We start from the raw sequence: 57,671 nt of genomic DNA on the forward strand, positions 1-57,671 counted from the left end.
TTTACCTTTAGCTTTTTTGATAGGGTTTTATTGCTCACAGTCACATAAGCATATGTAGTCGATGTTTTAGAGCTAGTTGCTTTCTGTTCTTGCGCCAAAGCGGTAAAGCCAATCGTCGTCGTTAGGAGTATTAATAGTAGTCTTTTCATGCCTGTTTTTGTATATAGTGTCTATGATAATAATTTAACTGTTTTTCTTCGTTCTCTCCGGAGTATTTATGAACGATACATTCGTCAGGTCTAGCTCCGGTCTTTTAGTTCGTATCCAACATCCCATCAGGGATTATGACCTCTTGAATAGATTTTGACATAATTTGCAATTGGTATCTTAGTTTATATAAGTTCTTGCATTTTGTCGGGCCTTAAGTTTCCTTTTACTTATTGGGTCTAAAAATAGAAAGCACCATCCGATGTTCTTGTACGAATCAATTGGTGAAATATATTACATGAAGATAATAAGTTTATGAGATATAATCAATTTCGGGATATTAGCACGATTGTATCCTTATTCATGTGTGCAATGGTTGTTAAACCATTTTATAATCAAATCATGAAAAGAATAATCTATATTTTATTTGCTGTACTAGGCATAGGTGTACAGTCTGGCAAAGCACAGGAAATTGTAAAACAATAAGTCCATATAGAAATCTTCATTGTCCACCTGAAGATGGTATTGGTTGCCTAAATAAGCAAAGCATTTTCCAAGTTCGAGCAATAGTCTTCGGATTTCACTAATTATTGCTTTTTCCATGTCGCGCTCTTGCACATTCTCACTTAAACTTAAGAAATCAAAGACATAAGGGTTTCTCAACGTCTGCTTGGCTAGGTTAGATTGGATCTTAGGAAGTGTTTCGTCAAAATTGGTGATGGCCTGTCCCTGTCGTTCGTGAAGTTTGCTTTCTATTTGTACTACCCTCTTTCCACAGGTAGCTCCAGACCTATTATAGGGTGTTACGCGATATCCGTCAATCTGCATATGTAGGTGTACCCATAAGGTGGTCGCGCGCTGCCATATCGGTGTGGCAGGTCCCTGATGCGATAATTCTGACGAGTACCTCATCGCTCTTGGGAGCATCGAGTTGCATTTTTTCGAGATCGAAAGATCCTCCTTTTTGCTTAGCCACAGCTGCTGTTATTTCCATAGTTATTTGTGTTTTAATGACGTTATAATTAGTAAACAGAAAGGAGATAGACATTGTTTGGTGGTGGTTTCTTATCTTTGTGGTTATCTATTCGGTTTTGATATGGCTAAAGCAATTGTTGACCCTTCTTGGATTGATAGGTTGGCGGCTGGTGATCAGCAGGCTTTTGCCGATTTTTATGAACACTACTGGCAACCGGTATATAACAAAGTATATCGCAAAATCCAACAGGTCGAGGCCACAGAGGATATCGTACATGACTTGTTTCTGAGTATCTGGAAAAATAGAAGCCGAATTCATGAGGTACTGAACATGTCCGCTTATTTAATGAGCGGCGCTCGATACTTGACTTTCAAGTACCTCGATAAAGAAAAAAAGAAGTATGTAGAAATTGATAATATGGAGCAGGTATTACCTGAGCCTCCCCTAGAAGATAGGCTTCACTACCGGTATATTCTTGATCTTATCCACGAAGAGATTGAAAATTTGCCTGAAAAGTGTAAACTTATATTTAAAGAAAGTCGATTCAACCACAAAACAATTGATGAAATAGCGGTGGAATATGGGTTGTCTAAGAGTACTGTTGAAAATCAAATCAACAAAGCGATAAAAAGAATCCGTCTGAAAACCAGAGGGTTTTATACATTTCTCCATTTTTACGTATAAATTTTACTTTCCGCGTAGGTGCTTATCTTATTTGGGGTCACTATAAATGTAAGTAACCCGAAAAATAAGTTATATGCCGCTTTCTGAAAAAAATAAAAATATATTCAAGGCTTACTTTAAAGGATTTGAAAGTAAAGAAGAATGGTCTGACCTGAGCAGTTGGTTTGATGCTGAAGAGGACGGGTTGTCTGCAGATCCTGCGCAACAAGAGCAGAGTCGATCAAGGATACGTACGCGATTGTTGGCTAATATAGAAAAGGACAAATCTCCGCTACGAAGGGTGTATATGCGACCGGCAATACAGGTTGCTGCGGGTATAGCCGTCGTATTTTCTGCTGCTTGGGGTTACTTGCACTATACAACCAACTATGTCTTCCGTGAACTGGATGGCGCCACAATAGCACAGATTAAACCTATAAAAGACTCCGTTAAACTGACTTTTGAAGATGGCAAAGTGGTGTTTCTATCTACGGATAGCGGTGTGAACCAAGCGGTGGGCGAGGCACAACGTATCGTAGATGGAGAGCTTATCTATAATAGCTCGTCCGATAGAATCGTAAATAATGTTGTAAATACACCTAAAGGGAACATATTTAGGATAAGTCTGCCCGATGGTACTAAAGTATGGATGAATGCAAAAAGTGTGCTTTCATTTCCTTCGAGATTTGTGGGGGAAGAACGGCAGGTGCATTTACAAGGGGAGGCCTATTTTGAAGTCGCTAAAGATGATAAGCAGCCTTTTGTGGTGACTTTTGCTGATCAAAAGGTGAGGGTGTTGGGTACCCACTTTAACATATCGGCATATGATGCTGCGGTGCAGCGTACCACGTTGATGGAAGGGCGCGTGGAGGTTGAGAAAGGTAAGGAGACGGTGTCCTTATTGCCCAATGAACAGGTCGTAGCTTTAGGGAATAAGATGGTAAAGAGATCGGTCGAAGCAGCAGAATATATGGCTTGGAAAGATGGTTCTTTTGTGTTTCATAACGCTACTCCTAATGAAATCATGCAGCAATTGGCACTTTGGTATGACTTGCAGATTAAAACTGATGAATCTGGAGCCAAAGAGCGGTTCAGTGGTAAAATAAGTAAAGAAATGGATCTCGCTAAAGTATTGGAAGTATTGGAAGTAGCGGATATCCATTTTAAGATCTCAGAAAATAAGTTGAGACATAAAGAGATCGAGCGTCGTAAATAATCATTTTTAATCACATAATTAACTTAACTAACCTAATGCAAGAGTACAGTGAAGCTCGCCCAATAGAATTGGGGCGGGAAGAGACCCTCGCAGCAATGCCGGTCAAAAAAGCACGAGCGCAAGCAGAATTTTTAGGTAATAGCACGAAGTTGTCTACAACAAAGAGCAGTTGGAAGATACGTCTTTCTGTTGTGTTGCTGTCGACGGCCTTGTTGCAGTTGCCTATGTCTATCCACGCACAAAAAATTACATTGGATTTGAAGGACGCATCTATTAAGCAGATATTCCAGCAGGTGGAAAAGCAATCTGGATATAGTTTTTTCTATAAGGATGTGGATGTAGCCAATTTCAAGAAAAGAGGGGTGTCTTTTAGCAATACCAATTTGAACCAAGTGCTGGAATCCATATTGACACCGTATGGATTGGATTACGAGATCGTGAATAAAACGGTCGTTATCAAAAAGATGGTTGTTTCAGGAGGGAGAAATAAGACGTCTGTAAATGTTGCTCAGGTACAGCAGTACCGAGGGCAGATCTTGAATGAGCAGGGAAAGGGCATGCCGGGAGTAAACGTGCGCCTGAAATCAAAACCATCGGTGGCGGTGACTACGCAGAAGGACGGATCCTTTGTATTACCGAGTGGAGAAGCTGGTGAGGTATTGGTGGTGTCTTATCTTGGCTATGAGACACGCGAAGTGATATTGGAAGGCACGGATAAGGTGGTGCGTATTACGTTGAAGAGTAAGGAAAACGAGGTCGAGGAGGTCATCATTACAGGAATGATGGAGCGTCGGAAGGAGACCTTTACGGGAGCTACTTCATCTTTTAATGGTGAAGAACTCAAGGCGGTCTCCAATACCAATGTATTGCAGTCGTTGAAGACATTGGATCCTTCATTTTTGATCATGGAGAATAATCTTGCGGGAGGAAATCCTAATGCCTTGCCTACGATTGAGCTCCGTGGGCAGACTAGTATTTCGACGGAAGCACTGCGTGACGAGTTCTCCTCGGATCCAAACCAGCCTTTATTTATATTAGATGGTTTTGAGACTTCGCTGAAGACAATCGTGGATCTGGACATCAACCGTATCGCTTCGGTGACGTTATTAAAGGATGCCGCCTCTACTGCGGCGTACGGTTCCCGTGCCTCCAATGGAGTGGTAGTTATCGAAACGATTAGACCTAAAGCAGGGGAACTGATTTTCAATTACACGACGGATGGGAATATACAGTTTCCAGATCTGTCGGGTTACAATATGATGAATGCTACCGAGAAAATCGAGTTCGAACGTCTTTCTGGAAGGTTTACAAGGCATTATCGCAATGATAACTGGGAAAAACAGGAAAAGCTAGATTCCTTATATTCATTTTATCAGAAGGAATTGGCCCGTGGTGTAAATACGTACTGGTTGAGCGAACCGCTGCAGACTAGTTTTTCGCAACGGCACTCGTTGATGGTGAGTGGGGGAGAAAATGCGCTGACCTATTCTATAGGCGGGGATTATAAATACTATAACGGTGTGATGAAAGGTTCGGGGGGTAAGAACTGGGGCGCTCGTCTGAATCTTGGCTACCGGGCAGGAAAAATTAATATTATTAATCAGCTCTATTTGAGTGGTTATGAGCAAAGGGAGTCGCCTTATGGAGCATTCTCCACTTGGGTCAATACGAATCCTTATTACGAGAAAAAAGATGCTTCCGAACGGTATCTTGCAGAACTTAAGCAATATGAAACGACGGAAACAACGTATATTCATAATCCGTTGTACGCCACTACACTGAGTAATTTTGATCGGTCCAATAATTTTGATCTGACCAATAACTTTAAGGCGATCTATCAGCTCAATAGCGATCTAAGGTTGGAGTCGTCTATACAAGTCAAAAAATTTAATACAAAGTCGGAGAGATTTCTTTCGCCATTGGATCTGAGTTTTGATAAGACAGCCATATTGCAACGAGGGTCATTACGGTCAAGAAATAGGGAATCTTTTGGTTATACGGCCAATGTGGGAGCACAGTATGGAAAGACATTTGGTCAACATTTGGTCAATGGGGTGTTACGGTTTGAAGTGAGTGACTTGAATAATACCAGCGCAGGTTTTTTTGCTGTAGGATTTCCGACCAATAGTAACGGTAATCCGCGATTTGCCTACGGATATGCGCCTAACGGTAGGCCGGAAGCTTCATCGAGCGTCAGTCGTCGGAATTCTATTGTGAGTTCTTTTAACTATTCGTACGATCGACGTTATAATGCCGATCTATCCCTGACCTATGATGGCTCGACTTCCTTCGGAACCAATAATGTGTACTCGCCTTTCTTTTCGGCGGGACTGAGCTGGAACTTGAATCAGGAAGAGTTTTTGAAAGAACTGACATGGGTAGACTTATTACGTCTGCGGGCGAATATAGGCCTCACCGGAAATCAGAGTTTTGCCAGCTATACTTCAATCAGTACTTATGATTATTATAAAGACTATAATTATTCGGGACAAGGATTGTATCTGTCTTCGCTGGGCAACCCAGACCTGCAGTGGCAGAGTACGAGACAGACGAGCATCGGACTCGATGCCAATTTGCTGAAGAACAGGGTGTCATTACAGATCAATGCCTATCGTAAGGTTACGGATCCGCTTGTTGTCGGTATCACCTTACCACCTTCGACGGCCCTGTCCAATTATCCGATAAATGCAGGAGCGCTGACGGTTGAAGGTGTAGAACTTATTACGCGTTATTCACCGGTTTATAGGCCTTCAGAACGCGTTGTATGGACCTTGGGGCTCACATCATCTACGGTTAAGGAAACCTATTCTGGCTTTGGTAATGTGTTGGAAACATTGAATAAGAGCCTGCGTGATAGTCGTACTTTGATGAAGTATCGAGATGGCGGATCGCCAAACGATATATGGGCTGTGCCTTCGTTGGGTATAGATCCGGCTACAGGTAATGAGATTTTTAGAAAGAAAGATGGCTCCTATACTTACCAATATGATTGGGATGATGAGGTCGTCGCTGCTAATGCTGCTCCTAAATTTCAGGGAATATTGAGTAGTAATTTTTCTTTCAAAGGTTTTACGATGGGACTTAATTTCAGGTATATTCTGAATCAGGGGGTATTCAATTCTGCACTCTTTAATAAAGTAGAAAATATTACCTGGAATCAGATGGTAAATAGTAACCAGGATAAACGAGCGTTGTACTCGCGCTGGAAAGAGGTTGGTGATATTGCTGAGTTTAGAAAAATTCAATTGAATGATTGGGACGAATCCACATCAAAAATAGATCAGTCGACACAACCATCTTCGCGCTTTGTACAAAAGGAAAATACACTTTCACTAGAATCTGCAAGTGTGGGATATGAATTGCGTAACCGCGCTTGGATGCAATCTGCACGATTGAGCAATCTAAGATTTACAGGATATGTCAATGAGATTTTTAGACTGTCTACGGTTAAAAGAGAGCGGGGTATCAGTTACCCATTTGCTCGTACGGTATCATTCAGTTTGTCCGCGAACTTTCAATAATAGAATATTATGAAAATAAAAAATATTAGATTAATCATAGTGTGTCTGATCGGTGCGGTGTTTGCCTCTTGCACCAAATGGCTTAATGTTCAGCCGGAGGACCGATTTTCCGAGGAACAGGTTTTCTCGACAGCACAGGGATTTGAAGAAACATTAAATGGGGTCTATATAAAACTTGCTTCTGGTAACTTGTATGGAGACAAACTTACATTGACAATACCAGATGTACTGGCTCAGTTATATAAAACCAATGGTTCTGTTTCGCATCGATTTGCGGCACTAGGGCGCTATGAGTATGGCGATGCGAAAGCCGTAAAGCCGCTGATGGAAGGTATTTGGAAAGATGCCTATGTTGCTATAACTAATATCAATAAGCTCATAGAAGCTATTGATACCAAAGGGGCTGCAGTGCTTAAGAATGATAGGTTGCATACGATGAAAGGCGAATTATTGGGGCTTCGGGCATTTTTGCATTTTGATATGCTAAGATTTTACGGCCCTGTGTATGATAGTGCCGATTCGACTGTGAACGCTATTCCGTATTATAAGGCAACAAAAGTAGAGGTGCAGCCATTCTCTCCAGCAAATGTAGTCATGGGTATGGTTATTAATGATCTTAATGAGGCGTTGATCTTAATGAAAGACGATCCTGCTAAGGCTGTAGGGTATAAAGAGCAGAATAATCATCGATTCAATTATTATGCGGTATTGGCAACAAAAGCTAGGGTTTTATTGTATAGAAAAGATAATGCAGGAGCCTATAAAGTAGCGAAGGAGGTTGTGGACCAATCCGAATTATTCCCTTGGATTAAAGGCACTAAAATAACGGCAGAGCTTAAAAATCCAGACCGTATATTCCATACGGAACTGCTTTTTGCAGCTTATTCAAATGACCTGTACAACAACTATAATGATTACTTCTATTATGAACAGGGAGATAATATATTGGCGGGTGGCTCAAAACAGTTTATTAAAAAAGTGTTTGAAGAGAAGACTGCGGATTACCGCTATACCTATTTGTGGAGAGATCCACCCGGGATTGTAGGGTATGAGGTGTTTTTTAAATATGCGGACATCGCCGATAAAGGAATAGGGTCACAACCTCAGCGCAATCTAATCCCTATTATCCGTCTGAGTGAAATGTATTATATACTCGCAGAGACTGATCCTGTGCCAGCTAATGGTTTGGCTTATTTGAACAAGGTGTTGAATGCCCGAGGTCTCGGTGCTCTGACATCAGTTACTAATTTACAAAATGAGGTTATGAAGGAGTACCGTAAAGAGTTTTATGGAGAGGGGCAGTTGTGGTATTACTACAAACGAAAGAAAATAACCAGTATACTATCTGCTTTGCCAACTAACAATAACGGTACAATTCCAAGCTCTGCATGGGTGGTACCTATTCCTGAAGAAGAACTAGCTAACCGATAATGGATGATATCATGACTACAATAAGATTTTTTTATATAGTAATCCTTTTTTCACTGCTGTGTGGCTGTAAAGAGCAGAGCTTGGAGATGTTTAGCGAAAGTGAAAATGGGGCTTCAATTTATTTTACAGAACCGTATGCAACGGGCGCCAATACCGTGCCTTTGGATAGTCTTGCTGTAAAATTCGGATTTAAACCAGAGGAAGTAAATACTACGGAAGAAAGTGTATCCGTCTCTGTGACTGGACCGCTGCACGATGTGGACCGCGAGTTTAGGCTGGAAATAAGTCCAAATGCGAGTTTAGAAAAGGATAAGCATTACCAGATTTTGAATGAGCGGCTGATAATTCCTGCAGGGAAGAATACAGGACTAATAAAACTTAAAGTTCTGAAAGCAAAAGAAATGAAAACGCAGCAGTTGTCTACTGTATTTGAACTCGTTCCTAATGAGAATTTCAATACAAATATAGCGTATCGGTGGAAAAACAATATGCAAAAGAAAACACCGGTACTTAAGTTCCGTGTGGTAGCTGATGATATGTTTGATAAACCCTATGTATGGATTGCTAGTAAAACATTGGTTGAAGGGTATCTGGGGGATTATTCCTTCGCAAAGTTATCCTTAATTATTGAGCTGTTTGACGAAAAACTTGAACATTTTACAGATCCTCAGTATGCAATTGACAAGTACTTTACGGTAGCAAAATTGTCTTATTGGGCGTCGTACATGAAGTTCTGGTTGGGAAAAGAAGAATCTGAAGGACGAATCCACTTGGATGAGAATAAAAAGGAAATAAAGATGGGGCCTAACGCCAATTAAAAAAGACGAATGAAAACATTTATAAAATATAGTGCACTTCTTATGTGGCTGTTTGTATTTGGTAGCTGTAAGAAGGATTTGGGCAATTATGAATACACGACAATCGATAGTGTTTTTATTGCAGATATCGAAGAGACCTATACCACGAAGGCCGCATCCACGCTTCAGATTCACCCTAAGTTGTTACTGGCGTCGGGCAAACAGATAAATACCGATGACTACACTTATAGGTGGGCTGCTTATAAAATCGGTATGAACCTCCCTCCGGTGATTATCGGTGAAGAAAATACATTAGATCAAAAAGTGACACTGGATATTGGGAGCTATACCATATACTACACGATAAAGGAGAAGGAGAGCGAAATCAGCTGGACTAAAAAGTTTAAACTGCAGATTACATCTGGATATAACGGTGGCTGGATGATTTTGGCAGAAGATAATGGAAAAGCTAGAATTGACTTCTTTGAGTACGACCATGCTACAGGTACTTATCCTAAGGCACATCGGAATTTTCAGGAGAATATAAGAGATGCTGCTGGTAATCCGATCGGCTTGCCAGGCAGGCCTAAATTTATTACTACCTGGAACAATCAGACCGAAGCAACCGGCAAGCAGGCTAAATATTTGGTATATATCGGCACGGATCAACGCACAGAGAAGATTAATCTGACGGATGGCTTTGTATGGAGTGAGCAGTACGCTTTTAAATTTGAAACAGCCAACCCGCCTTTGTTTGAGACGATAGATGCGATAAGGCCTACAGGTTCCTCGGACGGTTATGTCGTGAAAGGAAATGATGTATACATTAAAAATTCGATGTTCCAGTGGAATGTAGGAACGCCTGTAAATAGACTCTCCGATGGGAAATATATAAAGGTATCTCCTTTGATTGCGACTGTTGAAGGATTTGATATGGCTTGTTTGATGTATGACATGGTTAATAAACGTTTCATAAGAAATTCCGATATGTCGCAAATATCAACTTCTCCACTGAGCTATAACGCGAATAGTTCAGCATTCAACCCGAATGATGTAGGGATGGATCTGGTATGGATGAATCAGACAGTAGCATTTGGAGGGCAGGCTTATGCAGTACTGAAGAAGGAAAATAAGTTCTTTCTAGCCCGAATGACAAATAACCTGACTTTTGCTGCTCGATTTTTAGATGATATTACTGGAATACCGGATATTGCAAAAGCGACTTCCTTCGAGGTCGATCCTCGATATGGTTACCTGCAGTATGTGGTTGGAGGCAAAATATATCAATATGATCCGAGTGAGAAGAAAACAACGCTGATGAAGGATTATGGTAACAGGCAGATCTCGACATTCAAATATTTGCGCAGTACGTTTATTAATTATAGCACGGTTGCTAACGTTAAAAATGAAAAAACCTATGGTAAACGGTTTCTTCCTTTAACATTGGGCTTGGTGGTTGCTACGTTTGATCCAACACAACCGCAGGCCTCGGGTAAAGTGGATGTGTGGGAAGCGCCGCAATTTAATGGAGCGTTCAAGAGCTTACTGTCTTTTGATGGTTTTGGAAAAGTGGCTGATGTTACGGAAGCAGAGGCGCCTTTAGGCTGGTAAAAGAAAAAAAGAATGAAGTATCTGTATATCATTGCGGTCTTGCTACTGGGGATCACAAAGCTATCTGCCCAAAGAGCAGCGAATATCAACGGTGTGACTGAGGTCACACCGTTGAAAGAAATTAGTTTGTTTAAGGTGTATAATGGCCGATTGGTTGAAATCGCAACTGCTATGCCGAATAGTCAGGGCGATTTTGCTTTTCGCTTTATTCCTGAATATGAGGGCTTGTATCTCGTGGGGACAGGCTCTACACAAGGGCAGCAGGGATTGAACCGTTTTTATCTAAAAGGGGGAGAGTCCTTAAACTTTAGATTGACTAAGGGGGGATACGAGTTAACAGGCAAGAATACGAAAGAGAATAAGACTTTATACGCATGGGATAAGCAGGTTGCCAACTTTAAAGAGAAAGGAACAAACCTAGGGGGAATGAGTACGTATGTGGACTTCTTTCCCGAAGTAGAGGCTTTTAAAAATGAGGTTGTCAAAATCGGAAAGTCTGCTAAAACCGGAAATTCGAAATTTGATGCTTTTTTTCGGACTTTGGTGGATTTTGATTTCGCTTATTATGCCATTTCTTATCTCTACATGCCTCGATCGACACACCCTGCCAAAGAGGAAATGAGTGATTATTATAAACGACTGGATATAGACGCCTATCTGACCGATGAATTGCTACTACTGCCGTATGGCGATCGTTTTATGAGCATTCTGGTATACCAAAAAGTGGATTTAGCAAGCAAACCACCTTTCGAGAAGCAAGTGGAAGCTATCCCCTCAAATATATTGAAAGGACAGTTTGTATTGAATCGTTTGGAAGGAGCCCGTTCGTACAGTGATTTTCTGACAATGTATGAGCGCTACGAAAACTATTTTACATTGGTAGAACAAAAAGAGCGTGTGGCTGCAGTAGGGGCTAAGCTGGTGGAAACTAAGGTAGGAGTACCTGCATTTAAGTTTATTTTTCCAGATCTGGAAGGGAGCGATATCGCACTCGAGGATATGAAAGGAAAGGTGGTGTTGGTAGATATGTGGGCGACTTGGTGTGGCCCTTGTCGTGGAGAAGAGCCGTATTGGGAACAACTGAATGACTTGTTCAAAGACAAAGAGGTGGCCTTTGTAGGTGTTTCAACAGACAAAGACAAACCCAAATGGGAAGCGTATGTCAAGGAGAAAAAGCTGAAGGGGATACAGTTGCACGCAGGGCCGGATAATGGTCTTTCTAAAGCATACAAAGTAACTAGTATTCCTCGTTATATCTTGATAGACAAGGAGGGTAATTTGATCACGGCAGACGGCCCTAGGCCATCTGATCCGAAGTTGAAGACACTCTTGGAAGAGTGGTTGAAAAAATAGAAAATCAGTACAAATAGTGTTTAGTTTGTGCAGAGGGCTGCTTGAAAGAGCAGTCCTCTTTTTGTAGGGCGTACTATTGTTTTATAGGTAAATCTCTTCTTTTTTTCTAACTTAGCCCACTATAATAAGATGTATGTGATATGCATTTGGTTGAAAAAGAGACAATACGGAAGCTTCAAGAAGGTAGCCTAAGGGCCTTTGAACAGGTGTATGATACGCTGAGTCATGGCGTGTACAGTGTCTCTTTTAACCTGACACAAGATCGGTTCTTGGCAGAGGAGGTGGTGCAGGAGGTGTTTGTAAAGCTTTGGGGATCCCGTGACAAACTCAATATAGAGGGTAATCTTTGGGTTTTTCTATATGTGGTATCCAAGCGTTTGAGTCTGAATAAAATAAGGTCAATGCAACGGCAGCGTATAGCGTATGATGGTATCGATGAGAACATGATGATTACACCATCGGTCGAACAGGATATATTCCATAAAGAACTGGAGCTGTTGCTCGAAAGGAGTATCGCGGATCTGCCTAAGCAACAACAGATTATCATCGATCTTAGTCGAAATGAACAACTCACCCACCGGGAGATTGCCGAACGGCTGGGGCTGTCGACACATACGGTGCGCAATCACATGGCACAGGCATTAAAGAACCTGAGGCGTAAACTACAGCATAGTGATGCCGAATTGTATCTAGCCCTTATTGTGTATATCAATAAGCTTTTTTAAATAGCTATATAGTAGTCTCTTATAAAAAATATCAGGATTGACTAGTAGCATACTGATTTTGTGGTGTTCTTATCACAAATACAACTGACTTGGAGGCTAACCGACTTAAAGAATTATTACCGAAATACTATAAACGGGACATAACTGTGACCGAACGGGAGGAGCTGTGGCGTCTGATGGTGGATCTTCCGGAAGAAGTGGTGTCTTCTATGGTGGATGAGACTATCGTGGTGGACATGGCCGCCCCATTTGAGAAAGAGAACCTTCGGGGCGCAATACGAGCGGAAGCAGGATTGGTTCCGGAGAATCGGAAAACACACTTTCGTAAGTGGTATCCTTATGCTGCTGCGGTCTTAATCGCCGGTGTATTGTCTGTCGCTGTTCTGAAATTGGACTTTTGGAAGGCAGACTCTGCAGTCGAAGTTGCAGTCACTCCTGTGGATATCACCTTGCCGGATGATAAGGCGCTTGTAAAATTAGGGAATGGTTCTGTATTTGTTGTGAGTGATTCTTTGGACCGTTTGGAGACAAAAGATGTCGCGGTACAGCGAGTAAGTGAAGGTATCTATCTATTTGATGTGCTGCCTCAGCCAGATCATAAGGAAGAATTTCTGTCTTTCTCTACACCTAAGGGTGTGTCTAATCAGGTCATTTTATCTGATGGCACAAAAGTGTGGCTTAACTCATCATCGCAGTTGTTGGTTTCTTCAAACTATAAAGCAGGTACCCGTAAGGTTAAACTTGTTGGAGAAGGTTACTTTGAAGTAGCTAAACAGAAGGAGTCTCCCTTCGAGGTGTCTGCCAAAGAAGCGAAGGTCACCGTGTTGGGTACTGTTTTTAATATCCGGGCTTTTGAGAATGAGCTGGAAACAAAAACAACACTATCTGAAGGAACAGTCCGGATATCGCATAAGGGTAAGGACTTGGTATTGGCTCCAGGGCAACAGGCGATTACTGTAGCGGAGAAGAATGGTATACGCGTTCAGCAGGTGGAAGTAGACCAGGAGACAGGCTGGAAGGAAGGATATTTCCGATTCTCTGAGCAGCCGCTTGAAGTTATCTTGGATGAACTGACACGCTGGTATGATATTGATGAGGTGCTGTTTCAAAAGAAAGTGCATTCACGAATTACGTTGAGCCTGGCGCGTACCCGAAGCCTTGCGGATATATTGAAACGAATAGAGGGCGTAGCGAGTGTCCAAATAGAAGTCAAAGGAAGGAGGATCGTCGTGAAATAGGGACCTGACAATGACAAAATTATGGTCGGCTTGTTAACAAAAACGGAAGTGCGCTAACACTTCCGTGAATGCAGTGTTAATCAGTTGATTGAAGCTAACAATAACTAACTTTTTTTTAACCACATTATTTCAAATGTATAAATTATTGACCACAAATGCGGGCATTATTTTGCCACGCATGAAGAAATTTATTCTCATCATGAAACTTGTCTTTACGGGGTGGCTATTGATGCTGCTTCAGGTAAGTGCATCGACTTATGCGCAAAAAGTATCGATACGTGTCAAAAATGCAAGCTTGAAGGAGGTTCTGAATCAAATTCAACAGCAGACAAAGTATGATTTTATTTACGATGCGGAACAGGTAAAGTCGCTCCGACCGATAACCATTCAAGCGTCCGATCGAAATCTGACGGATGTGTTGAATAGCTGTTTACTTGGACAAGGTTTTGCTTTTACATTGGATAATCAGGTCGTCACGATTCGTAAAGTGGATAGAGCCGCTGTAGACGAGCGGCAGGATCTGGTAAAGGGGGTCGTGATGGATGAATCTGGTAAGCCGTTGGCTGGGGTTTCTATTCGCTTGAGATCAACAGGTGCCAATTTAGCACAGACGAATAGGCAAGGCGAATTTGTACTGCCCGCAGCAGCATCTAACCAAGAGATCGTGTTTAGTTTTTTAGGGTATACTCCTAAAGTACAACTTCTGAATCCAAAAGAGGATCGTCATGTCGTACGCATGGTGCTGGAGGAAGGCGAGCTGGACGAAGTTGTGATATCTACCGGTATATTTAAGAAGGTAGATAAGAGCTTTACCGGGGCTTCGACTACGGTGACGGCGAAGGAGCTACAGCTCTTTGGGACGCGAAATCTGATCACATCTTTGAGGAATATCGACCCGTCTTTTAATATTATAGAAAGTAATCTGTATGGCTCGGATCCGAACCGAATGCCTGAGATTCAAATACGCGGTAACTCCAGTATTCCGAATATCAAGGATCTGAAGAATGAATCGCATGCTGAATTGAATACGCCTTTGGTCATTTTGGATGGTTTTGAATCTAACTTGGCTACATTGTTGGATATCAATGAAAATGATGTCGAATCCATCACAATATTGAAAGATGCGACAGCAACGGCAATATATGGATCTAGAGGTGCAAATGGGGTTGTAGTAATAACAACGAAGGTGCCTACTGCTGGTAAATTGAGAGTCAGCTATGGAGGGATGATAAATTTTGAGAACCCAGATTTATCCGGATACACACTTCTCAAAGCCCGGGAAAAATTGGAACTGGAGCGACTTGTAGGTTATTACAGCGACCGTAATCCGGATAAAGATTTTAGTTTAAAGCAATACTATAATTATATCCTAAGTGAGATCAATAGGGGCGTAGAAACGGACTGGCTGTCTATTCCATTGAGGACGGGGCACGGACAAAGGCACAATCTAAGGGTAGAAGGGGGAGATAGCCGGTTTAGATATGCTGCTTCGGCACAATATAATAAGATAGCGGGAGTGATGAGAGGCTCCGACCGGAACACATTCAATGGAGGGGTCACCATTACCTATAATTATCAAAATATAAGATTTCGTAACGACACGAAATTTAAAGCAGGAAAATACGCACAGTCCCCTTATGGAACTTTTGATAATTATAGTAAGCAAAATCCATATTGGGCGCCTTATAACGAAGACGGACAGCTCAATTTATTTTTAGGAGATTCTGGTGATGCATCTTCTTATGGCTTCTATTGGAATCCTTTACCTGCAAATCCATTGTATAATGCGACCCTAAAAACATATGATAGGACTTCGTCCAACGATATTCTAAATAATACATCTATAGAATGGACGATAGTGAAAGGTCTTATTCTGCGAACACAGCTGGGATTGGTTAAAGCTATGGGGCAATCTGACCGCTTTAGACCAGCAGAGCATACTGCCTTTGCTAATTATAGTTTAGATAACGTATTTAGAAAAGGTGATTATAGACTGTCAACCTCCAATCAGTTTGGATATGATGCTGGCGTTAACCTTTCTTTCAATAAGACATTCCATAAAAAACATACCATTTTTGGAGGGGTTGATTTCAATCTGCGGCATAGTGAAAACTATAGGTACAATTTTTTAGTGGAGGGATTCTCGAACCCTAAGCTTGATTTTCTGAGCATGGGGTTGCAGTATGCGAAAGGGAGTACGCCAACAGGTAATGATAAGATAAATAGAGCAATAGGTTTTACAACTAACGTCAATTATATCTACGATAACCGTTATTTCGCAGATATGGTGTATAGAAAGGATGGAGCCTCTCAGTTTGGTTCTAAAAATCGTTATGCTCCTTTTTGGTCATTTGGCCTAGGGTGGAATGTGCATGAAGAGAAGTTCTTAAAAAACAATGAAGTTATTAATCATTTAAAAATGAGAGGATCTTTAGGGATAGCGGGATCGCAGAATTTTGACCCTTATCAAGCTATGACTTCATACAAATACTATACAGGGGACCGGTACTACAATTGGAATGGAGCTTTTCTCTTGGGATTAGGAAATGAACAATTGAAATGGCAACAGACTTTTAAAAAGAATATTGGATTCGATGCAGAATTTTTGGACAGGAAGCTGAAACTAAAACTAGATGTGTATGAAGAGACAACAGAAGGTTTGATATCCACACTGAACCTTCCTGCTTCAAATGGTTTTACAAGTTATACGGAAAATGTCGGACGCGTAGGAAATAAGGGAGTAGAGAGTTCGGCAACAGTGGTTCTGTTGAATAATCCGCAGTCCTTTTTCTGGTCTATAACAGGTGGTCTTGTAAGGAATAAGAATAAAGTACTGGAGACTTCAGAAGAATTGAAAAAAGCACAGGCGACGACTAAAGCGAGAGGGGATATCATAGGTAACGTGTATGAAGAAGGATACTCCAGTAAAACTATATGGGTAGTGCCATCCATGGGAATTGATCCAAGTACGGGTATGGAAGTGTTTCGGGGAATCGATGGCGAACCTACGTTGACCTGGAGTGGCCGTGATGTGGTGGCGATGGGATCTACGGAGCCTACGTTGTTTGGAAACTTTAGTACGTTGATAAGATACAAGGATATAACCTTGAATACGGCTTTTAGGTACTCATTCGGAGCTCAGCAGTATAACAGTACGCTGGCTGATAAGGTGGAAGTGACGGACTATAAGTATAATGTCGATCAACGTGTATTTGACGATCGTTGGAAAGAACCAGGAGATGTTGCGGCCTTTAAGGGTTTACTGGTGAATACACCGACATATAAGTCTTCTCGTTTTGTGCAGAATGAAAGTCTGCTGGCCATATCGAATATACATCTTCAATATGATGTACGTGGGAAAGCATGGATGCGTGCTATGAGGCTAAATATGCTGAGCGTAACAGCCAATATGTCTGAACCGTTGTACTTGTCCACCATAAGAAGAGAGCGAGGAACAAGTTATCCTTTTGCAAGACAATACTCCTTAGGCTTTAACGTAACTTTTTAAAAAGATGAAAAATATATATAGTATGCTGTTGTTGGGTGGGCTATTGCTTACATCTTGCAATGATTATTTAAATGTCAGTCCAAAAACCCAGATCGAGTTGGAGACATTTTTTGAGGATGAAGAGGGTTTCAAAGATGCGTTGACAGGTGTCTATGTGCAGATGAAAGAAGAGACGGTCTATGGTGGACGATTGACGCAAACAACGATAGAACACCTAGTGTCTAGTTGGGATGCAGCAAGTCTATCCGCGGAAGGACGCTTGGGCTATTTTGACTATAAAAATGAACAGGTGGCGACGATGTTGGATGAGATTTTTCTAAAGCAATATGCGATGATCGCTAGTGTTAATGCGATGTTGGGCCAGATTGACAGTAGAAAAAATGTGTTTAAAACAGCTGGGCTTTATGAACTGGTCAAGGGAGAGGCTTTAGCACTAAGGGCCTACTTGCATTTTGATCTGATGCGGTTGTTTGGTCCAGCGCCTCATAACCCAACAGAGGGAAGTCAACTGGCTTACGTTACGAAATTTACCACTATGCTGCACGAGAAGATGTCTTACGAACAGTATAAAAGTTTGTTGATCAGTGATATTGATGAGGCAGCAACATTACTTGGTCGAGTCGATCCGATTCAAGAACTCTCCATCGAGGATATGCGTCTTGGGACCGCCCCAGTAAAAGATTCTTATTTTGCTCATCGCTATCTGCGTATGAACTATTACGCTACTAAGGGACTGAAAGCACGGATACATCTTTGGTATGGAGATAAAGAAAAGGCTTATGTAGCAGCGAAGGAAGTACTTGAATCTAAAAATAAGGATGGATCTGTCAAATTCAAATTAGGAGTTGCCGCAGACTTTGCAAAAGAAAACTTTACGTTGGTCGGCGAGCATTTATTTGGTTTGTATGACCATGATTTGGAAAAAAGGTATGATGCAAACTATGCCAGTCTGGTTTTGAAAAAAGAAGAGGAATGGAATAAATTAAAAGAACTGCTCTATGGGAATACGGGGAAAGATATCAGAGAAGCCTCCTTGTGGCAAAATGTAGTCCTGGCAGATGGAAAGAAGGGGAATATTATCAAAAAATATTCGGCAAAGCCTAATTCTCAGACTTCCGGAGGACGGGACTATAAACAAATACCGATGATTCGTATTAGTGAACTGTATCTTATCGCTGCAGAGGCGGCTCCGTTTGGAGAGCGGCTCGAGTATTTCGCTTCTTTTAGAAAAGCGCGGAACCTAGACTTGTCAGCCCCCGCTAACCCTGAAGCATTGGATGTAGAAATTGTAAAAGAGTATCGTAAGGAGTTTTATGCGGAAGGGCAGACTTTCTATACTTATAAACGCAAAAACGTACAAAGACCAAGTTTTTTGTTTTTACCTGCTACTGCGACCATCAATTATGTACTGCCTCTACCTAAGATAGAGACTATAAATTAAGAGCTATGAAAATAATAAAATATTTGCTTTTTGCATGTATGACGGTATCGTTCTGGTCCTGCAAACAGGCTCCTTATAATACCTTTGAAGATATTAATATTATACAGTTTGGTCCTGCACCGGCAGATCTGTATAACAGTGACCGGCAGCTTCGCAACCGGATTAAGGCGTATACATTTGTCTATGAACCCGACGATAAATTACAGGATACGGTATACTTTGATGTATATGCACTGGGTGGTAAGAAAAATAAGGATCGTTTTTTTAAAATAGAACAAGAGGCTGTTCCTGATGTGGAGAATGCGGTTCCAGGGGTCCATTATCAATCCTTCGATAAAGAGGGGGGAGCGCTCTGCGTGATTAAAGCGAATACCGTGCACACGCAGCTCCCTGTTGTATTACTAAGAGACGAGTCGTTGAAGAAAAATACGGTGGTTTTAAAGTTTAAGCTACAAGCGAATGAAGAGTTTGTCTTAGGCGAAAAAGAAAAGCTTTGGCGAGAGGTGTCGTATACGGATCAATTGAGTAAACCCGATGGCTGGACAGCGAATGTGTCTCGGTATTATCTTGGTGATTACAGTGCCGAAAAGCATCGTTTTATGATTAAGGTGACACAACAGCGGTGGGATGAACAGATGATTGTTGAGGCTGTACCACAGACCGATTTGATGATGTATTATAAGGCTGTTCTTAATGCGGCATTGATAAAGTACAATAACGAAAGTACAACTGGACCGCTGCGTGATGAAAATAGACAACTTATTGTTTTTCCAAGATAAGTGTAACGTAACTAATGAATAAATTATGAAAATGAAAAATATACTTGGGTTGTTGTTAGCAATGATCGTTGTACTGGTCAGCTCTTGTCATAAGGATGGTAATAGTTATGACTATAAAGAGGCAGAAAGCATCAGTGTTGAAGGGTTAGAGCAACGTTACAATGTTATATCCGAGCATGATACACTTCGGATTGACGCTATGGCTCATTCGACCTTGCCTGATGCTGACTTTGAATACGTTTGGGGTGTTTTCGATCCACTTGTGTCAGGAACCTTAGACACGATTGGCCGGTCTAGAGTATTAGAGTACCGTGTCAAATTGATCGCTGGGAATTGGATATTGGTACATATTGCCAAAAATAAGAAAACAGGCTTAGCTAAGTTAAGTCAGGCCAATATCAGAGTGAATACAAAATTTACAACAGGCTGGTATGTGCTGAAAGATGATGAACAGAATAGTGATCTTGATTTTTTCTATGCCTCGAAGTTTCGTAATGTAGAATGGATGAGTTCTGATATCTATAGTGCAGTCAATGGGCGAAAGCTTGAGGGAAAGGCGGGGAAGCTGAGTTTTGTCCATAACTACAAATCTACCATCGAAAAGCCAAAACCATCGAATACGCCCACATTGTTTGTCAATACAACAGGTGATATCCAGGCGGTGTACCTGAATACATTGAAGGTGATAAACACGAAGGAAACATTCTTTTTGGGAAGCCCAAGCCATGACTTCCGTGGAGATGCTGTTTTTTATGGTTCAATGTCCGAGTTTCTTATTAATAATGGACGATTGTACGGTATAAATATGATGAACGTCAGTAAGGGGATGTTTGGAACGAATGTCATGTTTGATAGTAAAAACTCGGATTATACACTCTCACCTTTTTACTTGCCAGGACAGTACAGTTATTTCTTTGATACAGCGAGTAGCACATTTGTGACGCTGCCCGACGCATCAGGAACCATGTTTACCAAGGTGCAGGTAGGTAAGGGATCTCAAATGGATGTAGAGCAGAATAACCAGAAGTTACACTATATGGGGCTAAAAAACCAGGTTTATTTGGGGGCACCAGAGTATAGGTATGAGATCATTGGATATGCAATTTTTGAAGATAAGAGCAATCCCAGCCGTCGTGTAGTCGCTAGGTTGGAACCTAATTTTGTGACGATGAAAATCACTAGAAAAGTAATTCAGCCAACAGAAAAGCTATTTGATGGGAAATTGCATACGCTACTGTTTGGAGATGAAGAGATGATGTATTTTGTCGCAACGGATGGGAATGTGTATAGCCGAAACTTGGCGAATAGCTTTGAGCAGCTTCAATATACGGTGTCCGGCGGTGGCGAAGTAACTTTTATAAAGCATTTGAGACACTCAGGATCTGTTACTCCATTTAACTATGTTGCTATTGGTGTGAAACAGGGGGGGAGCTATAAAGTAATGCTGTTTGAAAAGGTCGCTGGGGATTTGAAGGCTATGCCTGAAATGACATTAGAGGGAGAAGGAAGCCCTCGTGATGTGATGTATATCGATGGAGATGTAAGTGCAGATACCTATAAGCCTATACCTTAGAATTGTGTTTTGATGTATTTATAGATTTCGATAAAGGGTGCTGCCGTATGGTAGCACCCTTTATGTATAAAAATATTTACCTTAGGATAATAACATAATAGATGTCATGACTTTATCTCAAAGAAATCTTGCTGCAATAATTGTCGTTACGGCTTGGTTTGCCATTGTCGCTCAGTTTTGTGTTGGTATTAATAGCGCTTCAGTGTCTCCGGTTGTAAGCACGATTCGGTTTTTCAGTTATTTTACGATACAGACCAATTTGATGGTGGCCATAAGTACGACCTGTCTGTGGATGTTTCCCCAAAAGTGCGTTGGTGTATTTTTTGGGAAGAGCTCGACACTGACAGCGATCACACTTTATATTCTTATCGTCGGTCTTGTGTATAATGTAGCTTTACGGTTCTTGTGGCAACCACAAGGCTTTGCTCGATTTACGGACGAATTGCTCCACTCCGTGATACCATTGCTAGTATTGTTCTATTGGTGGCGTAGTCCAGAAAAGGAGATGTTGAGATGGAAGTATATACTGGGGTGGCTCATCTATCCGCTCATCTACCTGTTGTATACGTTGGCTCATGGCGCTATTACGGGGTTCTATCCCTACCCGTTTGTAGATGTGAATGCATTGGGTATAACAATGGTATTGGTGAATTGTGGGATTATTGCGCTGGTGTTTTTATTGCTAGGGATGCTGTTGATCTGGTTGGGTAAACGGTTTTCTAGGAAAAGAAAAAATGTATAATGTGGGGGAGGACGTCTGTCAAAATTTGATTTTTGTTAGATAGTTTTTACATTAGTCGACATATTTTTTACTTCTTTTGTCATTTAGAAGTTTTTAGAGCTTCGTATGACGACACCTAATTATTGAAAAATACTTACAAGGCAAATGATATGGACTGTTTTGATTTAGATGAAGAGGATTTAGCTGCATTTCAAGCAGGTAGTGAGGCCCGTTTTGAAACAGTCTATAACTGTTACAAAGAAAAACTATTTCGATACGTTCTCCAATATGTGAAAAACCCTGAACTAGCTTATGATGTCGTACAGGATGCATTTATTCGTTTATGGGAGCAGCGTTCTCAGATGGTCAATTTTGAGAATATCCGCGGCTTTCTTTTTCTTACTGCAAAAAATAATGCAATTAATCTGTTGAGGCGTGCTTCTGTTGATCTAAAGGCAAGAGAAAAAATATTAGAGGGATATATATATCCTTCGGAATCGGATGTGGAGTATTATGTAATCGATCGGGAGTACGAGAAGTATATAACCGAGGTGTTAGATAGATTGCCGGAACAAACAAAGCTGGTTTTTAAAAAGTGTAGATTTGAAAATATGTCTTACGACGAAGTCGGAGAGGAATTAGGAATTTCCCGTAATACCGTAAAGAAACATATGATGCGTGCATTAAAAGTCTTTCGAGAGGATGAAGTCATCAAAAGAATGAATCTGAACGCGCTGTGGATCTGGATTATTATCAATTTTTAGTTTTTTTTTAAAAAGGGGGTACCCTAGCAGGAGGGTGTAATTGTTGTGTCAACAATTAGCCAAGTTATGAAGGAAGAGAATAGGAAAAAATTAATATTAAAATACCTTACCAATAAAGCCTCTGAAAAAGAAATTTTAGTTTTTTTTGAGGAGATGAAAGAGGATACTTTCGTTGCCTTGTTAGAGGAACTTGAGATTTCTCGCGTTAATGCTGCTCCAAAGCAACCATGGTTCAGGTTTGCTTATTGGGCTGCCGCTGCCAGTATTCTTTTAGCCATCGGGACTGTTATATACTTTTGGGCGGGATCCTACCTGTCTGAACACACCAAAGATAGCATTGCCGCACTTGAACAATACCGACCTGCGGAAAATAAAGCCATAATGACTATTGATGGAGAAAGAGTGGCTGTCTTGTCTGATTCCGCAGAATATGTGGACCGATTATCTTTTTTTGAAAAGGAAAAAGAAATTCAATATGTAACTGTTGAGACACAGGTTGCAAATGTATTTAGAATGGCCCTACCCGATGGGAGTATTGTTTATTTAAATGCAGAAAGTAAACTTAAGTTCCCCAAGAAGTTTAGTAGTGCAAGTGACCGGCAGGTGGAGCTGGAAGGAGAGGCTTATTTTGAAGTGAAGTCTGATATAAATCACCCGTTTATTGTAGCAACAAGCGTGAAGCGTGAAGAACAGCTCCGGCAAATGGATGTAAGAGTTACTGGTACAAAATTCCTGGTTTCCAATTATAGAGATCAAAGTGATGCACATACTGTTTTATTAGAAGGTAAAGTGGCTGTAAATACGGCTAAAATTGATCCTGGGTACATCTATCAGATGGATAAAGAAGGGCAACAGGTTTATAAACTGAGCTCGCTAAGGAAGTATGTGGATTGGGTGGAAGGAACATTTGAGTTTGAAGGCGAACAGATCACAGATATCTTACGTAAGATAGAAAAATGGTATGGTGTTAAGTTCATCGGTAAAAAGGCTACGAATAAGTATAGTTTCGGTGGTGTTATTTCTAGGTCAGTCCCTCTTAAAGACATTCTAAACCTATTAGAGGAAAATACGGATTTACGTTTCGAACAAGCTACAGGTAATCAGATTACCATATTATTAAAATAAAATTATCCAATTAACTAATCAATTTTTAATGAAAAACTATCCAGTTAGACATGCTCGATGGCCCAGCTGCCATGGAGGTAGAATTATGAAATCCAAAATAAAGGTCTGCCTGTTACTTGTATTTCTGTTTGGTGTAAATCTAGCCTTTTCCCAGAACGTAACCCTTCAGTTGAAAGAAGTGTCATTAAAGGAAGCGCTCCAAGAAGTCAGAAAACAGACAGGATTCAATTTTTTTTATAAAGAAGATGACATCAGGGAATATGAACGATTGAAGATTACGGTGCGAGACGCAACGCTAGATGAGGCACTCCGATTGCTGATTAAAGACCTCCCCCTCGAGTATACTGTGAAAAACAAAATTATCACCATCAAGCGCTCATCGAAAAAGCAACAGGGGGAGCGGACTAGAAATGTAGATCCTGTAATAAAGCAAGACGAACCTGTGATAGGTGTTGTTGTCGATGCTAAGGGGAAACCTTTGCCTGGGGCCACCGTTCGTGTAATCGGTACCCATAGTACAACAATAACGGGGTCGGATGGGAAATTTTCATTTAAGAATGTCCCCGAAAATTCTATGCTAAGGATTGCTTATGTGGGGAGTAAGCCGTTGGAAATACAAGCAAAGCCGAATCTTGGAAGAATTATACTGGAGGTACATGAGAGCGTAATCGAAGAGGTGATCTTAACAGGTATCACTGAACGTAAAGCGGAAAGCTTTACTGGGTCGGCAACTACTATTAAGGGGGAGGACTTAAGAAGGGTCGGAAATATCAATGTCTTTCAAAGTTTGAAAAATCTAGATCCTACCATTAATATCATGGAAAGCCTGTCCATGGGATCCAACCCTAACGCTTTGCCTGATATGAATATTCGTGGAGGTACTTCTTTTGATGATGCTTTACAATCCAACGACAACTTGAAAGGGAACTATCAGAACCAACCCAATCAACCGTTGTTTATCCTTGATGGCTTTGAGACTTCGGTCGAACGTATTTATGATCTGGATATGAACACCCTGGAGTCGATTACGATTTTGAAAGATGCTTCTGCAAAGGCATTATATGGCTCTAAAGCAGCAAACGGTGTTGTTGTTATTGAAAGTAAAAGACTGAATGCCAATAAGCCACGACTTACTTATACGGGGAGTCTAGATATCGCTATGCCGGATCTGTCCAGCTATAAATTGGTCAGCGCTATGGAAAAGTTGGATTTAGAGTTTAAAGAGGGGTTGTATCCAACGAATGATCCTGTTGCGTTGGGAAAGTATAACGAGCTTCGTCGCAAGACTCTTGCTGGTCTAGATACTTATTGGCTCTCACAACCTGTGCGCATGGGCTACGGGCAGAAGCATGCGATGAATGTAGATTTGGGCAAAGATGAGCTTAGAACAAGCCTTAATCTAGCTTATAATGATAATGTCGGTGTGATGAAAGGGTCGGATAGAAAAAATCTTAACGCTGATTTGAATCTATCTTATAGGCTTCAAAAATTCAGATTTCAGAATAGATTAAGCATTACCAACAATAATGCTTATGACTCTCCGTATGGAAGTTTTTCTACCTACACACTACTTAACTCCTATTTAACACCTTATGATGAGTTTGGGAATTTGCTGCCTATATTGGAAGACGGGAGACCCAACCCATTATATGATGGAGCGATTCCAACAGAGTTTAAAGCGAAATATTTTCAGGTAACCAATAATTTTGAAACGGAATATCAGGTTTTTGAAGGTTTTAAGGCGCGGGCCCGTGTAAGTGTATCGCATAAAAATAATACGGCAAGTAGATATTATCCGACGACACATTCCAAATTTGCAGGCTATGCCGTGAATGATGCAGAACGTAGAGGACAATTTGAGGTTAATAATGGCAATAACTTGGTGTACTCCGGTGATTTTTACCTCAACTATAATAAAGTCCTTAATCAGAGACACAATTTTTTTGTCACACTGGGAGCCAATATTTCTGAAAATACGTTTAAGGAGATGGTTAATTATGCTGAAGGATTTCCTTCTGCTCAAATGAACGACTTTATGTTCGCCTTTCAATATAATACAGACCGTAAACGGCCAGGGGGTAATAGTGGGATAAATCGCGAAGTAGGGGCACTGTCGATGATATCCTATACTTATATGGACAAGTATTTGTTTGATGGCACTTTTCGGACAAATGCCTCTTCCGTTTTTGGAAACGAAAATCCCGTTGCGGCATTTTGGAGCTTAGGTGCTGGATGGAATATTCATAAAGAGGACTTTGCCGGGGATTGGAATGGTTTGAAATTATTAAAGCTAAGGGGGTCGTTAGGTTCTACAGGAAATCAAAATTTCCGAAATAATAAATCCCTTTCGGTGAATAAGTATTATATGGAGGATAGATACGGTAATCTCATCGGTTCTTACGCAATAAACATGGAAAATCCCGATTTGAAGTGGGAACAGAAAATGGATTATAACTTGGGGCTGGATGCAGACTATAAAGGTATCAGCGTAAAATTTGATATCTATCGCGCTATCACACAAAATATGGTGACCAGTGTTAGTACAGCTCCTTCCGTTGGATTTACAGAGGTCTCTGAAAACTTAGGAAAGGTAGAGAATAAAGGTATGGAGCTAGGAGTGGCCTACACTGTTTTTCAAAATAAAAATGGATTCATACGACTGAGTGGGGCTGCTGTCTCAAATACGAATACTATTCTGGAGATTTCGGAAGTGATGCGCGAATTTAATAATAAGCAATTGCGGACAATGGACCTACGAGAAGGACACCATCCTTTAGAGAGTACAGCAAAACCAACGATTTTATATTATGATGGCTTAGCGATGAATACCATCTGGGCGGTCCCTTCTTATGGGATTGATCCGGCTACGGGCCTTGAAGTGCTTAAAGGTAAAGATGGACAACCAACCTATCTGTGGAAAGGTAGCGATATGGTGCCTTCGGGAATTTCGGTGCCCAAGTATAGGGGTAATTTTGGTATCAATGGCGAGTATAAGGGGATTGGTCTTAGTGTAATATGTACTTATTTGGGGGGAGGCCAGCTGTATAATACGACGTTGCTGGATAAGATCGAAAATGTCGATATACACTCCAACTTTGACATCCGGGTATTGTCCGATAGGTGGATGTATCCAGGACAGATGACGCCGTATAAGCGCAATACCGGAGCTACACCTTATGATATGAGAAATGGCACGTATAGGTATAATTCAGATCCATGGAGACAGGAATTGACTAGGCCTACCCAGCGTTTTGTACAGGATCAGAACGAGTTAAATATATCGTCTATCAGTCTTTCCTATGATTTTAACCGAAGATGGCTGACGCCTTATAAGTTAGAACGGCTCCGTCTTTTTGTATATATGAATGATGTAGTCAAGTTTTCATCTATAGGTATCGAAAGGGGAACGACATACCCATTTGCGCGTACGGTGTCCTTTAAGTTGTCTGCTACATTTTAAGACAGAAAGCAAATCTATAAAGAACTAAATATGAAATATCCACGAGTGCAAAACAGAAACGACAGTGAAAATAATCTGGATATTCCATATGGACGTTAAAAAATAAATTATTTACATATGAAATATCCATGTAGTACAGACTGCACAAACACGAGTGACCGCGAAGCAGCATGCACAGCAATTACAACATATCGTGCATAATATACTTTGGATATTCCATATGACCATTGAAAGTCAAATTATTTACATATGAAAAGATATATAATAACATGTATAGTTGTTGCCTGTAGTTTGGCAGTTATGTCTTGTAAAAAGTGGTTGGATGTCAGTTCCGATACAGAAATCGGGAGTGAGCAGCAATTTAATGATATCACCGGATTTAGAGATGCTGTAATCGGCGTGTATATAAAAATGGCTAAGCCGAATATGTATGGACAGGAAATGACCTGGCGAACAGTAGAGTTTCTATCGCAGCAATACGCTGTGATAGCTCAGGCACCCGATGTTAACGTTCCTTTGTATGCTTGGGATTCAGCTCCGCTGCCATCGAAGAGAGAAAATATCTGGCTTGCTACTTATGCTACCATTGCTAATGTCAACCAGATATTAAGATATCAAGAGAAAAATAGAGCTGTATTTGGTGTTTATCCTATCACTGATTCTTTAATCCGGGGTGAGATGCTTGGATTAAGGGCCTTTTTGCATTTCGATATGATGCGGCTGTATGGCAAAGGAAATCTAGCGGAGCGGCCAGAACTACTGGATAAGTTGACCATCCCTTATGTTACGACATTTAGCCGGTTGCCTACGGAGCAAAAAGCCTATCGCGAAACATTGGCCATGATGAAAAAGGATGTTGAAGAAGCTATAATGTATCTGGAATGTGACCCATTAAGCCGGAAGAGGGATTCTCAATATTGGAATGCTGAGCTGGCGAATGGCTTTATATCAACCCAAGCGTTGGCGACAATGATGCCGAATAGGCGTATCCGGATGAATTATTGGGCTGCAAAGGCGCTCTATACACGTATTTTAATGTGGGAAGGGACTAAAGAAAGTAAAGCTATGGCTTTGGAGATTGCGCTGGAGATTATCGGTGAAGCAAATAGTAACGGGTTGGGACGGGGACTTGGTGCATACTACACTTGGACTAATCCTGGAGCCGTCGATGGCGAGTTTTTTGAGGCTGATCTAGCATTTGTAAATGAACAGCTCTTTACACTACACGTAGAGAAGTTTTTGGAAATACAGGAATCTGCGGAAGCTAAAAGGAATTGGTTTTCTTCAGCCTCGCCAGGTAATCAGTATTCGAGTGTGTTCTTAACAGACGATCGCAGAAAGACTGTTTTTGAATCTGGAACAAACCTAATTTCGGTGGATTGGAGAGCTATTAAATGTCTATTTCCGGATGGAGCAACCCGATCGAACTGGACGATTGCCAAGTTTTATAATACGAAGGACTCCCGTGCTAGCTATAGTAAACGGATGCCTTTGATTCGAATTACGGAGTTGTACTATATCGCTGCAGAGGCCCTGCTTGAGCAAGGGGCCACTTATGATAAGGATAAGGCATTGGCGCTGTTAAATAAGGTACGTAATCAACGTAATATACCGGTCTCTTCTAATCTGGAAAATTCATTGTCGGATGATGAAATCCGAATGGAAATAACCAAGGAATACAGGAAGGAATTTATTGCCGAGGGACAATTGTTTTACTATTATAAGCGGTTGGGACATAGGAATATACTGGGATACGGTAAGGAAATGACAGATGTTGAGTATCAAATGCCGATGCCTGATAATGAGGTGAATAATGGCGGACTTAGAGAGAATTAATCCTATATAAAATAAGTTATGAAGATAGTAAGGATAATAATTGGGGGAGTATTGACTCTCTGTATTGGTAGTTCTTGTAAGAAACAGGATATCATGTATTATACAGGTGATGACTCTGCAAATTTTTGGACACGGGTACAGAACCATTCGTTTTTTGGAGCCAATGAGCAGGAGATGGCACAGGATACGGTGACGCTTAATGTTGCTCTCGTAGGAAAGTTTGCCTCGTATGATCGTGTTGTCAGAGCAGAGGTGGTAGAGGATGCGGCAGATACACCAATAGAAGAGCGGAAAACAACAGCCTCTATAGGTCAATATAAAATATTGCCGGGAGTCATTCCTGCTAATGAGTTGATTGGCAATATAAAAGTGATTGTTAAAAACACTTCGGATCTAGCTGATGGTGATTTGAAAATACGGCTTAAAATGGTTGAAAGTGAGTTTTTTAAGGTTGGTCTGCGTGAAAATAACTATATGGATCTAAAATGGTCTAGACTGGTACTGCAGCCGGTGACCTGGGGTGCAATGCGGGTTTTCTTTTGTGCGACATATAGTTCACAGGTTTATCGGATTTTTATGGAGGTGACCGGGATGAAAGAACTTTACTACTTTGAGGGCAAGGTTTCTGCTGAAGAAGCCACTGTGATGGGGGTGAAATTTGCAAAAAGGGTGCGGGAGCTATCGGAACAACAGGGGAAACCCTTAGTACATGATGATGGACCCAAGAAAGGTGAACCAATAATTCCAGTTTATTAATTCAATTTAAAAAGATTTAAGATGATGCAACGATTATATATATTCTTGGGAGGGATGCTGCTCTCGATGGGACTGATCTTTTCTTGTGATTATAAAGATATTGGTATTATGGAGGTTATACCAGTGAGTGATATCTTGATAGATACATCAGGGATTGCGGAGCAGCAGGTTGTAACAAGTGGAGAAAGGTTAAAATTGACACCGCCCATCAGTCGGTTAGGTAGTGATTATAAGGATTTTGAATACGAATGGCGCTTAACGACAAAGCCCGTTTCAAATTTTGCGTCTTATGACATAATAGGACGCGGACCAGCATTAGATAAGGAAATAGAGCGTATGCCTTCGTCAGATCCCTATAGGTTATGGTTGGTGGTGACCGACAAATCTACGGGGCTTATAGGAGGGGTCATTTGGACGGTAATGGTGGAGGCTCCTATCAAACAGGGGCTGGTTGTAGCAGATTCGGAGGATGGACAATATTCGGACTTATCCATCATACAAGATACGTTATTTACGTTGGACTGGAGACAAGTTCCTTCTGTCTCTAGCTCCCCAGCTAAACCAACAGAAATAAAACGTAATGAATTTTCAAGAGTGCACGGTAAAAAAATTGATGGAATCATACATTCTTTATTTTCACAACGTTTATACCAAGAGGGGGTATATCAGAATTTTCTTCATGGAGCCTCGGCGACGGATATATTTAGGATCAATACGATTGATTATGGAATTGTCGCTCAAGGAAAGAAGTTGTTTTATGATGAATCGATAAAGCTTGATATCGTTAAATATTTTCAAAGCAGTAGCGTTGTTTGGCTCTCTAATGGAGGTAAAGCTTCGGTTCGGCAGAATGAGCGGGACAATACGATAGGTTATAATCGATTTGGAGTGGATAGACCTGGAAACTATTACCTCAATAAACATATTGCGATACACCCTACGACAGGGTCTTGGGCTGTTTTTTACGACGAGACGCAAGGAAAGTTCCTGAAATTAGGAGCCTCCACAGATGTAAAATCACCACCGGCAGATTGTGGATTGGCAAATGAACACTTTAACCCTAAAAGTCTACCCGGTTATAAAGTCCTCGGTGGAGGCCTTGGCAGCTCAACAGAGGTCCGGTTTGTGTTAAAAAAAGACGATTATTATGGCATATTTATATTAACCAGAAATAATGCCTCGGATGCAAAGCGCAAAATCGATATTTCTAATGCACCGAATATTGACAAGGCTGTTGCGTTTGTGTTTCCTACAGATCAAGCGGTAATCTATTACGCAACCCCGACTAAAGTATATTCTATACGGATGGCTCAGGGGGAACCAACCACTTATACCGATTTGTATACGAGTCTTTACCCACTTACGGGCTTAGAAATGCTGCGTAGGTCAGGAACCCGAGCGGTGCCAAATTCCGAACGCTGTCTATTGGCTATTTCTTATGATGGAGCGGAAGGACGAATTACAACACTACCGATACCAGCGAGTGGTTTAGGATTGGGTATTGTAGAGGCTAATAAGGCGGTTACCTTTGGTGGATTCAAAAAGATATCTGCTGTGGCTGTGCAGGAGTAAGGTGAATCGTAACAATTTAAAAGTCGTATCGTAATTGATACAGGTATTAATAGGGGTACTATGTTAAAATTTTTAATTTCGCCTCCGTTACGATGGAGGTAGACTTTGATTTAAGATAGTTGGCCAAGAAAGTAATCAATTACTAAATTTTAAATGGAATGTCAGTAAAATGATAGCTTCATCACTATTAAAAAACGGATTTAAACCGATGAAAAAAACAGTATTAACTATGGTGCTTGCTCTACCTCTAGCGGTATGGGCACAAGAAGGAGCTTTTAAAATTGAAGCTCAGATTAAAAAATCAAATGACAATGCTAAAGCATATCTGTCTTACCGTACAGGTAACGGTATGGAACAGGATAGCGCTGTCGTAAAGAAAGGCAAATTTACTTTTTCAGGGACAGTGCAAGGCCCTACGCAGATGACAATCACTTATGCGCCAACTGGTAAGTTGGATCGTCGTGCTGCTCAAGGTGCTGATTCTTATAGCTTATATATCGATAAGGGAACAGCAAAGTTAGTGGCTACAGATTCTATTAAAAATGCAAAAATCTCCGGTGCTCCTCTCAGTGTTGAATATGCTCAATATGCGAAGCAATTAGAAAAATCAACGAAGGGAATGGCCGCTCTAGATGCGGAGTGGTATGGTGCTACAGATGAGCAGCGTAAAGACGGTAAGTTGGCCGAGAGATTGAGAGGACTAGCTGGACCATTGATGGAAGAAAAGGAGCGCGTTCAGAAAGATTATCTAGCACAGCATCCAACTTCTTATTTTGCATTATTGGCTTTACAGGATCTTTCTGGATCACAGATTGATGTTGCTTTCGCAGAACCTGCTTTTAATAAATTGAGTGCAGAGGTTAAAAGCACTCCTGCAGCAGAAGCTTTTAACAAACGTATTGTTGCGGCGAAAGCTACCGCTGTCGGAGCGATGGCTCCAGACTTTACACAGAACGATGTAAATGATAAACCTGTGAAACTGTCCGATTTTAGAGGGAAATATGTACTGCTTGATTTCTGGGCATCTTGGTGCGGACCATGCCGTCATGAAAATCCAAATGTGGTAGAAGCATATCATAAGTTTAAAGAGAAAAACTTTACGGTGTTAGGTGTCTCTTTGGACAATCCTGGCAAGAAGGATAACTGGTTGAAAGCTATCGCTGATGATAAGTTGGAATGGACCAATGTAAGTGATCTACAAGGATGGAAAAATGCGGCGTCGACCTTATATGGGGTGCGTGGTATCCCTCAGAATTATTTAATCGGCCCTGATGGTAAAATTGTAGCAAGTAATTTGAGAGGTGAAGAGCTTCACAAAAAGTTGGCCGAATTGTTAAACTAAGATTAGGTTTAAATATCAGAAAGAGGGAGGTTTCAAATACTTCCCTTTTTTTTATTAAAAATAGGGAAGCAAAGGGGCGGATTGTTTTACTTCTAAAAGATCGTTTAGATGTATCGGTTTAACCATGAAATCAATAACCATAGGGTAGCCTTCTGCTCTCTTTCTGTCCTTGGGGTCAATAGAAGAAGTAATAATAACCACAAAAATTTTTTTTGCGGTTTCCTTTCGGAGATTGTCTAGAACCTTCCAGCCATCTATTAGAGGCATGTTAAGGTCTAAAAATATAAGAGATGCCTCGGCGTTATCTTTATGGGCGTGCCACCATTGAAGAAATTGTTCTCCCTCATATAGACATACTGGGGAGTTTGAAATCTGAGTCTCCTGAAGCATGATATCCATTAAAAAATGGAAAATTCTGTCATCGTCAACAATAGCTGTTTGCAATTTCATAGGTTTTATTCTTTATCGTCAACAATTAATTGTTTTTCTCCAACAGTTCTATTTATAATGTCGTGGATGATGGAGTCTAGCTCTTGGGCAGAGTGATTTAACGCATCGAATAGTTGGGGTTCAATATTTCCGTCATCGAATCGCTGCTTGAGATGATGGACCAATGCTAGTATACGTGCTAAAGGGGCCCTAACGAGATGAGACTGCGCAAAAGCGATGTATTTCAGACTGTTGTGTTGGTTTTCAATTTTGTCCATATAGGCCAGTTTTTCTGATACGTCTTTAGCGACACCGCGAACACCAATACATATATCTTCGACAATATCAGGCCTTCCTGTGAGTAATAACCATCGTTTATTACCTTTGGCAGTGACAATACGCAATAACTTTTTGAACATTTTTTTTTCATAGATAGCTTTGTTGACTGATCTATAAAAACTTATTTCTTCGTGCTCACTGGTATAAAACTGTTTTGTAGATTGTAGGGATGGTTCAAAGTAGGAAGGCACTTCTAATATACTCTTAAATCCAGAGGACAATTCCATCGTTTGTTGTTGTGTATTGATCCACCAGTTGCCATATTGAACTGATTTTTGAGATTCATTGTACAGTTCTTCTTGGATGACATGCTGTGTTACATTGGTAAGCGTCCGTACGATATATTCGACTTTATTCTGGTTGTTTAGAACGGGGGTATGGTGTATTTCGTAGTATCTTACATCCAGAAATGTAGTCTCTGCATTGAGCGGATATACCAATTTACGGATGCCGAGGCTGACTCCGGATCGTTGTTCTATTACGGAATCAAAACAATTAAGCCAAATATCATCCGAGATATAGGGATTGATGGGGAATAGAGCAAAGAAATTTTCTCCTATCATGTTCCCTAAGTCCAAAGCGCAGAGTTTTAGGTAGGCATCGTTGACGTTGACAACGTCAAAACTATTGTCAGTGACCTTGAGGATTATTGAAGGGCACTTCATCGATTTAAAAAAATTTAAGTACTCAAACTCTCTCTCCATTCTGTCTTTTTATTAAAAGTACCATGTCCTCTGATTCCGGCAAACCTCTGTAAAGCAGTCTATATTGTATATAATAAATAAAAGCAGACAAGGTAAATCATCTGGCCAGCTTTATGTTCTTCATAGATTGTGCGTGTTTGTAAGCCTTTGGGAGCTCAGCAAACAAGAGGGTATAACCCTGTCGACACGAAATTTTAGTTAAATATAATTGAATAAATGATAACAAACGATTCTTTTTCTGATATGAGTAAAAAAAAGTATAACTAGAATGGAGTATCTGCCATTGAAAGAAATTTTATACACTATAATTTGAATAGTTTTTGTTATATTAGTATGGATATCTACCCATATCGTTAAAAGATAGATGGAAGTTGTGTTTTATACGTATTTGTAATAGAAACCGACACTAAAGAAGGTGTGTATGGACGAAAACTACCAGGAGTTGCATAATACACTGATGTTTTATGGCGTCAATTGTTTACGGCCGTTCCATATTTCATCAGGTAATCCTATTCCAAAATTTCCTCAGACGTCCTTTCGTGTAGATTATTATGCGGTGTGTATTTGTGTAACAGGGCAGATCGCTGTGGAGAATGATAATTTGCACTACGATCTGTCTGACCATGAGTTTTTGATGTGAACCCTTTACAGTATGATATTAGGCATTTGATGAAAGCGGCTAAGACACTAAATGATGATAAACCTTTTATGGGGGAGGGCTTCTTACGTAGAATATTGAAAGGGACTTATTTTGATCATGTATTGCCATGGGAAGAAGCGGACGAACAGGAGCAGGAATCTTTTATCGGAGAACCTCTGGGTAAATTTGAAGATTGGCTTAAAACTGTCTGGGGCTAAACCCGGATAGTATAAAAATGGATAAACTATGAATATAAAAAATGTAACAGTAGCGGGTAGCGGAGTATTGGGCTATCAAATCGCGTTTCAGACAGCTTTTCACGGTTATAACGTCACTGTTTATGACATCAATGATGAGGTATTGGCAAATGCAAAAGGAAAGTTTGATATTTTGTCAGCAGCATTCAAAAAGGATCTAAATGCCACACAAGGACAGTTGGATGAGGCAAAGGGTAGATTGACTTATATTTCTGACCTCACTGCAGCTGTTGCAGCTGCAGACTTGGTTATAGAAGCCGTACCGGAAAGCCCACATATTAAGATTGATTTTTATCATAAGTTGGCTAAAGCTGCTCCAGAGAAGACAATTTTTGTAACTAACTCGTCCACGTTATTGCCTAGTCAATTTGCAGAAGAGACAGGGCGTCCTGCTAAATTTTTGGCTTTGCATTTTGCGAATGAGATATGGAAGCATAATACGGCTGAGGTTATGGGCCACGCAGGAACAGATAAGTCCGTCTTTGATGCGATTGTGGCATTTGCGAAAACAATAGGTATGGTTGCATTGCCTTTGTATAAAGAACAGCCTGGTTATATTGTCAACTCGCTTTTGGTACCTCTCCTTACTGCGGCAACGAATCTGCTGGTAAGCGGTGTGTCTGATGTGGAAACTATTGATAAGACATGGATGGTAGCTACGGGAGCTCCAATAGGACCTTTTGCGATACTGGATATCGTGGGTATTACGACTGCTTACAATATTAATAAGATGGCTGCCGATGCTACCGGGGATCCCCTGAAAGTGAAGACTGTGAAGTATCTCAAAGAGGAATTTATAGACAAAAATAAATTAGGCGTGTCTACTGGCGAAGGGTTCTATGTCTATCCGGACCCAGCATACAAAGATAAAGACTTTTTGAAATAGAGCGATCTATAAGCGATTCTAAGTATAAACCGCCACAATAGGTATGATGTTGTGGCGGTCTGCTTATGGAGAATTACTATGGAGGTTTATGCTACGCTTTGATGATTGTCCTCTTTTTTTAGAAGATATCTATATATGGCACCACCAGCGATTGCTCCTAATATCGGTGCTACCCAGAATAACCATAGCTGGGATAATGCCGCTCCTCCAACAAATAACGCCTGAGATGTGCTACGGGCAGGATTGACAGAAGTATTGGTTATTGGTATAGATATTAAATGGATAAGCGTTAATGCCAGACCTATGCTGAGGCCGGCAAACTTGCCATTAGCCCATTTATCGGTGGCGCCTAATATTATAATTAAGAAAAAGGTAGTTAAGAGAAACTCTGCGAGAAATGCTGCTCCTAAGCTATAGCTACGTTCGTGATAACCTGGCATCTCATAAAAATTGGTTGCAAAAGCTCCAGGGCCTTCAGCTGAAAAAGCCCCTCCTCCGTTTAGTATGATGTAAAGACCGGCTGCAGCTGCTATCGCTCCTAATAGCTGGGCGATAATGTATGGGACGAGTTCGTCTACGGAGAACCGGCCTCCAATGAATAGTCCGACAGAAACTGCTGGATTGAAATGGCCTCCGGAGATATGGCCTACGGCATAGGCCATCGTCAATACGCTAAGACCAAATGCAAGGGACACTCCTAATAAACCGATTCCAATACCAGGGACTCCTGCGGCGAAAACTGCACTCCCGCAACCTCCGAAGACTAACCAAAATGTGCCGAAAAATTCGGCAAATAATTTTTTTGTCATGACCTAAATGTTTGTAACTGTTGATTAATAGTTGTTTTAAATCTTGTTTTCTTTAGTTTCTTTTGAAGAAAACAATGGTAATAAAGGTATTGAAAACTAATCGTTTTAAAAGTAGAATTTCGTCTACAGATATAAAGTGGCTTTTAAATAAAAAATCCCGTTGAAGTTAATCAACAGGATTCTTAAAAAGAGTATGTAGTGTATTTATGGTTTAATCAGCTCGCAAGGGGAACAGCTACTTTCATATTTGGATATTTTTCACCAAGCTTTAGTAAGAAGTCATTTGCTATTACATTTTCTTGGATCAGTTTTTGGGTGTTCATCGAAAACATGCTTGTTGTTGTGGTTGCGTAAGTAAAAACAAGTGCGGAAAATAGAACTAACTCAATGGAGCTGCCATCTGTTGGTAATGATATTCTATAAGCTTTTACATTATCACCTTTCTGTTTAGCAAAAGCCTGCATGGTTCCTTTTTGCGGAATTTCTTCCAATGTTGCCTGTGTAAGTCTTTCACTATTGAATATCAGGTGATTGCTTATATCTCCTTCGGTATCGGTGTCTAGGAGGTGAAGGTCATCCCCGCTTAGGAGTAGGTATTTTGGAGTCTGTACTGTTTGGTATCTTACAGTACCTAAGGTAGCTGCGCTCCGTAGGGAGTCCTTTAAACCATCTTTTATTGCAGACTTATTGCTGTAGTCTAAATTGGCAAAATTGAACGCGTCTATGGAGAGCCCGTTCATTTGTTTTTTGAGGTAACTATACTCACTGCTGAGGAAGTTATCTCTATAAGTTTCAGCTTTCTGAAGTTCAGATTTGGAGTCAATGTTTTGCATCGCCTCTTTTAGCTTTCTTTTCTTAGCATACGTAAAGTACATTATTCCTCCGTATATGAGTACTGTCGCCGCAATAATTAATATAACTTGTATGCTCATGTTGTTTATTTAATTTAAGTATTTATATATGTTTGGGTTCTACTTTTTTTTTCGAGGAGGGGATAAATCCCCAGATAATAAAAGCGATTAGCATAAGACCAACTAACTTGCCACCATATTGAGTATAGAAAGTAAGCTTATTCAGGTTACTTGACTTTAATTTTTGCTCCATCAGAAGAGCTTCCATTTCTTTGTCTGGAATATCATAATATTCTTTCGTCTTCTCATCATACCCTACCAGTTTAGGTGCTACAGTAATATATAGAGGGAGGATGTAGGCAATGTTGAATTCTGTATGTAATGTCGCTAAGTCTAAAAAATTGCCGTTTTCGAGTTTGAATTCTTCTGTATCGGGTAAGTCATGTACTTTACTAAGTACCTCTCTTTCTCCAACGGGTATTTTTAGTTTTGCAGATGAAAGATTTGTTGCACCTATCATCAGAACCCCGGCTAAAATAATTTGTTTTAACGCTATCATATTTCTACTATTTATGCTAAAGGTAGAAACGTCTTTTTTAAACGCATAAATGGTTTACAATTCGCACAGATTGGTTTATGAACCGTCTCCTTGATAGTCGGTTTAATGTATATTGTATGGTTTTTTAAAAAGCTTTTTTAAAGGCTATTATAACTCTTCCTTTTTCAATTCATCTAATACGAGTTTGATTTGTTTGGTATAAGGGGAATAGAAATATCGTGTCCAAGCGATTATTCCAATTGTAACCAAGGAAGAAGCTATTAGTAAGGTGATTAATAGGGATTGTTTTGCAGAGTCAGGTATCGTACTCAGGTCTTCGCCTTGTTCGAGCATGCGACTATAAGAGTATATGATCGTCCAAACTAGAACAAATGGAATTAGTAAAAAGCCAAAAGAGTGGTAGCGTTCAATATTGAGTTTGAACTCATAGTATATTTCGTTCAGGTTTTCTTTGGTGTCGGTTGTATAATGACTGACACGTTGATAAAAGCGACGGAATGTATTTAGATAATAAATAGAGATAATCAGTACCATGGTGTAGCTTGTATAATACAAGGTATAAGTGCTCGGATGAACCGAGAATAACTGTGGTGCAATAGCCATAAATATAACAGCTGTAATCTGCATGTATCCCTCGTTTTTCATGTTTCGTTTGAGCTTATCCAATGGGTGTTGTGCTTGGCGCAAATGTTTGATATGAGTAGGAATATGTACACCCTGAATAGGATCTGCATGCCAAGCTGATTTTAGTTCATCAAGATTCATGATCAATTTCTTTTATAATGTTCTGTAATTTTTCTTTGGTGCGATTTAATTTTACTCTGACATTTCCTTCACTGATTCCTAACTGAATACCTGTGTCACGATGTGAAAGTCCCTCCATAAAATAGAAAATAAGCGCTTTTTCTATGCGGTTAAGGTTTTGTACGGCTAGATAGAATAGTTCAAGCTGCCTTTCCTTTTCGGTATCATATTGCTCGTGCTCAGGTTCGCTCGCTGTGTCGTATGTATATCGATCGCTACGACGTTTGTCTTTTTTGAAATATGTGATAGCGGTATTGATTGCAACACGATACATCCACGTTGAAAAAGCCGCTTCTCCTTTATACTTGGAGTAGGACTTCCAGAGTTGTACGATGATCTCCTGTTGTAGATCTTCGCGATCTTGCGGATTGTCCACATACATGCGAGAGACCTTATGCAAGATACCTTTATGCTCTTCCATATGACTCAAGAATAGTTTTTCGTTCAATTGGTTCACGGCTTTTATCAGTTTGATGTGCGAAGTCGGTATAAATTTAAACAGTAAGTATGTGCTTTAAGGATTTCGTTACAGTTTTTTCTAGAGAAATGGGGTTAGAAAGAGCAAAATTTTAATTAGTAGACTAACCTATCAGATCTACAAAGGTAGCATGGGCCATAGTGGCAAGATCCGTAGGCTGTAGTATGATCTGTAAGCCCCGCTTGCCGGCACTGATTGAAATAGCCTCCTCTAGCTGTGCAGCCTCTTCAATGAATGTAGGAAAATCCTTTTTCATTCCTATAGGAGAGCAACCACCTCGGATATAACCCGTGACCTGTTGTAGGTCTTTCATAGGAATCATTTCGCAGTTTTTATTGCCCGATGCTTTTGCCAGTTTCTTAAAATCTAGATGACTGTTGCCTGGAATGACGGCAACTAGGTAAGGATCTTTCGTCCCTTTTAGTACCAGAGTTTTGTAGAGACGATCTGGATCTATACCCATAGATAAGGCGACATGCTCAGCACTTACGTCTTGCTCGTCCACAGTATATTCCCGTAAGGTGTAATCAATTTTGGCGGTATCCAATAGCCTTATGGCATTTGTTTTCTGTGACATTTGTTTTAACTGTTGTATTTTTTGGTCCTGGTAAAATCCTTGCAGGTGGAATGGGTTTTTACGGTTTAGTATACTTAAAAATTAAAAAGAGGAGGGGATGATGCCCTCCTTTTTATTGTAATGCTATATTTTTTCAAGGGCTTGCTGAATAAAAGCTAACTCTTCTGGTGCTAATTGCACTTGTGCAGCTTTTGCGTTTTCAACCGCTTGTTGTGCATTGCGGGCTCCAGCGAGAACTAGGGTTATTCCAGGTTGTAAGGTTGTCCATCGAAGTACGAGTTGCGAGATAGATATGCTTTTTGTCGCAGCGATTGGCGCGATCTGTTGAAGGAAATGATTTACTTTTTTTAAATCAAAGCTTTTGAAATATGTTTGACGATGATCTCCTTCCTGAAGATTAAACCCTTGGGTATATTTGCCTGTGAGTAGTCCACGTTCCATTGGGCTGTAAGCAATAATGCTCAAATGATTGTTCAGTGCATAAGGGACCAATTCCTTTTCAATTCCCCTGTTGAGCATACTGTATGGGACTTGATTGCTCACTATGGGGAGTGTGTGCCGCGCCTCTTTTACCTGCTCTGTTGTGTAGTTACTGACTCCGGCAGCACGAATTTTACCCTGCTGGATCAATATCTCTAGGGCCTCCATAGTTTCACCTATCGGGGTGGTGACGTCCGGCCAGTGTAGTTGCATAAGGTCGATATAATCGGTTTTTAACCTTTTCAGACTTGCTTCGGTCTCTTTAATCACACTCTCTTTGCCTGCGTACTTATAGATATCGATAGGTTGTCCATTATTGTCTCGGCTGTGCATAGCTAGGGTACCCTGCGGGGTTGATAAGTCCCATCGCATACCAAATTTGGTGAGTATTTGTACTTTATCTCGGGATATTCCGCGGATAGCTTCACCAACAATTTCTTCACTTGTACCTTGACCGTATATAGGAGCGGTGTCGATAGAAGTCATTCCTTCATCATAAGCTGCGATGATGGCCTCAGTGGCTTGTTTGCGATCAGTGCTGCCCCACATCCATCCGCCGGCAGCCCAAGCGCCAAATGTAATCACGGAGGCTTTTATGTCTGTATTTCCTATTTTTCTAAATTCCATATATCCTTATAAGCTCTAATCTGACGATGTATTTTAACTATAAACCTACGCAAAATGTAAGGTATTTATGGTGATTAAGATAAAATATAAGGTCCGTTTATTGTAAATTTTGGAGAGATATTTTTCGTTTGAGTGATAAAGGGTACCTTTGGCGAAAATTTTTAATATGCAGTTACGGAAAAACCTGATTCTAGTATTAGCCTCTGTCGCAACCTTTGTTGAGGCACTGGATATTGCCATCATAAATCTTACCATTCCTTCGATACAGGAACAGTTTCATATTGGGGTTGAGCAGGCACAATGGCTTCAGACCTTGTATGTTCTTTTGTTTGGTGGTTTTCTGATAATCGGTGGACGGATGTCGGATCAGCGTGGACGTAAGAAGGTATTCCTTATGGGGGGGCTTGTGTTTATGTTGGCCTCACTAGGCGCTGGATTATCCACCTCTTTCGAATCGCTGGCTGTATTTAGAGCATTGCAAGGATTAGGGGCTGCTTTTATTATGCCGGCTTCCTCTTCTGTTATTAACAACACATTTACAGAGACGCAGGAACGCAACCGTGCTATCGGCATCTTTAGCTCTTTTGCAGCGATAGGGTCGGGGAGTGGACTTTCTATTGGAGGGCTATTAAGCACCTATCTAAGCTGGCATTGGGTATTTTTAATTAATGTGCCGATTCTTGCCGTGACATTGGTCTTGGCTTATATTTACTTTCCGAAAGACGAGCCAACAAAGGAGCGTCAGCGTGTAGATATGGCTTCCGCCATTCTTTTAGTCATTGGGCTTTTGTGTTTCACCTATGGTACCCATGAATTGCCTAGCGTGAACAGCGCTCCGGTTATTATTATAGGTTCCACATTAATTGGTGCGCTGTTGTTGGGTACGGTTATTTATAGATTAAAGACTGTGGGTGAACCTCTGATTAAGCTTAGTCTTTTTAATCAATATTCCGTGCGGGTATCAAATGGAATATTCTTCATACAAGGTGCCTTTTTTATCGGTTTTCTGTTTTTGATATCCTTGATGCTTCAAAGCGATATGGGGCATACTGCTGCTTCGGCCGGACTATTATTGGTTCCTTTTAGTATACTTTCAGCTTTGATCGCTAAGTTTGCACTGCCATTGGTTTCAAAGCGCCTAAACTCTGCACAAATGGGGATCTTTGGGTGGTCATTTCTGTTACTTGGTGCTACTGTGCTGTGGACAGCTATTCATTTGGGACATCCATTGCCGTTGATTTTAGTAGGAGTGGCCTGTATTTCTGGGATTGGAATTACCTTTTGCTTTACGAGTATGGCGGTATTGAGTATTAGGGACGTAGATTCTACAAGTTATGGTGTGATATCGAGTCTGACAAGTACGAGTTATTTCTTAGGGGGAGGAATAGGGTTGGCTTTTATGACCGTTCTAAATCAGCTCTTGCCATCCGAATGGGCCGTCGGTAATCTTAGTTTAGGGTTATTGTTTTTGTATGCACTGATGAGTGTATTGATTCTTTCTAAAATGGCTCGGGGCGAGCGTACTATCTCAAAAGCTGCCTAATTAATGTTATAAGATAGAAGCCCTCCTATGAAATAAACTGTTTCATAGGAGGGCTTTTTTATGCTTTTCGTTTGATATTAGGCAAGAATCCTGTGACGATACCAATTAGTGGTAAGAATGCACAAATTGAAAATACATATTCGATACTTGTACGGTCTGCCAGCCAGCCCAAAACAGCTGAAGCGATTCCTCCCATGCCAAATGCAAATCCGAAGAACAGTCCTGCAATCATGCCGACTTTACCTGGAATAAGATCAGTCGCGTAGACGAGGATTGCTGAAAAAGCAGAGGAGATAATCAATCCAATAATACCAGCGAGGATAACGGTCGAGGTTAATCCAACATGTGGCAATAGAAGGGTAAATGGTGCGGCTCCTAGGATTGAAATCCAGATGATGAGCTTGCGACCATATCTGTCCCCCAATGGCCCCCCTAGGATCGTGCCTGCTGCTACAGAAGCTAAGAAGACAAAGAGATAGATCTGTGACTGTTGTACGGATACTCCAAACTTCTCAATGAGGAAGAAGGTAAAATAACTGGTCATCGATGCCATATAGAAATACTTGGAAAAGATGAGGATCAGTAGAATAACAATAGAAATAGTTACCGTACGCTTTGGAAGTGTATGCTGCGGTGTATTGATCGCAGATCCAGCAGCTGATGTTTTAGTAATCATATTCTGCTGGTACCAGTTGCCTACAACGGTGAGGATGAAGGCTCCTACAATGGCTAATGTCCCGAACCAACCGATGTAATTTTGTCCCATAGGAATTACAATAAGCGCAGCTAATAGAGGGCCTATCGCACTGCCTGCATTTCCTCCCACCTGAAAGATGGACTGGGCTAACCCTTTGCGACCTCCAGAGGCAAGGTGAGCTACACGGGAGGCTTCTGGATGGAAGACGGAAGATCCGATTCCTAAAAGACTGACAGAAGCGAGGATAAAATAGAAATTGGACGCAAATGCTAGGCATAGTAGTCCTGACAGTGAAAATAACATACCAATAGCCAATGAGCGCGGGTTCGGATTTTTGTCGGTGTACGAGCCGACAAAGGGTTGCAGGACAGAGGCTGTTAATTGGAAAATGAGGGTGATGATACCGATCTGTGTAAATGTTAATCCATAATTCTCTTTCAGAAGTGGATAGACAGACGGCACTACAGATTGCATCAGGTCGTTGAGCAGATGCGAGAAGCTAATAGCGAATAGTATAGGGTATACGGTTCTGTTTGCTGATATAGTGGACATAATATGTGTTAATAGACATCAGGTCATCTGATGATTTGGGGTAAAAAATTATAGTTTTCCAATTATTTTTGTTGCGATGCGGGTAGCGCTTGGGACATCTTTGTCCTCAATTGCTTTTAATAGTCTTTCATGTATGTCCTGTGATTCGATAAATGTGCTGGTGTCTTTGTACATATTGGAGAAGAATTTGATGACATGCACAGACATTGTTTTGTAAAGTTGATCGAGAATAGCATTGCCACAGCTCTCTGCAACTAGAATGTGGAAGTCGACATCGGCTTGTATACAATTGAGTGTATCTCCGCTTTGGGCATACTTTTGTCGCTTGGCAAGCTGTTTTTTCATCTTGTCCAGTTGTGCTGGGCTTCTATTAGAAGCGGCTTTTTCCACTGTTTTGAGCTCGATCAATTGCCTTACTTCAAATATATCGGCAAAGTCTGCCCGTTCGATTTTGTCGTCAAGGGCACTATTGCTATTGCTGCTTATGACAAATGTACCTAAACCTTGCTGAACTTTTACGAAGCCCGATTGAGCGAGGTACTTGATGGCTTCGCGTATAGTCGATCGGCCTACATTGAACTTTTGCATAAGCTCGGGTTCTGTCGGCAGTTTTTCATTGATAGCAAATGCGCCTCGCTCAATACTATATTGAAGGGCCTCGGCTACTTCTTGTGCTAATGATTTTTTTTGTATCCTATTCATCATATCATCTGATGATTGCAAAAGTAGAAAAATAATTGATATTAAAAATAAAAAAAGCGACTTCTTTTGAAAGTCGCTTTTTTGTAGCCCGTAGGGGAATCGAACCCCTGTTTCAAGAATGAAAATCTTGCGTCCTAACCCCTAGACGAACGGGCCCTTTTGCTTTGGTGATGCAAATATATACGCTTTTATCAACTATCCAAAATATTTTTTAATCAAAACATGTAATTGATTGAGAGCTAAAATATTATTTTTTAAATCAAGTCAAAGCCAATGTCTGTGCGGAAATATTTTCCTTGAAAAAATATTCTTCCGGCGTCTGCTGTTGCCTGTTGAAGGGCTGTAAATAGATCATCCTGCATCGTTGTCACTGCTATGACACGGCCTCCTGCTGTAACGATTTCACCATTTACTAGTTTGGTGCCGGCGTGAAATACGATAGACTCTTTGACATTCTCGATATTGCTGATGGTTTTCCCATTTTCATAGTCTCCGGGATAACCTCCGGAAACTAACATCACGGTTACTGCAGTCTTTGGACTCAGTGTATAGGAGCGTGTGTTTAGGTCGCCTTTGGCAACGCCTTCTAATAAATCAACAAGATCAGATTCGATACGCGGTAATACTGACTCTGTTTCGGGGTCTCCCATGCGTACATTGTATTCAATAACATAGGGTTCGCCATCGACATTCATCAGGCCGATAAAGATAAAGCCTTTGTATGGAATGCCGTCTTTCTTTAATCCGTCTACAGTAGGCTTAATGATACGCTCTTCTACTTTATTTAAAAAAGAGGTATCGGCAAAAGGAACAGGTGATATAGACCCCATTCCGCCGGTATTGAGCCCCGTGTCTCCTTCTCCTATGCGTTTGTAATCTTTGGCGGAAGGTAATACTTTGTATGAATCACCGTCTGTCAGTACAAATACAGAAAGTTCAATACCTTTTAAGAACTCTTCAATGACGACAACCGAGCTGGCCTGTCCAAATTTGGCCTCCGCCAACATGGCCGTTAATTCCGTCTTGGCATCTTCTAGTGTCTCACAGATCAAGACCCCCTTGCCCGCGGCAAGGCCATCAGCTTTCAATACGATAGGTAGTTTTTGTGTTTCTAGGTAAGCCAATCCCTCTTCGAGATTTGATAGCTCGAAAGATTTATAGGCTGCAGTCGGAATATCATGTCTGAACATAAATTCCTTTGAAAAATCTTTAGAACCTTCGAGCTGTGCGCCTAATTTCTGAGGACCCACTACGGCAATATGTTTAAGCTCATCTCTTTCTAAAAAGAAATCGTGGATACCTTTTACCAAGGGCTCCTCAGGACCAACGAGTATAAGGTTGATGTCATTTGCCAGTGCAAATGCTGCGATTCCTTCGAAATCTGTTACTTTAAGGTCTATGTTTTGACCATACTGTCCTGTGCCGGCATTGCCTGGAGCAATGTACAGGTTAGTAAGTCTAGGGCTTTGTGCAATTTTATAGGCAAAGGCAGATTCGCGTCCACCTGATCCAACGATTAAGATATTCATGTCACAAACTTAGAGAAATATGCTTTAATTTTTGTTATCTTTCCCTAACATTTTATAAATCAATTGAGACGAATATGAGATTTCTCTTTGTTTTTCTTCTAGCTATGCTTACTTACAGTGTTGTATTGGGCCAGGGAATACAAAAGGTCATAGACAATGTAATGACTAATGCTGAAAGTAATCCACAGGAAAAGCTATATCTACAGCTGGACAAATATGCCTATACGGCAGGCGAGACCATATGGTTTAAAGCTTATGCGACTATTGGTATACAGAATCTGTTTTCTAATCATAGCGGTGTAGCTTATGTCGAGCTGATCGATGGGACAAAGAACACGGTGGGCTCTATGACGATTCCACTACTAATGGGATTGGGGATGGGAGATTTTAAGTTGAATGATACTATTACCGAAGGCTCGTATAGGCTACGGGCTTATACCAATTGGATGCGCAATGCGGATGAAAAATACTTTTATGATCGCACTATTCATATTGCAAATGGCCGATCGGACAATGTGAAGACCAAGACTTCGGTGCGTCCCGGTGAAAAAGAAAATGTATATCAGATCCAATTAAGTAGTCTTTCAGGGGTGCCCTTAAGTAAAGCTCAAGTGCGGTACGAGCTATGGTCAGAGGGAAAGTCTGTCGAACGAAAGCGAGGTAATACCGATGAAGCCGGTGTGCTGAGCATTGGTGTTAATAAAAAGTATAAAGATGGGGAGCTCAAGCTTCGGTTTGAAAACCTTGAAAAATTGCCTGTAAATAAACTGGTAAAGATAAAAGCCGCAGAATCAGAAAATAGCGTACAATTACTGCCGGAAGGAGGTAAGCTGCTGATCAATAAAATTAATAACATGGCTGTCAAGGCTGTGGGGAATGACGGTCTTGGTATTAAAGCTAAAGTGTATTTTACCATCGGTAAGGATACGGCTGGGGTAATAGAAACAAACGATCTAGGGATGGGGGCAGGGTTTCTTTTTATACCGGCAGATGATGTTTTTGCGGTGCGCGCTGAATTTGAAGATGGTTCAAGCCGTGATATTCCAATGCCGGAAATACAAAAGTCGGGATTTGCTCTTTCTGTCAATAATCAGAATGGGAGTAAAATTTTTACACAGCTCAATGTCTCTCCCGATTTAGTAAGTCAAAAGGAAGTTTTTTTTGTGGTGCACCATCTTGGATCCGTATTATTCGTATCCAAACAGAAGCTGACTAAAGATGAATTGGTCTTTTCGCTTGATAAGACAGGCTTGCCTTCAGGGGTATTGACAATTAGTATATTGGATGATACATTTTTGCCTATCGCGGAGCGTCCATTTTTTAGCTATAACACTGCATCTGTCTTACCAATAGACCTACAGTTAAATAAGAAGAGTTTTACGACCCGTGATCATGTAAAGGTAGATATGCATATTGGAGAAGCCTCGGATTCAATTCGGTTCGGAGCATTTTCGGCGTCTGTTGTTGATTTGTCCCCAGTAAAAGATAGTGTGGCGCTAGCGCCCAATATTTTGTCAACCTTATTATTGAGCGCCGATCTGAATGGATATATTGAGAATCCCGGATATTATTTTAGCAAAGGGGGCATCAAGAGCAGGGATCTGGATCTATTGATGTTGACCCAGGGATGGCGGAATATTGATTGGAGAAGGATTGATACAGTAGTAAAGGCCGATTATGAAGTGGAGAAAGCGCTGAAGATAAGTGGATATACAAAAAAATTGGGACGCACAAAGCCTGAAACTGAAGCCAAAGTGCAATTGATATCTACAAGCAACTATATGGATTTCATGGATACTACTTCGAATGATCAGGGTTATTTTGAGTTTAATAATCTCGTTTTTCCAGATAGTGTTAAGTTTTTAGTAACGGCGCGGGATGCCAATAAGGGGAAGAAAAATATCGATATTGTGATTGATAATCCGGAGAAGCCTGCTATCGGTGAGAATAGAAATCAAGCGGATGAGCGATGGGATATTAACTCGATATATACAGACGAAATCAATAGGTCAAGACAGTTTTTTGCTGAGCTGGAAAGTAAAGGTTTGATGGAAAAGGCCATTGCTATTGAAGAGGTTGTGGTGCGTGCATCTACAAGAAAGAAGGTTGCCGAATATTCGAGCAATCTGAATGGACCGGGGAATGCGGATCAGGTGTTGACAAGTGAAGATTTACAGAACTGCACGACGTTGGATATGTGTTTGGCCGGACGTCTAATGGGGGTAATGTTTACGGCAGGGGTGCCTTATAATACCAGAGGTAATGTACCTATGCAGGTGGTGTTGGATGGGATGTATATAGAGGGGGATCAGCTGTCGATGATCAATATCAATGATGTGGAGAGTGTCGAAGTGCTGAGAAATGTGAACTATACGGCTATTTATGGCATGAATGGAGGTAATGGGCTGTTGATTATCACCTCAAAAAGAGGCACATCTGCGATGAATAATTATGTGCCTAAGGGAATTATGACCGTACAGCCTCAAGGATTTTATATTAATAGAGTGTTCTATAAACCGGTATACGATGTTGTGAATGAAACTCAACTGAATCGAGATCTGCGGACTACGATACACTGGGAACCAAGTATTGTGGCAGATAGGGAGGGTAAGGCTTCGTTTGATTTTTTTACAGCGGACGGTAAGGGACGGTACATAATAATTGTAGAAGGACTGGACTTGACGGGAAGAATAGTACGGAAACTTGTGGAGTTTGATGTGCAATAGGGATTTCGTGGTTTATTGAATTATTCCATAAGACTAGAATATTTTCTTATCTTGTTTTATCATTTTAAGCGAGTAATTATGGATTATATACGTACGAGGAAAGAAGATCATATTTTACATATTCTGTTGGATAGAGGTCGGTCTAATGCGATGGATGTAGGGGTGATAAAGGAGTTGATTCAAGTGCTAGAGGAAGCAAAAGTCGATCCGTCGGTTGAGGGTGTAATTTTGTCGGGCAAGGAGAGTTTTTTTTCATCCGGGCTAGACCTGATTACCTTATTTGCCTATAATGAAGAGGAGATGAGGCATTTCTGGACCCATTTTATGAAATTGCTTAGGCTCTTTGTGGCTTTTGAAAAACCAACAGTTGCTGCTATTACCGGGCATAGCCCAGCTGGAGGCTGTGTAATGGCATTGTGTTGCGACTATAGAGTAATGGCTGAAGGCGATTATATTGTGGGGCTGAATGAAGTGCCAGTTGGAATTGTAGTTCCCGAATCTATCTTCATCCTGTATAGTTTTTGGTTGGGACGTGGTGCTGCGTATCGCAGTTTGTTAGAAGGACGTTTATTTAAACCCCAAGAAGCACTTTCTATAGGGTTGGTAGATGAGGTTGTGCCTTTTGACCGTATACAGATTTCAGCCATTCGGCGTGTAAAATCGGTTATGCAGTTTGAGAAGAATGCTTGGCGTAAAACCAAGCTGAATCTGAGAGGTGAGCTAATCCGGGCTATGGAGGAAGGGCAGGAGGAGGCCGTTGAACAGGTCTTAGAGCAATGGTGGAAGCCTAGTACGCGTGATATTCTGAAGACAATTATTCACAATCTGACACAAAAGAGATAGTGTGGGTTTGATTAGGAAAATTTAAAACATAGATGCTATGGTACAAGGTGCGCTAAAAGAAGATGCGCTATCAGGAAAGACTATTGTCGTGACTGGAGGGGGCACAGGTCTTGGCAAGGCGATGTCAGTTTATTTTTCTGAATTAGGAGCAAATTTGGTCATAGCCAGCCGTAAAATGGACGTGCTGGAAGAGACTGCAAGAGAAATTGAAAACAAGACTGGTAATGATGTTCTAGCGGTGGCTTGCGATATCCGCGACATTGTTTCTGTAGAAGAGTTGTTGGCTGCAAGTATTGCCAGATTTGGACGGGTTGACGTATTGGTGAATAATGCGGCAGGTAATTTCATCTCGCCTACTGAGCGTCTTTCTGCGAATGCTTTTTCTACCGTAATTGATATTGTGCTGAAAGGTACAGCTAATTGTACACTGACGTTTGGAAAGCACTGGATCGATAAAGGCGAGTCTGCAAGCGTTCTTAATATTGTGACGACTTATGCATTTACAGGTTCGGGGTATGTCGTGCCTTCCGCAGCAGCTAAAGGCGGTGTGTTGACGATGACTCGTTCTTTGGCAGCAGAGTGGGGAAAATATGGTATTCGTCATAATGCCATTGCTCCGGGGCCGTTTCCGACAAAAGGAGCTTGGGACAGACTATTACCGGGTGAGTTGACCGCTAAATTTGACTTTAAGAATAGAGTTCCATTAAAAAGAGTAGGAGATCATCAGGAATTGGCTAACTTGGCCGCATTTTTGGTGTCAGACTTTGCAGGTTACATAAATGGTGAAGTAGTGACGATAGATGGCGGTGAGTGGTTGCAGGGCGCAGGGCAGATGAACGGTATGGAGGCTGTGCCAGACGATATGTGGGATATGATTGAAAGCACAATAAGAAAGAATAACAAGTAATTTATGTATAAGTTTTTAACTTTTACGGTCCTATTGGCAGCTTTGTTCGTGTCTTGCGGACAAGGAAGTAAAAAGCAGGAAGAAGGAAAAAAAGATACTTTAGAAGTAGCTCCTCCAACAGGTATGGAAGAAAGTGCCTCGCTAAACGAGGTGATTACCCGGTTTGTACGAGCTTATGCAAGTAAAGATGATGGTAAGATCAATAATCTTATTCATCCGGAATTAGGTCTCATTGTGATATATCGTCCGGGTGCTTCGGACACTTTTGTTCGTATCGATAGTATAAACTTTGCTAAGGCCATGCCAGAGTATTATCCGTACCCCAGCATACAAAACGACTATGTATTGGTATTTGAGAAGTTGCCAGAGTTTGATTGTGGAACCGAAAAATGGACTAAATTGGGCTTTTTCTGTGATACTACCTCTCATCCTAATCAGTTGTCAAATATAGCCGCTTTCGAAAAAGAATTTGACGAGTCGGTGTTTTCCGAAGCGCAGTTCGAGAATTTGGAGAAAAATGAAGCCCAAAGCTATAGGGTGATCGTGACGACGAAAGATCCCTTGATTTTCCACGTGCAGAGATATAAAGGTGGTTGGTATGTAACAGTTTTGGACCGCGCATATGCGGGTTGTGATGCTTAAAAAAATAGGAAGTCAGAATTGGAAATAAGAGTTAATATGGGTCAAATAGACAAAGAAACACAGGACAGGATTGATAGTTGGACATCATCAGAGTATGATCAGGATACGGTGATAAAGGTGAAAAGATTGGTCGATAATAAGGAAGAAACGGAGCTGTTGGACTCTTTTTATAAGAATTTAGAGTTTGGAACTGGTGGGCTTCGTGGAATAATGGGCGTGGGGTCTAACCGGATTAATAAATATACGATAGGTAAGGCTACGCAGGGGCTTGCCAATTATCTCAAGAAGCAGTTTCCTGACCAGGTTGTAAAGGTAGCAGTGTCTTACGACAGCAGAAATAATTCGAAGGTGTTTGGGCAATTAGTGGCAGACGTTTTTTCTGCTAATGACATTCATGTTTTTTTATTTGATGAGCTTCGGCCTACTCCTATGTTGTCTTATGCGGTGCGATATTATGCTTGCCAGGGCGGCGTTATGTTGACGGCGTCTCATAATCCAAAGGAATACAATGGTTATAAGGCCTATTGGAATGATGGAGGGCAGCTCGTAGCTCCACATGACAAGAATGTAATAGCGGAAGTCGATGCCATAGAGTCTGTCTCGGCGATCAAGTTTGATCGATGCAGTGAGAATATCACCATGGTGAGTTCTGATTTTGACGACTTATATATTGCGGCAAATAAGCGACTAAGTATACACCCAGAGGTTGTAAGCGCCAATAAGGAGTTAAAAATTGTTTATTCCCCTATTCATGGAACAGGATTGACGATAGTTCCCAAGATGTTAAATGCCTGGGGTTTTGACAATGTTTATGTAGTTGAAGAGCAAGCTAATCCTGATGGTAATTTCCCGACTGTCGTGTATCCTAATCCAGAAGAGGAGGAGGCCATGTCTATGGCAATGCGGAAAGGACAGGAGCTTGATGCTGATGTGGTCATGGCGACAGATCCAGACGCTGACCGGGTTGGGGTAGCTGTCAAAAATGGGAAAGGTCAGTTCCAATTGTTAAATGGAAATCAGATTGGTAGCCTATTGGTTTACTATGTTTTGTCTTCTAAAAAAGACAAACTTGAGTTGAAAGAGAATGATTATAGTGTAAAAACCATCGTAACAACCAATCTAATCCGTGCTATTAGTGAGAGTTTTGATGTAAAGTGTTACGAGACATTGACGGGCTTCAAGTTTATTGGTGAAGTGATGACTGAGCTTTTAGGGAAAGAAAACTACTTGGTCGGGGGCGAGGAAAGTTATGGGTTTTTGGTCGGAGATTTAGTTCGCGATAAGGATGCGGTCAACTCCTGTGCATTTATAGCAGAGATGACGGCCTATTTTAAAGGAAACGGAAAGACTTTGTTTGATGTACTGATCGATCTATACATACAATATGGTTTTTATCAGGAAAAACTTATTTCGTTGACAAAAAAAGGCAAGTCTGGAGCGGAGGAAATAAAACAAATGATGATCAATCTTCGGAAGGACGCTCCCAAGACACTGGGCGGGATACCAGTGAAAGAAATCCGTGATTATGAAAAACAGGAGGCATATGACTTGTTAACAGGAAGTAAGTGTGGTATTGACCTTCCTAAATCAGACGTGCTTCAGTTTATAACGGTTGAAGGGGATGTTATCTCTGCAAGACCATCGGGTACAGAGCCTAAGATCAAGTTTTATTGCTCTGTCAAAGAGACCTTGTTGGAGCCTTCTTCTTTTACGCATGTATCCGAATCGTTGGAAAAAAAGGTGCAGCGCATAATGGCAGATATAGTAAAAGACTAGTGTGATGAATAAATGGAAGTTGCTTGATTCTAGCTATATTATCCAAAGGCCTTGGGCTACATTGAGGGTGGATAAACTAGAGATGCCAAATGGAAATATTAAGGACGAATATTATGTGCTTGAGTATCCAACGTGGGTCAATATGATAGGCGTTACAGAGGAAGGAAACATCTTATTTGTACGGCAATATAGACGTGGGGCCGATGCGATCATGGTGGAATTGCCTGCGGGTGTTGTGGAAGATGGAGAGAGTCCTCAGGATGCCGCCATAAGAGAGATGCTTGAGGAAACGGGCTACGCATTTGAGACAGTAGAATATCTATGTGAGCTGTATGCCAATCCTGCTACAAGTGGCAACATAACCTATAGTTATCTGTTAAGAGGCGGAAAAAAGGTGCAGGAGCAGAATCTGGACGATTCTGAAGATATCGAGGTGGTGGTAATGTCCTTAGAGGAGGCTAAAAGCTTTCTGTTCGAAAATAGAATTGGACAAGCGTTACATAGTGCGGCTTTGTTCTACGCTTTGAAAAAGTTGGAGCTGGCCTAGTCGAGGTGCGATCGTCGGTTGGCGAGATTGCGCCCTTTCCTACGGGACGCTGAAGTGTTTGCCAAATAATTTGCGGTATTTTCGTAGCTTTGCAAAATGGCAAGAGAGATATTCGAAACAAAGCGAAAGGCATTAAAGATTAACCTAGATGCGGCGATCTATGGTACATTTGCAGAGATTGGAGCGGGACAAGAAGTGGCCCGCAATTTTTTTGAAGCAGGAGCTGCATCGGGTACGATTGCAAAAACAATGTCAGCTTATGATATGGCCTTTAGTGATGCGATATATGGGGTGGAGGATTCGGGCAGGTATGTGAGTCGCGAACGCTTGACCAAAATGTTATCGCATGAATTTAGCTTGTTAACAGAACGGTTGCATACGGAGAAGTATGAAAACAAACGTTTTTTTGCTTTTGCAGATACAGTGACAACGTTAAATTTCACAAAGACTAATGATCCACACGGTTGGTTAGGGATTCGGTTTCAAAATGAAATAGATGGCCCCACAAATGATATTATTATCCATGTCCGTTTGTTGGATAGTGATAATCGCTTGCAATCTAAGGTGCTGGGGATATTGGGTGTTAACCTCGTCTTTGCCGCCTATTATTATGCACAGGATCCTCAGGTTATGATTGAGTCTCTAGTAGATAATCTTTCCATAGGCTCTGTGGAAATTGACTTGGTGAAGGTGAGTGGGCCTGTGTTTGAAAATGCAAATGAGCGTCTTCTGAATCTGTATCTTATAGCGAAAGGTTTCGCTAATGCTGCTATATTTAGACCTGATGGCAGAGCAGCGCAGATTAAAGATTTTTTGTATAAGAAAGATATTATTGTCTTGCGGACAAAGTATAAACAAAAGTCTTTGCCAAACTTTGACTTGTTTAATCTTGCCGTAGAGCAGTTTAGGAAAAATACGGGAGCAGATCCTGAAAATACAGTCGTACTGATTGAAGTATTAATGGGTAATGTATTAGATGAGGATCTGGATCTGACAGGTGAAGATTTACAGTATTTTGCACAACGTGCTGAAGAGCTCTGTTCCACAGGAAACAACATCATGGTCTCTAATTTTAGGCGAAATAACCACTTGGCAGAGTTTGTCAAGACTTTTAAACCTAGAAATGTGGGGATAGCGACAAACGTTTATAACTTACGCAATATCTTTAACTCAGATAATTATAATAAGGAAAACTATACCAACGAATTGTTATCTTATATATCAGGTATGTTTAGTAAAAATGTGAAACTGTATGCGTATCCTTATCTCAATAAAAAGGAGAATAAGATTGTAACGACTAAAAATCTAAAGGTATCGGATGAAGCTAAACCCTTGTATGATTTTTTGATTCAGAACCATTATATTATAGATATTGAAAATTACGACGAGAAATACGTTAAAACGGTATAGAAGACTTCTTTGTCCCCGAACAAGGTTAAACGTTATTGTCAAATGTTCGCTATAATTTGTATTTAGCACTACGCTTTTTTCAAAAAGATGTAACTTGTATTTTCGACAGATAATATTTTCTAGTACATGAAAGCAACCTATATCGATTACAAAGACACAAATAGTTTTTCTAAAACACTTCTAGGATATTTGGCTGGAAACGAAGATCTCCGTTCTTTCTACGGGAATGAGCCAGATATGGAGGGCTTTGAAGCTCAAATGGAATTGAAGTCTTCCTTTGCGCATAGAAAGATATTGGTTGAGACTCTTCAGAAGCAATATACAGGATTACTTGAAGAAGCTGTTGAGGTCGAGAAAAATATCAATCTGCTAAAGGAGGATAGTACATTTACTGTTACTACTGGGCATCAGCTCAATATTTTTACTGGGCCACTGTACTTTATTTTTAAAATAGCGTGTGCAATCCGGTTGGCTAAAGATCTGAAAGAACGCTTTCCGGACAAGGACTTTGTTCCTGTGTATTGGATGGCTACTGAAGACCATGATTTTGAAGAAATAAACAATACGCGTGTATACGGCAAGAAAATAGTTTGGGACGTGCCTCGGGAATCTGGGACGGGACGTATGGACACGAGGTCGATGGCAGATGTTGTAAAACAGTACTGTAGTATGTTGGGACTATCCGAAAATTCGGCTCGACTGACACATATTGTTGAAGGGGCTTATTTGGAGGGGCGGAATCTCGCTGATGCAACGCGTTTTTTGGTACATCAGCTTTTTAAAACATATGGACTGGTTATTATAGATGCGGACAGTACTGCGCTGAAACAGTTGTATGTGCCGATCATCAAAGAGGATATTTTGTATGAAAAAAGTTTTCAGGCTATTTCAAATACATCTTCATTACTAGAATCAAGTGGATATACAGCTCAGGTATATGCACGTCCCTGTAATTTTTTCTATCTCACAGATGAGTTTAGGGAACGTATAGAGAAAACTGCGAATGGCGATTTTGAAGTTTTGCACCGAGGAATTTATTTTACTCCCCAACAGTTGGAGGGGGAAATCGAAAGTCATCCTGAAAGATTCAGTCCCAATGTGGTGATGCGGCCTTTGTACCAAGAGGTCGTTCTACCTAATCTAGCCTATATAGGGGGCGGGGCTGAAATTGTATATTGGTTGCAGTTAAAGGCTAATTTTGATCAATATGGAGTTCCGTTTCCGATACTTGTGCCCCGCAACTCGGCTCTGATAACTGAAGATAATGTGGTGAGTAAGATATATAGATTGAATCTTACATTTAAAAGTGTTTTTAAATCTACTACAGCCTTGCAGAATGAATATGTAAGACGACATACTACCCATCGACTTCATCTCAAAGATGAATGGATGGAGCTTAATGCCATTTTTGGAAAGATTAAACTGCGTGCCCATAAAATAGATCCGAGTCTAGGGCCTAGTACGGATGCCGTTAAGGCTCGATTGAAAAAAGCGATAAATAATCTTGAAAAGAAGCTCTTAAAGGCAGACAAAAGAAACCATAAAGATGCGTTGCTGCAGATCGAAAGAGTGAAAGAAAAGTTATTTCCTAATGGGGGATTGCAAGAACGGACAGAGAATTTTGCTGTTTTATATGTCAAGTACGGGGAGGAGCTGATAGAGGAATTGATTAATCATTTTGATCCCTTGGCATTCAAGTTTACGATTTTGTATTAACGTATTTTCCAATGCTGGGCGGGCTGTAGGTATTTTGCTTTTTTTTTGTTTAATTCTAGTGCTTGGAAGATTTTTTTTACAGCAAAATTCTTGGTCGGACTACTTAGTTTTGTACGCAGAGATAAAAGATTTATATTTGCCGTTTAACCAAGGCTTTGAGTCGCTCTAATACAATGAAATGTATGAAATTTCAATCAATCTTCTTAATCTGTGTGGCATCCGGTTTGGCTTTAATTTCTTTGTCTTGCTCCTCTGATCCAGATGGTAATGAACCATTGATCCTTCCAGGTGATATAAAATCTTCGTCTATAGCTGTTGTTGATGTCTCAGGAGAAAAAAATATCGCAGGGTACTATCAGATAGATGGCTTATTGTCCAGCAACGTAAGGCAGACAGTTGGGTCGAGTAAAGTGGCGGCGACTTATGTCCCTATAGAAGCTGGTCTTCGTAAACTCTCAATAGGTGGATTTAAGGATACAATCCGGATCAAAGAGGCAAATTATTATACTGTTATGGTTTATAATAAAGATAGTATTGGTCTTTCTCTAGATGCCTCCTATCATAATAATCTATTTAATGCGGGGCCGCAGATACGTTGGAATATTGCGGACGAAACCCCTAGCGATTATCGTGTCGATATTAAATCGGATACCGTGTTGATTTCAGATGTGAAACCCAATATATTCACTTCAACATTGATTGCGGACAAAGCATTTTTATACCTGTACCGAAGAGGGGTGAATAAAGAACTGGCCCGGGCAGAAGTGCCTACGGCTCTGAATAGTAAAGAGACTGTTAAATTTACTAAAGGCTCTTCAGCCCAAGAGTACTTAGTAGAAGTATTTTCGCAGCGCGTGAAATTGTAAGGATAATGTACAATGATTGCTGTGGGTAATTAAATGTTACTATAACGGTAAGTTGTTTGTTTTTTACGCAATAATTTGTTGGATTGTTTGATGTATTTGTAAAAGTATAGGCTTGTTTGTCTCCCCTTAAAAAGTCTTATAAAAAGCGTATCTTTGCACATCGAAAAACAAACCGTTTGTGTGAATAAATAATTTGTTTGTCAAAGAGTTAATTACATAT

The 57,671-nt window shown here is 40.8% G+C and carries 49 protein-coding genes and 1 tRNA gene (1 of these 50 only partly in view); 34 read left to right on the forward strand and 16 right to left on the reverse strand.

Annotation, left to right across the window (positions count from 1 at the left end; translation table 11 throughout):
• From JKG61_RS12015 to JKG61_RS12025, 3 genes are all read right to left on the reverse strand, one after another.
• Positions 1 to 149, reverse strand: partial view of a hypothetical protein gene (locus JKG61_RS12015; protein WP_202103236.1) — the beginning only. Its footprint begins 226 nt before the window's first position; 149 of the gene's 375 nt are visible here — the first part of the coding sequence; the start codon lies at positions 147 to 149; the stop codon falls past the left edge of the window.
• 433 nt (positions 150 to 582) lie between these two features.
• Complete coding sequence (locus tag JKG61_RS12020; protein WP_202103237.1) at positions 583 to 975, reverse strand: PDDEXK nuclease domain-containing protein; 393 nt, start codon at positions 973 to 975, stop codon at positions 583 to 585.
• On the reverse strand, positions 965 to 1,141 hold the full coding sequence (locus tag JKG61_RS12025; protein WP_202103238.1) for a hypothetical protein: 177 nt from the start codon (positions 1,139 to 1,141) through the stop codon (positions 965 to 967). Before JKG61_RS12025 ends, JKG61_RS12020 begins: the two co-directional genes overlap by 11 nt.
• Positions 1,142 to 1,243: 102 nt before the next feature.
• Here JKG61_RS12025 and JKG61_RS12030 point away from each other — a divergent pair, with 102 nt between their 5' ends.
• The 21 genes from JKG61_RS12030 to JKG61_RS12130 all read left to right on the forward strand — a co-directional run bounded on the left by JKG61_RS12030 (position 1,244) and on the right by JKG61_RS12130 (position 32,555).
• Positions 1,244 to 1,807, forward strand: a complete 564-nt coding sequence (locus tag JKG61_RS12030; protein ID WP_031301954.1) for an RNA polymerase sigma factor — start codon at positions 1,244 to 1,246, stop codon at positions 1,805 to 1,807.
• Between the two features lie 73 nt (positions 1,808 to 1,880).
• A complete protein-coding gene (locus JKG61_RS12035; RefSeq protein WP_202103239.1) occupies positions 1,881 to 3,002 on the forward strand; it encodes a FecR family protein in 1,122 nt (373 codons plus the stop codon).
• Positions 3,003 to 3,037: 35 nt separating this feature from the next.
• On the forward strand, positions 3,038 to 6,523 hold the full coding sequence (locus JKG61_RS12040) for a SusC/RagA family TonB-linked outer membrane protein (RefSeq protein ID WP_202103240.1): 3,486 nt from the start codon (positions 3,038 to 3,040) through the stop codon (positions 6,521 to 6,523).
• 9 nt (positions 6,524 to 6,532) lie between these two features.
• On the forward strand, positions 6,533 to 7,954 hold the full coding sequence (locus tag JKG61_RS12045) for a RagB/SusD family nutrient uptake outer membrane protein (protein ID WP_202103241.1): 1,422 nt from the start codon (positions 6,533 to 6,535) through the stop codon (positions 7,952 to 7,954).
• An 11-nt stretch (positions 7,955 to 7,965) separates the two neighbouring features.
• On the forward strand, positions 7,966 to 8,772 hold the full coding sequence (locus tag JKG61_RS12050) for a DUF4843 domain-containing protein (protein WP_202103242.1): 807 nt from the start codon (positions 7,966 to 7,968) through the stop codon (positions 8,770 to 8,772).
• Between the two features lie 9 nt (positions 8,773 to 8,781).
• The gene (locus JKG61_RS12055) at positions 8,782 to 10,362 is read left to right on the forward strand and encodes a PKD-like family lipoprotein (protein ID WP_202103243.1); all 1,581 of its coding nucleotides are present in this window, start codon (positions 8,782 to 8,784) and stop codon (positions 10,360 to 10,362) included.
• Positions 10,363 to 10,374: 12 nt separating this feature from the next.
• Positions 10,375 to 11,715 (forward strand): TlpA family protein disulfide reductase, encoded by a 1,341-nt coding sequence (locus JKG61_RS12060; protein ID WP_202103244.1) that lies wholly within the window; start codon positions 10,375 to 10,377, stop codon positions 11,713 to 11,715.
• Positions 11,716 to 11,855: 140 nt separating this feature from the next.
• Positions 11,856 to 12,440: an RNA polymerase sigma factor gene (locus JKG61_RS12065; protein ID WP_202103245.1), complete on the forward strand. Its 585-nt coding sequence runs from the start codon at positions 11,856 to 11,858 to the stop codon at positions 12,438 to 12,440.
• Positions 12,441 to 12,529: 89 nt separating this feature from the next.
• Positions 12,530 to 13,678: a FecR family protein gene (locus JKG61_RS12070; protein WP_202103246.1), complete on the forward strand. Its 1,149-nt coding sequence runs from the start codon at positions 12,530 to 12,532 to the stop codon at positions 13,676 to 13,678.
• A gap of 178 nt (positions 13,679 to 13,856) precedes the next feature.
• Positions 13,857 to 17,186 carry a SusC/RagA family TonB-linked outer membrane protein gene (locus JKG61_RS12075; RefSeq protein WP_202103247.1) on the forward strand — a complete coding sequence of 1,110 codons (3,330 nt, stop codon included), beginning with the start codon at positions 13,857 to 13,859 and terminating at the stop codon, positions 17,184 to 17,186.
• A gap of 4 nt (positions 17,187 to 17,190) precedes the next feature.
• Entirely contained in the window at positions 17,191 to 18,627 is a 1,437-nt protein-coding gene (locus JKG61_RS12080) for a RagB/SusD family nutrient uptake outer membrane protein (protein WP_202103248.1), read from the forward strand.
• Positions 18,628 to 18,632: 5 nt separating this feature from the next.
• Complete coding sequence (locus tag JKG61_RS12085) at positions 18,633 to 19,406, forward strand: DUF4843 domain-containing protein (RefSeq protein WP_202103249.1); 774 nt, start codon at positions 18,633 to 18,635, stop codon at positions 19,404 to 19,406.
• Between the two features lie 31 nt (positions 19,407 to 19,437).
• Positions 19,438 to 20,979 carry a PKD-like family lipoprotein gene (locus tag JKG61_RS12090; protein ID WP_202103250.1) on the forward strand — a complete coding sequence of 514 codons (1,542 nt, stop codon included), beginning with the start codon at positions 19,438 to 19,440 and terminating at the stop codon, positions 20,977 to 20,979.
• Between the two features lie 106 nt (positions 20,980 to 21,085).
• On the forward strand, positions 21,086 to 21,721 hold the full coding sequence (locus JKG61_RS12095) for a Pr6Pr family membrane protein (protein WP_202103251.1): 636 nt from the start codon (positions 21,086 to 21,088) through the stop codon (positions 21,719 to 21,721).
• 149 nt (positions 21,722 to 21,870) lie between these two features.
• Entirely contained in the window at positions 21,871 to 22,464 is a 594-nt protein-coding gene (locus JKG61_RS12100) for an RNA polymerase sigma-70 factor (RefSeq protein ID WP_202103252.1), read from the forward strand.
• Positions 22,465 to 22,530: 66 nt separating this feature from the next.
• A complete protein-coding gene (locus tag JKG61_RS12105; protein WP_202103253.1) occupies positions 22,531 to 23,589 on the forward strand; it encodes a FecR family protein in 1,059 nt (352 codons plus the stop codon).
• Positions 23,590 to 23,617: 28 nt separating this feature from the next.
• Positions 23,618 to 27,049: a SusC/RagA family TonB-linked outer membrane protein gene (locus tag JKG61_RS12110; RefSeq protein WP_202103254.1), complete on the forward strand. Its 3,432-nt coding sequence runs from the start codon at positions 23,618 to 23,620 to the stop codon at positions 27,047 to 27,049.
• 249 nt (positions 27,050 to 27,298) lie between these two features.
• Positions 27,299 to 28,885 (forward strand): RagB/SusD family nutrient uptake outer membrane protein, encoded by a 1,587-nt coding sequence (locus JKG61_RS12115; protein WP_202103255.1) that lies wholly within the window; start codon positions 27,299 to 27,301, stop codon positions 28,883 to 28,885.
• 18 nt (positions 28,886 to 28,903) lie between these two features.
• Positions 28,904 to 29,641, forward strand: coding sequence for a DUF4843 domain-containing protein (locus JKG61_RS12120; RefSeq protein WP_202103256.1), 738 nt, complete (start codon positions 28,904 to 28,906; stop codon positions 29,639 to 29,641).
• 21 nt (positions 29,642 to 29,662) lie between these two features.
• Complete coding sequence (locus tag JKG61_RS12125; RefSeq protein ID WP_202103257.1) at positions 29,663 to 31,213, forward strand: hypothetical protein; 1,551 nt, start codon at positions 29,663 to 29,665, stop codon at positions 31,211 to 31,213.
• A gap of 208 nt (positions 31,214 to 31,421) precedes the next feature.
• Positions 31,422 to 32,555 carry a redoxin domain-containing protein gene (locus JKG61_RS12130; RefSeq protein ID WP_202103258.1) on the forward strand — a complete coding sequence of 378 codons (1,134 nt, stop codon included), beginning with the start codon at positions 31,422 to 31,424 and terminating at the stop codon, positions 32,553 to 32,555.
• A 54-nt stretch (positions 32,556 to 32,609) separates the two neighbouring features.
• Here the strand turns inward: JKG61_RS12130 and JKG61_RS12135 are convergent, their stop codons facing one another.
• A complete protein-coding gene (locus tag JKG61_RS12135; protein WP_202103259.1) occupies positions 32,610 to 33,005 on the reverse strand; it encodes a response regulator in 396 nt (131 codons plus the stop codon).
• Between the two features lie 5 nt (positions 33,006 to 33,010).
• The gene (locus JKG61_RS12140) at positions 33,011 to 33,988 is read right to left on the reverse strand and encodes a PAS domain-containing protein (protein WP_202103260.1); all 978 of its coding nucleotides are present in this window, start codon (positions 33,986 to 33,988) and stop codon (positions 33,011 to 33,013) included.
• A gap of 460 nt (positions 33,989 to 34,448) precedes the next feature.
• Between JKG61_RS12140 and JKG61_RS12145 the strand changes: the two genes are divergently transcribed.
• The 3 genes from JKG61_RS12145 to JKG61_RS12155 are packed head-to-tail and all read left to right on the forward strand — an operon-like array spanning position 34,449 to position 35,810.
• Complete coding sequence (locus tag JKG61_RS12145; RefSeq protein WP_202103261.1) at positions 34,449 to 34,667, forward strand: hypothetical protein; 219 nt, start codon at positions 34,449 to 34,451, stop codon at positions 34,665 to 34,667.
• Positions 34,664 to 34,885 (forward strand): hypothetical protein, encoded by a 222-nt coding sequence (locus JKG61_RS12150; protein WP_202103262.1) that lies wholly within the window; start codon positions 34,664 to 34,666, stop codon positions 34,883 to 34,885. Before JKG61_RS12145 ends, JKG61_RS12150 begins: the two co-directional genes overlap by 4 nt.
• A gap of 28 nt (positions 34,886 to 34,913) precedes the next feature.
• Positions 34,914 to 35,810, forward strand: coding sequence for a 3-hydroxyacyl-CoA dehydrogenase (locus JKG61_RS12155; protein ID WP_202103263.1), 897 nt, complete (start codon positions 34,914 to 34,916; stop codon positions 35,808 to 35,810).
• 86 nt (positions 35,811 to 35,896) lie between these two features.
• Here the strand turns inward: JKG61_RS12155 and aqpZ are convergent, their stop codons facing one another.
• The 7 genes from aqpZ to JKG61_RS12190 form a co-directional block, all read right to left on the reverse strand.
• Positions 35,897 to 36,619, reverse strand: coding sequence for an aquaporin Z (gene aqpZ / locus JKG61_RS12160; RefSeq protein WP_202103264.1), 723 nt, complete (start codon positions 36,617 to 36,619; stop codon positions 35,897 to 35,899).
• 215 nt (positions 36,620 to 36,834) lie between these two features.
• Positions 36,835 to 37,551 carry a hypothetical protein gene (locus tag JKG61_RS12165; protein ID WP_202103265.1) on the reverse strand — a complete coding sequence of 239 codons (717 nt, stop codon included), beginning with the start codon at positions 37,549 to 37,551 and terminating at the stop codon, positions 36,835 to 36,837.
• Positions 37,552 to 37,573: 22 nt separating this feature from the next.
• Positions 37,574 to 38,029, reverse strand: coding sequence for a hypothetical protein (locus JKG61_RS12170; RefSeq protein WP_202103266.1), 456 nt, complete (start codon positions 38,027 to 38,029; stop codon positions 37,574 to 37,576).
• A 147-nt stretch (positions 38,030 to 38,176) separates the two neighbouring features.
• Positions 38,177 to 38,794, reverse strand: a complete 618-nt coding sequence (locus JKG61_RS12175; RefSeq protein WP_202103267.1) for a hypothetical protein — start codon at positions 38,792 to 38,794, stop codon at positions 38,177 to 38,179.
• Complete coding sequence (locus JKG61_RS12180; RefSeq protein WP_202103268.1) at positions 38,784 to 39,254, reverse strand: RNA polymerase sigma factor; 471 nt, start codon at positions 39,252 to 39,254, stop codon at positions 38,784 to 38,786. The genes JKG61_RS12175 and JKG61_RS12180 overlap by 11 nt, the downstream gene beginning before the upstream one ends.
• Positions 39,255 to 39,414: 160 nt before the next feature.
• Positions 39,415 to 39,888 carry a Cys-tRNA(Pro) deacylase gene (ybaK, locus tag JKG61_RS12185; protein ID WP_202103269.1) on the reverse strand — a complete coding sequence of 158 codons (474 nt, stop codon included), beginning with the start codon at positions 39,886 to 39,888 and terminating at the stop codon, positions 39,415 to 39,417.
• A gap of 123 nt (positions 39,889 to 40,011) precedes the next feature.
• Positions 40,012 to 40,995: an aldo/keto reductase gene (locus JKG61_RS12190; protein ID WP_202103270.1), complete on the reverse strand. Its 984-nt coding sequence runs from the start codon at positions 40,993 to 40,995 to the stop codon at positions 40,012 to 40,014.
• A 166-nt stretch (positions 40,996 to 41,161) separates the two neighbouring features.
• Here JKG61_RS12190 and JKG61_RS12195 point away from each other — a divergent pair, with 166 nt between their 5' ends.
• Positions 41,162 to 42,538 (forward strand): MFS transporter, encoded by a 1,377-nt coding sequence (locus JKG61_RS12195; RefSeq protein WP_202103271.1) that lies wholly within the window; start codon positions 41,162 to 41,164, stop codon positions 42,536 to 42,538.
• Between the two features lie 58 nt (positions 42,539 to 42,596).
• On the opposite strand, the gene JKG61_RS12200 is transcribed toward JKG61_RS12195, so the two are convergent.
• The 4 genes from JKG61_RS12200 to purD form a co-directional block, all read right to left on the reverse strand.
• The gene (locus JKG61_RS12200) at positions 42,597 to 43,787 is read right to left on the reverse strand and encodes an MFS transporter (protein WP_202103272.1); all 1,191 of its coding nucleotides are present in this window, start codon (positions 43,785 to 43,787) and stop codon (positions 42,597 to 42,599) included.
• A 48-nt stretch (positions 43,788 to 43,835) separates the two neighbouring features.
• Positions 43,836 to 44,492, reverse strand: a complete 657-nt coding sequence (locus JKG61_RS12205; protein WP_202103273.1) for a FadR/GntR family transcriptional regulator — start codon at positions 44,490 to 44,492, stop codon at positions 43,836 to 43,838.
• Positions 44,493 to 44,573: 81 nt separating this feature from the next.
• Positions 44,574 to 44,645 (reverse strand) — tRNA-Glu (locus JKG61_RS12210).
• A 98-nt stretch (positions 44,646 to 44,743) separates the two neighbouring features.
• Complete coding sequence (gene purD / locus JKG61_RS12215) at positions 44,744 to 46,018, reverse strand: phosphoribosylamine--glycine ligase (protein WP_202103274.1); 1,275 nt, start codon at positions 46,016 to 46,018, stop codon at positions 44,744 to 44,746.
• 74 nt (positions 46,019 to 46,092) lie between these two features.
• On the opposite strand from purD, the gene JKG61_RS12220 reads away from it, so the two are divergent.
• The 9 genes from JKG61_RS12220 (at position 46,093) to JKG61_RS12260 (ending at position 57,451) form a co-directional block, all read left to right on the forward strand.
• Entirely contained in the window at positions 46,093 to 48,744 is a 2,652-nt protein-coding gene (locus tag JKG61_RS12220; protein ID WP_237249465.1) for a TonB-dependent receptor plug domain-containing protein, read from the forward strand.
• A gap of 78 nt (positions 48,745 to 48,822) precedes the next feature.
• Positions 48,823 to 49,587, forward strand: coding sequence for an enoyl-CoA hydratase/isomerase family protein (locus JKG61_RS12225; protein ID WP_202103275.1), 765 nt, complete (start codon positions 48,823 to 48,825; stop codon positions 49,585 to 49,587).
• A 37-nt stretch (positions 49,588 to 49,624) separates the two neighbouring features.
• A complete protein-coding gene (locus tag JKG61_RS12230; protein WP_202103276.1) occupies positions 49,625 to 50,494 on the forward strand; it encodes an SDR family oxidoreductase in 870 nt (289 codons plus the stop codon).
• A 3-nt stretch (positions 50,495 to 50,497) separates the two neighbouring features.
• Positions 50,498 to 51,136 (forward strand): hypothetical protein, encoded by a 639-nt coding sequence (locus tag JKG61_RS12235; RefSeq protein WP_202103277.1) that lies wholly within the window; start codon positions 50,498 to 50,500, stop codon positions 51,134 to 51,136.
• Positions 51,137 to 51,172: 36 nt separating this feature from the next.
• Positions 51,173 to 52,912, forward strand: a complete 1,740-nt coding sequence (locus JKG61_RS12240) for a phospho-sugar mutase (protein ID WP_202103278.1) — start codon at positions 51,173 to 51,175, stop codon at positions 52,910 to 52,912.
• 4 nt (positions 52,913 to 52,916) lie between these two features.
• A complete protein-coding gene (locus JKG61_RS12245; protein ID WP_202103279.1) occupies positions 52,917 to 53,459 on the forward strand; it encodes an NUDIX hydrolase in 543 nt (180 codons plus the stop codon).
• Positions 53,460 to 53,555: 96 nt separating this feature from the next.
• Positions 53,556 to 54,869: a hypothetical protein gene (locus JKG61_RS12250; protein ID WP_021071773.1), complete on the forward strand. Its 1,314-nt coding sequence runs from the start codon at positions 53,556 to 53,558 to the stop codon at positions 54,867 to 54,869.
• A 126-nt stretch (positions 54,870 to 54,995) separates the two neighbouring features.
• Positions 54,996 to 56,585 carry a bacillithiol biosynthesis cysteine-adding enzyme BshC gene (gene bshC / locus JKG61_RS12255; protein WP_202103280.1) on the forward strand — a complete coding sequence of 530 codons (1,590 nt, stop codon included), beginning with the start codon at positions 54,996 to 54,998 and terminating at the stop codon, positions 56,583 to 56,585.
• Positions 56,586 to 56,767: 182 nt separating this feature from the next.
• On the forward strand, positions 56,768 to 57,451 hold the full coding sequence (locus tag JKG61_RS12260) for a hypothetical protein (RefSeq protein WP_202103281.1): 684 nt from the start codon (positions 56,768 to 56,770) through the stop codon (positions 57,449 to 57,451).
• Positions 57,452 to 57,671: the final 220 nt, after the last annotated feature.

The organism is Sphingobacterium faecale (assembly GCF_016746095.1).
In the GTDB taxonomy this organism is placed as follows: Bacteria; Bacteroidota; Bacteroidia; order Sphingobacteriales; family Sphingobacteriaceae; genus Sphingobacterium; species Sphingobacterium faecale.

Excerpts from the sequence above, each read along its gene's own strand:
- JKG61_RS12065 (WP_202103245.1), top strand. The coding sequence starts at position 11,856 with ATGCATTTGGTTGAAAAAGAGACAATACGGAAGCTTCAAGAAGGTAGC.
- JKG61_RS12030 (WP_031301954.1), top strand. The coding sequence starts at position 1,244 with ATGGCTAAAGCAATTGTTGACCCTTCTTGGATTGATAGGTTGGCGGCT.
- JKG61_RS12090 (WP_202103250.1), top strand. The coding sequence starts at position 19,438 with ATGAAAAATATACTTGGGTTGTTGTTAGCAATGATCGTTGTACTGGTC.
- JKG61_RS12230 (WP_202103276.1), top strand. The coding sequence starts at position 49,625 with ATGGTACAAGGTGCGCTAAAAGAAGATGCGCTATCAGGAAAGACTATT.
- JKG61_RS12095 (WP_202103251.1), top strand. The coding sequence starts at position 21,086 with ATGACTTTATCTCAAAGAAATCTTGCTGCAATAATTGTCGTTACGGCT.
- aqpZ (WP_202103264.1), bottom strand. The coding sequence starts at position 36,619 with ATGACAAAAAAATTATTTGCCGAATTTTTCGGCACATTTTGGTTAGTC.
- JKG61_RS12055 (WP_202103243.1), top strand. The coding sequence starts at position 8,782 with ATGAAAACATTTATAAAATATAGTGCACTTCTTATGTGGCTGTTTGTA.
- JKG61_RS12250 (WP_021071773.1), top strand. The coding sequence starts at position 53,556 with ATGGCAAGAGAGATATTCGAAACAAAGCGAAAGGCATTAAAGATTAAC.
- JKG61_RS12085 (WP_202103249.1), top strand. The coding sequence starts at position 18,633 with ATGAAAATAATAAAATATTTGCTTTTTGCATGTATGACGGTATCGTTC.
- JKG61_RS12045 (WP_202103241.1), top strand. The coding sequence starts at position 6,533 with ATGAAAATAAAAAATATTAGATTAATCATAGTGTGTCTGATCGGTGCG.
- JKG61_RS12225 (WP_202103275.1), top strand. The coding sequence starts at position 48,823 with ATGGATTATATACGTACGAGGAAAGAAGATCATATTTTACATATTCTG.
- JKG61_RS12075 (WP_202103247.1), top strand. The coding sequence starts at position 13,857 with ATGAAGAAATTTATTCTCATCATGAAACTTGTCTTTACGGGGTGGCTA.
- purD (WP_202103274.1), bottom strand. The coding sequence starts at position 46,018 with ATGAATATCTTAATCGTTGGATCAGGTGGACGCGAATCTGCCTTTGCC.
- JKG61_RS12130 (WP_202103258.1), top strand. The coding sequence starts at position 31,422 with ATGAAAAAAACAGTATTAACTATGGTGCTTGCTCTACCTCTAGCGGTA.
- JKG61_RS12135 (WP_202103259.1), bottom strand. The coding sequence starts at position 33,005 with ATGAAATTGCAAACAGCTATTGTTGACGATGACAGAATTTTCCATTTT.
- JKG61_RS12240 (WP_202103278.1), top strand. The coding sequence starts at position 51,173 with ATGGGTCAAATAGACAAAGAAACACAGGACAGGATTGATAGTTGGACA.
- JKG61_RS12220 (WP_237249465.1), top strand. The coding sequence starts at position 46,093 with ATGAGATTTCTCTTTGTTTTTCTTCTAGCTATGCTTACTTACAGTGTT.
- JKG61_RS12020 (WP_202103237.1), bottom strand. The coding sequence starts at position 975 with ATGCAGATTGACGGATATCGCGTAACACCCTATAATAGGTCTGGAGCT.
- JKG61_RS12100 (WP_202103252.1), top strand. The coding sequence starts at position 21,871 with ATGGACTGTTTTGATTTAGATGAAGAGGATTTAGCTGCATTTCAAGCA.
- JKG61_RS12260 (WP_202103281.1), top strand. The coding sequence starts at position 56,768 with ATGAAATTTCAATCAATCTTCTTAATCTGTGTGGCATCCGGTTTGGCT.
- JKG61_RS12205 (WP_202103273.1), bottom strand. The coding sequence starts at position 44,492 with ATGATGAATAGGATACAAAAAAAATCATTAGCACAAGAAGTAGCCGAG.
- JKG61_RS12060 (WP_202103244.1), top strand. The coding sequence starts at position 10,375 with ATGAAGTATCTGTATATCATTGCGGTCTTGCTACTGGGGATCACAAAG.
- JKG61_RS12105 (WP_202103253.1), top strand. The coding sequence starts at position 22,531 with ATGAAGGAAGAGAATAGGAAAAAATTAATATTAAAATACCTTACCAAT.
- JKG61_RS12145 (WP_202103261.1), top strand. The coding sequence starts at position 34,449 with ATGGACGAAAACTACCAGGAGTTGCATAATACACTGATGTTTTATGGC.
- JKG61_RS12155 (WP_202103263.1), top strand. The coding sequence starts at position 34,914 with ATGAATATAAAAAATGTAACAGTAGCGGGTAGCGGAGTATTGGGCTAT.
- JKG61_RS12040 (WP_202103240.1), top strand. The coding sequence starts at position 3,038 with ATGCAAGAGTACAGTGAAGCTCGCCCAATAGAATTGGGGCGGGAAGAG.
- JKG61_RS12200 (WP_202103272.1), bottom strand. The coding sequence starts at position 43,787 with ATGTCCACTATATCAGCAAACAGAACCGTATACCCTATACTATTCGCT.
- JKG61_RS12025 (WP_202103238.1), bottom strand. The coding sequence starts at position 1,141 with ATGGAAATAACAGCAGCTGTGGCTAAGCAAAAAGGAGGATCTTTCGAT.
- JKG61_RS12125 (WP_202103257.1), top strand. The coding sequence starts at position 29,663 with ATGATGCAACGATTATATATATTCTTGGGAGGGATGCTGCTCTCGATG.
- JKG61_RS12170 (WP_202103266.1), bottom strand. The coding sequence starts at position 38,029 with ATGATAGCGTTAAAACAAATTATTTTAGCCGGGGTTCTGATGATAGGT.
- bshC (WP_202103280.1), top strand. The coding sequence starts at position 54,996 with ATGAAAGCAACCTATATCGATTACAAAGACACAAATAGTTTTTCTAAA.
- JKG61_RS12175 (WP_202103267.1), bottom strand. The coding sequence starts at position 38,794 with ATGAATCTTGATGAACTAAAATCAGCTTGGCATGCAGATCCTATTCAG.
- JKG61_RS12110 (WP_202103254.1), top strand. The coding sequence starts at position 23,618 with ATGAAAAACTATCCAGTTAGACATGCTCGATGGCCCAGCTGCCATGGA.
- JKG61_RS12245 (WP_202103279.1), top strand. The coding sequence starts at position 52,917 with ATGAATAAATGGAAGTTGCTTGATTCTAGCTATATTATCCAAAGGCCT.
- ybaK (WP_202103269.1), bottom strand. The coding sequence starts at position 39,888 with ATGTCACAGAAAACAAATGCCATAAGGCTATTGGATACCGCCAAAATT.
- JKG61_RS12195 (WP_202103271.1), top strand. The coding sequence starts at position 41,162 with ATGCAGTTACGGAAAAACCTGATTCTAGTATTAGCCTCTGTCGCAACC.
- JKG61_RS12165 (WP_202103265.1), bottom strand. The coding sequence starts at position 37,551 with ATGAGCATACAAGTTATATTAATTATTGCGGCGACAGTACTCATATAC.
- JKG61_RS12190 (WP_202103270.1), bottom strand. The coding sequence starts at position 40,995 with ATGGAATTTAGAAAAATAGGAAATACAGACATAAAAGCCTCCGTGATT.
- JKG61_RS12120 (WP_202103256.1), top strand. The coding sequence starts at position 28,904 with ATGAAGATAGTAAGGATAATAATTGGGGGAGTATTGACTCTCTGTATT.
- JKG61_RS12140 (WP_202103260.1), bottom strand. The coding sequence starts at position 33,988 with ATGAAGTGCCCTTCAATAATCCTCAAGGTCACTGACAATAGTTTTGAC.
- JKG61_RS12235 (WP_202103277.1), top strand. The coding sequence starts at position 50,498 with ATGTATAAGTTTTTAACTTTTACGGTCCTATTGGCAGCTTTGTTCGTG.
- JKG61_RS12180 (WP_202103268.1), bottom strand. The coding sequence starts at position 39,254 with ATGGAAGAGCATAAAGGTATCTTGCATAAGGTCTCTCGCATGTATGTG.
- JKG61_RS12050 (WP_202103242.1), top strand. The coding sequence starts at position 7,966 with ATGACTACAATAAGATTTTTTTATATAGTAATCCTTTTTTCACTGCTG.
- JKG61_RS12035 (WP_202103239.1), top strand. The coding sequence starts at position 1,881 with ATGCCGCTTTCTGAAAAAAATAAAAATATATTCAAGGCTTACTTTAAA.
- JKG61_RS12115 (WP_202103255.1), top strand. The coding sequence starts at position 27,299 with ATGAAAAGATATATAATAACATGTATAGTTGTTGCCTGTAGTTTGGCA.
- JKG61_RS12080 (WP_202103248.1), top strand. The coding sequence starts at position 17,191 with ATGAAAAATATATATAGTATGCTGTTGTTGGGTGGGCTATTGCTTACA.